This is a genomic window from Streptomyces sp. NPDC002130 (assembly GCF_040296465.1).
GTDB lineage: Bacteria > Actinomycetota > Actinomycetes > Streptomycetales > Streptomycetaceae > Streptomyces.
This window is the reverse complement of sequence record NZ_JBEOXI010000008.1, coordinates 1-57671: the sequence shown is the minus strand read 5'-3', so window position 1 is coordinate 57671 and position 57671 is coordinate 1. Positions and strand designations below refer to the sequence as shown.

General features: G+C 72.0%; 41 protein-coding genes and 1 rRNA gene (1 of these 42 running past the window's edge). 24 read left to right on the top strand and 18 right to left on the bottom strand.

What is annotated here, in order from left to right; all coding sequences use genetic code 11:
* From ABT116_RS02875 to ABT116_RS02835, 9 genes are all read left to right on the top strand, one after another.
* A protein-coding gene (locus tag ABT116_RS02875) for an FtsK/SpoIIIE domain-containing protein (protein WP_351626873.1) crosses the window boundary here: on the top strand, positions 1–286 show its final stretch. The gene continues 4175 nt to the left of window position 1, outside the view; only the last 286 of its 4461 coding nucleotides appear in the window; the start codon falls outside the window, past its left edge; the stop codon is at positions 284–286.
* Between the two features lie 177 nt (positions 287–463).
* The gene (locus ABT116_RS02870; protein ID WP_351626860.1) at positions 464–1876 is read left to right on the top strand and encodes an ABC transporter substrate-binding protein; all 1413 of its coding nucleotides are present in this window, start codon (positions 464–466) and stop codon (positions 1874–1876) included.
* 4 nt (positions 1877–1880) lie between these two features.
* Positions 1881–3227 carry a carbohydrate ABC transporter permease gene (locus tag ABT116_RS02865; RefSeq protein ID WP_351626857.1) on the top strand — a complete coding sequence of 449 codons (1347 nt, stop codon included), beginning with the start codon at positions 1881–1883 and terminating at the stop codon, positions 3225–3227.
* A complete protein-coding gene (locus ABT116_RS02860) occupies positions 3224–4084 on the top strand; it encodes a carbohydrate ABC transporter permease (protein WP_351626854.1) in 861 nt (286 codons plus the stop codon). The genes ABT116_RS02865 and ABT116_RS02860 overlap by 4 nt, the downstream gene beginning before the upstream one ends.
* A gap of 140 nt (positions 4085–4224) precedes the next feature.
* Positions 4225–6486 carry a bifunctional glycosyltransferase/CDP-glycerol:glycerophosphate glycerophosphotransferase gene (locus tag ABT116_RS02855; RefSeq protein WP_351626851.1) on the top strand — a complete coding sequence of 754 codons (2262 nt, stop codon included), beginning with the start codon at positions 4225–4227 and terminating at the stop codon, positions 6484–6486.
* A gap of 158 nt (positions 6487–6644) precedes the next feature.
* Positions 6645–8843, top strand: a complete 2199-nt coding sequence (locus tag ABT116_RS02850; protein ID WP_351626849.1) for a bifunctional glycosyltransferase/CDP-glycerol:glycerophosphate glycerophosphotransferase — start codon at positions 6645–6647, stop codon at positions 8841–8843.
* Between the two features lie 8 nt (positions 8844–8851).
* Positions 8852–11092, top strand: coding sequence for a bifunctional glycosyltransferase/CDP-glycerol:glycerophosphate glycerophosphotransferase (locus tag ABT116_RS02845; protein ID WP_351626847.1), 2241 nt, complete (start codon positions 8852–8854; stop codon positions 11090–11092).
* A complete protein-coding gene (locus ABT116_RS02840; protein ID WP_351626844.1) occupies positions 11089–12894 on the top strand; it encodes an arabinofuranosyltransferase AftB family protein in 1806 nt (601 codons plus the stop codon). Before ABT116_RS02845 ends, ABT116_RS02840 begins: the two co-directional genes overlap by 4 nt.
* Before the next feature lie 106 nt (positions 12895–13000).
* Complete coding sequence (locus tag ABT116_RS02835) at positions 13001–14560, top strand: hypothetical protein (protein WP_351626841.1); 1560 nt, start codon at positions 13001–13003, stop codon at positions 14558–14560.
* Between the two features lie 19 nt (positions 14561–14579).
* On the opposite strand, the gene ABT116_RS02830 is transcribed toward ABT116_RS02835, so the two are convergent.
* Entirely contained in the window at positions 14580–14993 is a 414-nt protein-coding gene (locus ABT116_RS02830) for an organic hydroperoxide resistance protein (protein ID WP_161368937.1), read from the bottom strand.
* 122 nt (positions 14994–15115) lie between these two features.
* On the opposite strand from ABT116_RS02830, the gene ABT116_RS02825 reads away from it, so the two are divergent.
* Positions 15116–15607, top strand: a complete 492-nt coding sequence (locus ABT116_RS02825; RefSeq protein ID WP_351626838.1) for a MarR family winged helix-turn-helix transcriptional regulator — start codon at positions 15116–15118, stop codon at positions 15605–15607.
* Here ABT116_RS02825 and ABT116_RS02820 read toward each other — a convergent pair.
* Complete coding sequence (locus ABT116_RS02820; protein WP_351626871.1) at positions 15534–17327, bottom strand: glycosyltransferase family 39 protein; 1794 nt, start codon at positions 17325–17327, stop codon at positions 15534–15536. The two genes, ABT116_RS02825 and ABT116_RS02820, sit on opposite strands and share 74 nt — an antisense overlap.
* A 157-nt stretch (positions 17328–17484) precedes the next feature.
* Between ABT116_RS02820 and ABT116_RS02815 the strand changes: the two genes are divergently transcribed.
* Both ABT116_RS02815 and galE read left to right on the top strand, forming a co-directional pair.
* Positions 17485–19164: a glycosyltransferase family 2 protein gene (locus ABT116_RS02815; protein WP_351626837.1), complete on the top strand. Its 1680-nt coding sequence runs from the start codon at positions 17485–17487 to the stop codon at positions 19162–19164.
* 81 nt (positions 19165–19245) lie between these two features.
* Positions 19246–20226: a UDP-glucose 4-epimerase GalE gene (gene galE / locus ABT116_RS02810; RefSeq protein WP_351626835.1), complete on the top strand. Its 981-nt coding sequence runs from the start codon at positions 19246–19248 to the stop codon at positions 20224–20226.
* 72 nt (positions 20227–20298) lie between these two features.
* Here galE and ABT116_RS02805 read toward each other — a convergent pair whose 3' ends face one another.
* A complete protein-coding gene (locus tag ABT116_RS02805) occupies positions 20299–20925 on the bottom strand; it encodes a TetR/AcrR family transcriptional regulator (RefSeq protein ID WP_351626832.1) in 627 nt (208 codons plus the stop codon).
* A gap of 184 nt (positions 20926–21109) precedes the next feature.
* On the opposite strand from ABT116_RS02805, the gene ABT116_RS02800 reads away from it, so the two are divergent.
* The 4 genes from ABT116_RS02800 to ABT116_RS02785 all read left to right on the top strand — a co-directional run bounded on the left by ABT116_RS02800 (position 21110) and on the right by ABT116_RS02785 (position 26758).
* Positions 21110–22024, top strand: a complete 915-nt coding sequence (locus ABT116_RS02800; protein ID WP_351626830.1) for an ABC transporter permease — start codon at positions 21110–21112, stop codon at positions 22022–22024.
* On the top strand, positions 22017–22841 hold the full coding sequence (locus ABT116_RS02795; RefSeq protein ID WP_351626828.1) for an ABC transporter ATP-binding protein: 825 nt from the start codon (positions 22017–22019) through the stop codon (positions 22839–22841). The genes ABT116_RS02800 and ABT116_RS02795 overlap by 8 nt, the downstream gene beginning before the upstream one ends.
* A gap of 78 nt (positions 22842–22919) precedes the next feature.
* Positions 22920–25115 carry a CDP-glycerol glycerophosphotransferase family protein gene (locus tag ABT116_RS02790; RefSeq protein WP_351626826.1) on the top strand — a complete coding sequence of 732 codons (2196 nt, stop codon included), beginning with the start codon at positions 22920–22922 and terminating at the stop codon, positions 25113–25115.
* Entirely contained in the window at positions 25112–26758 is a 1647-nt protein-coding gene (locus ABT116_RS02785) for a glycosyltransferase family 2 protein (protein ID WP_351626824.1), read from the top strand. Before ABT116_RS02790 ends, ABT116_RS02785 begins: the two co-directional genes overlap by 4 nt.
* Before the next feature lie 58 nt (positions 26759–26816).
* Here the strand turns inward: ABT116_RS02785 and ABT116_RS02780 are convergent, their stop codons facing one another.
* The 6 genes from ABT116_RS02780 to ABT116_RS02755 all read right to left on the bottom strand — a co-directional run bounded on the left by ABT116_RS02780 (position 26817) and on the right by ABT116_RS02755 (position 36123).
* Positions 26817–27386, bottom strand: coding sequence for a hypothetical protein (locus ABT116_RS02780; RefSeq protein ID WP_351626821.1), 570 nt, complete (start codon positions 27384–27386; stop codon positions 26817–26819).
* A gap of 41 nt (positions 27387–27427) precedes the next feature.
* Positions 27428–28921 carry a putative glycosyltransferase family protein gene (locus ABT116_RS02775; RefSeq protein WP_351626818.1) on the bottom strand — a complete coding sequence of 498 codons (1494 nt, stop codon included), beginning with the start codon at positions 28919–28921 and terminating at the stop codon, positions 27428–27430.
* The gene (locus tag ABT116_RS02770; protein WP_351626815.1) at positions 28905–29363 is read right to left on the bottom strand and encodes a GtrA family protein; all 459 of its coding nucleotides are present in this window, start codon (positions 29361–29363) and stop codon (positions 28905–28907) included. Before ABT116_RS02770 ends, ABT116_RS02775 begins: the two co-directional genes overlap by 17 nt.
* A 113-nt stretch (positions 29364–29476) precedes the next feature.
* On the bottom strand, positions 29477–34429 hold the full coding sequence (locus tag ABT116_RS02765; protein WP_351626814.1) for an NAD-glutamate dehydrogenase: 4953 nt from the start codon (positions 34427–34429) through the stop codon (positions 29477–29479).
* A gap of 458 nt (positions 34430–34887) precedes the next feature.
* Complete coding sequence (locus tag ABT116_RS02760; protein WP_351626811.1) at positions 34888–35553, bottom strand: HAD family hydrolase; 666 nt, start codon at positions 35551–35553, stop codon at positions 34888–34890.
* Between the two features lie 69 nt (positions 35554–35622).
* Positions 35623–36123 (bottom strand): DUF6912 family protein, encoded by a 501-nt coding sequence (locus ABT116_RS02755; RefSeq protein WP_351626809.1) that lies wholly within the window; start codon positions 36121–36123, stop codon positions 35623–35625.
* A 541-nt stretch (positions 36124–36664) separates the two neighbouring features.
* Here ABT116_RS02755 and ABT116_RS02750 point away from each other — a divergent pair.
* The gene (locus ABT116_RS02750) at positions 36665–37417 is read left to right on the top strand and encodes an Rv3235 family protein (RefSeq protein WP_351626805.1); all 753 of its coding nucleotides are present in this window, start codon (positions 36665–36667) and stop codon (positions 37415–37417) included.
* Between the two features lie 122 nt (positions 37418–37539).
* On the opposite strand, the gene secA is transcribed toward ABT116_RS02750, so the two are convergent.
* The gene (secA, locus tag ABT116_RS02745) at positions 37540–40386 is read right to left on the bottom strand and encodes a preprotein translocase subunit SecA (RefSeq protein ID WP_351626802.1); all 2847 of its coding nucleotides are present in this window, start codon (positions 40384–40386) and stop codon (positions 37540–37542) included.
* A 280-nt stretch (positions 40387–40666) separates the two neighbouring features.
* On the opposite strand from secA, the gene ABT116_RS02740 reads away from it, so the two are divergent.
* Both ABT116_RS02740 and ABT116_RS02735 read left to right on the top strand, forming a co-directional pair.
* On the top strand, positions 40667–41233 hold the full coding sequence (locus ABT116_RS02740) for a GNAT family N-acetyltransferase (protein ID WP_351626799.1): 567 nt from the start codon (positions 40667–40669) through the stop codon (positions 41231–41233).
* A gap of 71 nt (positions 41234–41304) precedes the next feature.
* Positions 41305–42477, top strand: a complete 1173-nt coding sequence (locus tag ABT116_RS02735; RefSeq protein WP_351626796.1) for a winged helix-turn-helix domain-containing protein — start codon at positions 41305–41307, stop codon at positions 42475–42477.
* A 9-nt stretch (positions 42478–42486) separates the two neighbouring features.
* On the opposite strand, the gene ABT116_RS02730 is transcribed toward ABT116_RS02735, so the two are convergent.
* The 7 genes from ABT116_RS02730 to mtnA all read right to left on the bottom strand — a co-directional run bounded on the left by ABT116_RS02730 (position 42487) and on the right by mtnA (position 51724).
* Positions 42487–43233 carry a response regulator gene (locus tag ABT116_RS02730; RefSeq protein ID WP_351626793.1) on the bottom strand — a complete coding sequence of 249 codons (747 nt, stop codon included), beginning with the start codon at positions 43231–43233 and terminating at the stop codon, positions 42487–42489.
* 206 nt (positions 43234–43439) lie between these two features.
* A complete protein-coding gene (hpf, locus tag ABT116_RS02725) occupies positions 43440–44135 on the bottom strand; it encodes a ribosome hibernation-promoting factor, HPF/YfiA family (RefSeq protein WP_351626792.1) in 696 nt (231 codons plus the stop codon).
* 311 nt (positions 44136–44446) lie between these two features.
* Entirely contained in the window at positions 44447–45370 is a 924-nt protein-coding gene (locus tag ABT116_RS02720; RefSeq protein ID WP_351626789.1) for a ComF family protein, read from the bottom strand.
* A 293-nt stretch (positions 45371–45663) separates the two neighbouring features.
* A complete protein-coding gene (locus ABT116_RS02715) occupies positions 45664–47493 on the bottom strand; it encodes an LpqB family beta-propeller domain-containing protein (protein WP_351626787.1) in 1830 nt (609 codons plus the stop codon).
* Complete coding sequence (mtrB, locus tag ABT116_RS02710) at positions 47483–49672, bottom strand: MtrAB system histidine kinase MtrB (protein ID WP_351626784.1); 2190 nt, start codon at positions 49670–49672, stop codon at positions 47483–47485. The genes ABT116_RS02715 and mtrB overlap by 11 nt, the downstream gene beginning before the upstream one ends.
* Position 49673: 1 nt before the next feature.
* Entirely contained in the window at positions 49674–50363 is a 690-nt protein-coding gene (mtrA, locus tag ABT116_RS02705; RefSeq protein ID WP_193478414.1) for a two-component system response regulator MtrA, read from the bottom strand.
* A gap of 212 nt (positions 50364–50575) precedes the next feature.
* Positions 50576–51724, bottom strand: a complete 1149-nt coding sequence (gene mtnA / locus ABT116_RS02700; RefSeq protein WP_351626777.1) for an S-methyl-5-thioribose-1-phosphate isomerase — start codon at positions 51722–51724, stop codon at positions 50576–50578.
* A gap of 140 nt (positions 51725–51864) precedes the next feature.
* Here mtnA and ABT116_RS02695 point away from each other — a divergent pair, with 140 nt between their 5' ends.
* Genes ABT116_RS02695 through ABT116_RS02675 form a run of 5 tightly spaced genes read left to right on the top strand, consistent with a single transcriptional unit; the run spans position 51865 to position 57496 of the window.
* A complete protein-coding gene (locus ABT116_RS02695) occupies positions 51865–53232 on the top strand; it encodes a DUF7847 domain-containing protein (protein ID WP_351626775.1) in 1368 nt (455 codons plus the stop codon).
* Between the two features lie 4 nt (positions 53233–53236).
* Positions 53237–54004: a DUF4129 domain-containing protein gene (locus tag ABT116_RS02690; RefSeq protein ID WP_351626772.1), complete on the top strand. Its 768-nt coding sequence runs from the start codon at positions 53237–53239 to the stop codon at positions 54002–54004.
* On the top strand, positions 54001–55197 hold the full coding sequence (locus ABT116_RS02685; protein ID WP_351626770.1) for a DUF4350 domain-containing protein: 1197 nt from the start codon (positions 54001–54003) through the stop codon (positions 55195–55197). Before ABT116_RS02690 ends, ABT116_RS02685 begins: the two co-directional genes overlap by 4 nt.
* Positions 55197–56186, top strand: a complete 990-nt coding sequence (locus ABT116_RS02680) for an AAA family ATPase (protein WP_351626868.1) — start codon at positions 55197–55199, stop codon at positions 56184–56186. Before ABT116_RS02685 ends, ABT116_RS02680 begins: the two co-directional genes overlap by 1 nt.
* Positions 56186–57496, top strand: a complete 1311-nt coding sequence (locus tag ABT116_RS02675) for a DUF58 domain-containing protein (protein WP_351626767.1) — start codon at positions 56186–56188, stop codon at positions 57494–57496. The genes ABT116_RS02680 and ABT116_RS02675 overlap by 1 nt, the downstream gene beginning before the upstream one ends.
* An 80-nt stretch (positions 57497–57576) precedes the next feature.
* Here the strand turns inward: ABT116_RS02675 and rrf are convergent.
* A 5S ribosomal RNA gene (rrf, locus tag ABT116_RS02670) occupies positions 57577–57671 on the bottom strand; the annotation flags it as partial.

The window sequence follows — 57671 nt, the reverse complement described above, 5'->3', positions numbered from 1 at the left end:
CCCTGCCCCTGGTCCGGAGGAGCCCGCGCCCGGCCGGGGCAGGCTGACCGGTGCGGACGGGCGGGTCACCCCGTTCCAGGGCGGCCGGGTCACCGGCCGGATCCCGCGGACGGCGACGCTGCGCCCCACGGTCGTACCCCTGGAATGGCACCGCATGGGTGACCCTCCGGCCCGGCGTCCGGTGCGGGAACTCGGAAACGGCCCGACCGACCTGGCACTGTTGGCCAGCGCGCTGGAAAGGGCGGCACGGGAGGTCGCGGCTGCGAAGGTGCCGTCGCTCCTGTGACCGAGGACGGCCGTCGGCCCCACCTGGCGTCATGGGGCCGCGTCCCTGGTCACGAGGGAGTCACGATCCCCCGCTTGACAGCCGACGCCATCTTGCCGCCCCCGCACACCCGGGCGTAGACCAGATCGCACGGGAGCGCGCTCGACGTTCGACGAGGAACGAAGAAGCGGGGCAGTCATGCGCATGACGAGCAGCACCATCCGGACACGCTGGTCGCCCGAGCGGGACACGGCGACCCCCCAGAGCCGCAGAGCCGTCAAGGCAGCGGCCGCCGTCGCTGCGGGAGCCCTCGCGCTCTCGCTGTCCGCCTGCGGAAGCAGCGACACCGACAGCGGTGGAGGCACGGGCGACACCGACGAAATCACCAACAACGCCACCCTTCCGAAGCTGGAGGGGACGAGCCTGGAGGTCGCCGCCGTGTGGAGCGGCACGGAACAGGCCAACTTCAAGAAGGTCTTGCAGGAGTTCGAGAAGCGCACGGGCGCAAAGGTCACGTTCGTGCCCGCTCAGGACCCCATCATCAACTTCATCGGTTCGAAGGTGGCCGGCGGGCAGCCGCCGGACATCGCGATGCTGCCGCAGCCCGGCGCCATCAAGCAGGCCGTGGACAAGGGCTGGGCCAAACCGCTGGGATCCGACGCCCTCAAGGAGCTCGGCGAGAACTACTCGCAGGGCTGGCAGGACATCGGCGAGGTGAACGGCAAGCCGTACGGCGTCTACTACAAGGCCGCCAACAAGTCCCTGATCTGGTACAACAACCAGGTCTTCGAGAACGCCGGGGCCAGTGAGCCCGAGACCTGGCCGGACCTGCTCAACACCGCCCAGACGGTCTTCGACTCCGGCGTCACCCCGTTCTCCGTCGGCGGCGCCGAGGGCTGGACGCTGACCGACTGGTTCGAGAACGTCTACCTCTCCCAGGCCGGGCCGGAGAAGTACGACCAGCTGGCCAAGCACGAGATCAAGTGGACGGACCCGTCCGTGAAGGACGCGCTGACCACCCTCGCGCAGGTCTGGGGCAAGACCGACTGGATCGCGGGCGGGCCGAACGGGGCGTTGCAGACCGACTTCCCGGCCTCCGTCACGCAGGTCTTCACCGGCGGGGACCAGCCCAAGGCGGCCATGGTCGCGGCGGGTGACTTCGCGCAGGTCAACATCCCCTCCAGCATGAAGATCGGCACGGATGCGAAGGTGTTCCCGTTCCCGGCGGTCGGTGACAACGGACCAGTGGTCTCGGGCGGCGACGCGGCCGTGATCCTGGAGGACTCGAAGGGGTCCCAGGCCCTGGCCACCTGGCTCGCCTCCCCGGACGCGGCGTCGATCCAGGCCAAGCTGGGCGGCTACCTCTCGCCGAACAAGAATGTGCCGAACTCCGACTATCCGAACGCGGTGCAGCAGAAGATCGCCAAGGCGCTCATCGACGCCGGTGACGACTTCCGCTTCGACATGTCCGACCAGGCCCCGCAGGCCTTCGGCGGTACGCCCGGCAAGGGCGAGTGGAAGATCCTCCAGGACTTCCTGAAGAACCCGAAGGACATCGCGGGGACGCAGGCGAAGCTGGAGGCCGAAGCAGCCGCGGCGTACGGGAACTGACGTCATGACGTCGGTTTCGGCGGCAGGGGGCACCAAGCCCCCTGCCGCTCCCAAGTCGCGCAAGAGTGTGACCGGTACCCGCAGGACCGTCGCGGTGCTGTTCCTGCTGCCCGCGCTCGTCCTGCTCGGCGCGCTCGTGGTGTACCCGATCGGGTACTCGGTCGTGCGCAGTTTCTACGACCAGTCCGGTGACGGCTTCGCCGGAATAGACAACTACAAGGCCCTCTTCACCGACGAGGGCATCCGCACCGCGCTGAAGAACAACATCATCTGGGTGGTGTTCGCGCCGACGGTCGCGACGGCGCTCGGCCTGATCTTCGCGGTGCTGACCGAACGGGTGCGCTGGGGTACGGCGTTCAAGCTGGTCGTCTTCATGCCGATGGCGATCTCGATGCTGGCGGCGGGCATCATCTTCCGCCTGGTGTACGACCAGGACCCGGACAAGGGCGTCGCGAACGCGGTGTGGGTGGGCGTGCACGACACGTTCGCCCAGGCCTCGGCGTTCCCGAAGGCCCACCCGGGACGGGAATCGCCGCTGAAGCCGGCCGGCGGCGGCGCGTTCATCACCACGTCGCCCGTCCGCACGGGCGAGGCGGTCTCGCTGCCCCTGGTGGGTGTGGCGCCCGATCTGATGCCCGACGGCGCGAAGGCCGCGGTGGCGCCGAAGCCCGAACCGGACAAGGTCACGGGCACGACCTGGCAGGACTTCACACGCGGCAAGGGCGTCGGCACACTCAACCGTGTCGACCCGTCCGAACTGGGCTATGCCGGCATGAAGGTCGAGGCCGTCAAGGACGGCAGGGTCGTGGCGTCGGCAACGGCCGCCGGGGACGGCACCTTCACGCTGCCCGCCTCGGCCGACGGGGCCCAACTCCGGCTCCCGGCGAGCAACTTCAAGGAACCGTACAACGGCCTGGACTGGCTCGGGCCGTCCCTGGTCACCCCGGCCATCATCGGCTCGTACATCTGGATGTGGGCGGGCTTCGCGATGGTGCTGATCGCGGCCGGGCTCGCGAGTGTGCCCCGTGAGCTGCTGGAGGCGGCCCGGGTCGACGGCGCGAGCGAGTGGCAGGTGTTCAGACGCGTCACGGTGCCGCTGCTGGCGCCGGTCCTCGCCGTCGTCGCCGTCACCCTGATGATCAACGTGCTGAAGATCTTCGACCTGGTCTTCATCATCGCTCCGGGCTCCTCCCAGGACGACGCGAACGTTCTCGCCCTGGAGCTGTACCGCAAGGGCTTCTCCGAGGACCAGCCGGGCATCGCCAGCGCCATCTCGGTGTTCCTGCTGCTGCTCGTGATCCCGGTGATGTGGTTCAACGTACGCAGGCTGCGGCGGGAGGTGCGGCGATGAAGGCCAAGCAGTCGCTGGGTTCGCGGCTCGCCGAGGCGGTCAGCGGCGGGGTGCTGCGGGTGTTCCTCATCGTCGTCGGGCTGTTCTGGCTGGTGCCCACGATCGGGCTGCTGCTGTCCAGTCTCCGTGCGCCGGAGGAGATCGCGGCGAGCGGCTGGTGGAAGGTGTTCACCGAGCCCTCGCAGATCACCTTCGACAGCTACGCGAAGCTGCTGGAGAACGAGGACATCACCAGTTCCCTGCTGAACACGGTGTGGATCACCGTGCCGGCGACCCTGCTGGTGGTGATCATCGGCTCGCTGGCCGGCTACGCCTTCGCCTGGATGGAGTTCCCTGGCCGGGACTGGTGGTTCCTGGGCGTGGTCGGCCTGTTGGTCGTCCCCGTACAGGTGGCGCTGATCCCGATCGCCGAACTCTTCGGCAACATCGGCATCTTCGGCTCGGTGCTGGGCGTGGTGCTCTTCCACGTGGGTTTCGGACTGCCGTTCGCGGTGTTCCTGCTGCGGAACTTCTTCGCGGAGATCCCGCGCGAGCTGCTGGAGGCGGCTCGCCTGGACGGGGCGGGTGAACTGCGCCTGTTCTTCCGTGTCGTGATGCCGCTCGGCGCCCCGGCGATCGCCGCGCTCGGCATCTTCCAGTTCCTGTGGGTGTGGAACGACCTGCTGGTCGCGCTGATCTTCTCGGACTCCGGGAGCCAGCCCATCACGGTCGCACTGCAGACACAGGTACGGCAGTTCGGCAACAACATCGACGTGCTGGCACCCGGCGCGTTCATCTCGATGGTGGTCCCGCTGGCCGTCTTCTTCGCTTTCCAGCGGCAGTTCGTGTCCGGCGTGATGGCCGGCGCGGTCAAATAGCGCTTCGGGCAGAGTAGTTGAGGGGTGGGCCGGGGCGGCCCGCCCCTTCCGCGTTCCCCCGGATGCCGTAGCCACCGTAACCAAGTCGGCCCATCGGCCGTTCCCGGGCCGAACGCCCGCGCCGACCGATGGATGGCCTCTTGCCCAGGTTCAGTGTCATTGTCCCCGCGTACCAGGTTCAGGCGTACCTGCACGAGTGCCTCGAATCAGTGCTCTCCCAGTCCTGTCCCGATCTGGAACTGATCGTCGTCGACGACTGCTCGCCGGACGCGTGTGGCGCGATCATCGACGAGTTCGCCGCCCGCGACACGCGCGTACGCCCCGTCCACCTGCCTCAGAACGTGGGCCTGGGCCGCGCGAGAAACGCCGGCGTGGCGCACGCGAGCGGCGACTACCTGCTGTTCCTCGACAGCGACGACACCCTCACGCCCGACGCGCTGCGTTCGATCGCCGACCGGCTGAAGGAGACGGGCGAGCCGGACGTGCTGGTCTTCGACTACGCGCGCACCTACTGGACGGGGGAGGCGATCCGCAACCAGGCGGCCCTGCAGCTCACCGAGCAGGGCCCGGCGCCGTTCCGCCTGGAGGACCGGCCGGGGCTGCTGCGGCTGCTGATGGTCGCCTGGAACAAGGCCTACCGGCGGGAGTTCGTCGAGGAGGGGGGCTTCGTCTTCCCGCCCGGCGTCTACGAGGACACGCCGTGGACGTACCCGGTGCTGATGACCGCGGAGTCGATCGCGACCCTCGACCGGGTCTGTGTGCACTACCGGCAGCGGCGGCAGGGCAGCATCCTGCGCACCACCAGCGAGCGGCACTTCGACGTCTTCGAGCAGTACGACCGGGTCTTCGCGTATCTCGACGAGCGTCCCGAACTGGCCCGATGGCGGCCGGTGTTGTTCCGCCGCATGGTGCACCACCTGGTGATCGTGTACTCCCGGCGGGACCGGCTGCCCCGGGGCTCGCGCGCCGACTTCCTGCGCCGGGCCCGCGCCCACTACCGCCGCTACCGCACACCCGGCGCCCCCGTCCCCCTGCGCTGCCGGATCCACCACGTCCTGATCCGCTTCGGCCTGCACCGCACCTACCGCACCCTCCAGCTGGCGTCGGCCCTGCACCGCGCCGCCGCCCGGACCACCGGGAAGCTGCTGCGGGGCCTGCGATCGGCCGCCCTCCGGACCCACTACCGCGCGCAGCGCTGCCTGCCGTTGCGCGCCGACCGCGCCGTCTTCGCCGCCTACGACGGCCGCGGCCACGGCTGCAACCCCGGCGCGCTGGAGGCCGCGTTCCGCGACCTCGCGCCGCACATCCGCACGGCGTGGATCGCCCGCCGCGAGCACCACCACACGATCCCGCCCGGCCCGCGCCGCCTCGTCCCCGGGACGACCGCCTACTGGACGGCGCTCGCCCGCTCCCGCTACCTGGTCAGCAACACCGGCTTCGACGACCGGCTGGCCAAGCGCCGGGGCCAGGTGCTGATCCAGACCGGGCACGGCACCCCGCTCGGCCACATCGGCCTCGACCTCCAGGAGCGCCCCGCGGCGGCCCGCGGCCGTGACTTCGCGCGGCTGCTGAAGGACGTCGACCGGTGGGACTACGTGCTGTCCGCCAACCGCCACACCACACTGACGAACGAGCGCGTCCACCCCGGCCGCTACACCACGCTGGAGTACGGCTACCCCCGCAACGACGTGTTCCGGACGGCCACCCCGGCGGACGTGGCCCGGCTGCGCGCCTCGCTGGGCATCCCGCGCGGCTCGGTGGCGATCCTGTACGCGCCGACCCACCGCGACTACCGCCGCTCCCAGCGCCACACCCTCGACCTCCAGCGGATCGTGCGCCGCCTCGGCCCGCGCTTCGTCGTCCTGGCCCGCGCCCACCACGCCTACGACGCCCCGCTGACCAGCACCTGCGGCCGGGTCGTCGACGTCTCCGGCCACCCGAGCGTGGAGTCGCTCTGCCTGGCGTCGGACGCCCTGGTCACGGACTACTCGTCGCTGATGTTCGACTACGCCAACCTGGACCGGCCGATCGTGGTGCACGCCGACGACTGGGAGGCGTACGACGCGGCCCGCGGCACCTATTTCGACCTGCGCGACGTCCCGCCGGGCGCGATCGCCCGCGGCGAGGACGAGCTGATCGACATCTTCGCCACCGGCCACTGGCGCGGCTCCCGCTCGACCCAGCTGAGGGCGGCGTTCCGCGAGCGGTTCTGCACCTATGACGACGGGCGGGCCGCCGAGCGGGTGGTGCGCCGGGTCGTCCTCGGAGAGTCGGAGCTGCCGCCGGTCGTGCCGCTCGGCGAGCGTCGCCCGGTGCCCTCGGCGGCGGCCTCGCTGACGCGTGAGCCGCTCACCACGGTGCCGCTGCCGGCCGGTCCCCAGGCCGTCACCGACAGCCTCTGACCACGGTTCGCACGCCGGGGAGTCCGCATGCCCTCCAGCCCGTCGCGGCCGACGCCCTCCCGGCCGCCCTCCTGGCGGCCGTCGGGGCGTCCGGGACGCCCGCGACCCGTGTGACCCGGCCCGCCCCGACAGAACCGCCTCCTGACAGAAAGAACCACATGCCCCGCTTCAGCATCGTCGTCCCGTCCCATGGGGTCGCGGGCCGGCTGTCCCTGGCGCTGGACTCCGTCCTCGCCCAGTCGTTCGGCGACTTCGAGCTGATCCCGGTGTGCGACGCGCCCGACGCGCCGGCGGCGGACGTCGTCGCCGGGTACGCCGAGCGGGACTCCCGGGTGACGCCGGTGCACTCGCCGCCGTCGGACGGACTGGCCGGGGCACGCAACACCGGGCTGAAGGCGGCGGTCGGCGGCCATGTGCTGTTCCTCGACGGTGACGACGTCCTGGTCCCGGGCGCGCTGGCGGCGCTGGACGCCCGGCTGGGCGAGGCCGGCGACGTGGACGTCCTGTACTTCGAGCACGAGCGCACCCCCTGGTGGGAGGGCGAGCCGACGAACCCGGCCGCGCCCCTGCTGGCCAGGACGCCGGACGGGGCCTTCTCCCCCGGCCGGGCCCCGCGGCTGACGGGCGTGGCGCTCCCGGCGTGGAGCGCGCTGTACCGCCGGGCCTTCCTCACCGAACAGGGCCTCGCCTTCCCCGGGGACCACTACACCGACGTCGGTTTCGGCGGGCTGGTCACCCTGGGTGCGGAGCGGGTGGCGGTGCTGCGCGCGGTCGTCGTCCGGCATCTGCTGCGCCGGCAGGGCAACCGGCTCGGCCTGCCCGGCGATCACCACGCCGAGCTGCTCGACCAGTGCGAGCTGGTGCTGGCGCGGGCCGTGGAGCAGGGGCTTTCGGCGGACCGTCTGTCGCCGCTGTTCGAGCAGCTCTTCGCCGCCGTACTGAAGACGGCCGCCCATCCACGGCGGCTGACGGCCGGGCGGCGGGCCTTCTTCCGGCGGGCGAGCGCGCTCTACCGGCGGCACCGCCCCGCCGGTCACCGGACGCCCGGCGGCAGCCTCGGCGTCCAGCACCGGCTGCTCGCCTCCGGGTCGTACCCCGCGTTCCGCGCCCTGCGCGCCGCCAACCGGACGGCGCTGCGGGCCGCCGCGCTGCTCCCCCGCCCACGGGGGCTGCGCACCCGGCTGCGCTACGCGCTGGGCCTGCGTCTCCCGCTCGACCGGAACCTCGTCGTGTACTGCGCGTACTGGGGCCGCGGCTACGTCTGCAACCCGGCCGCGATCCACGCCAAGGCCCGCGCACTCGCGCCGCACCTGCGCGCGGTGTTCCTGGTCGAGCCGGACGCGGTGGGCAGCGTGCCGCCGGACGTGGAGTACGCGGTGATCGGCAGCCGGAAGTACTGGGAGGTGCTGGCCCGAGCCACGTACCTGGTCAACAACGCCAACTTCGCGGACGCCGTGGTCAAGCGCCCCGGCAGCGTGCACCTGCAGACCCAGCACGGCACCCCGCTGAAGACGATGGGCGCCGACCAGGCGACGTACCCCGTGGTGGCCGCGGCGACCGGCAGCATCGCCAGGCTGCTGGCCCGGGTGGACCGCTGGGACTACAACCTGACCTCCAACCGGCACTCCACGCAGATGTGGGAGCGGGCGTTCCCGAGCGCGCACGAGACGCTCGAGTACGGCTATCCGCGCAACGACGTCTACTGCACGGCGTCTGCCGAGGACGTGGCCCGCGTCCGCAAGGAACTGGGCGTCCCCGACGGCAAGAAGGCCCTGCTGTACGCGCCCACGCACCGCGACTACGCCACCGGTTTCGAGACGGGCCTGGACCTCGCGGAGTTCTGCGAGGCGATCGGCGAGGAGTACGTGGTGCTGCTGCGCGCCCACTACTTCTACGACCAGGGGGCGAGCAGGGGCGGCGGGCGGATCATCGACGTCACCGGGCACCGCTCGTCGGAGGACGTGTGCCTGGCCGCGGACGGGCTGATCACGGACTACTCGTCGATCATGTTCGACTACGCCAACCTGGACCGGCCGATCGTCGTGTACGCCGACGACTGGGACGTCTACCGGGAGACGCGGGGCGTCTACTTCGACCTGATGGAGCTCCCGCCCGGCCGGGTCGCGCACACGCCCGAGGAGCTGGCGGCCGTCTTCCGCGACGGCTCCTGGGCGGACGAGTCCGCAGCGTCCCTGCGGGCCGCGTTCCGGGAGCGCTTCTGCCAGTTCGACGACGGGCGTGCCGCCGAGCGCGTGGTGCGCCGGGTGCTGCTGGGGGAGCCGCCCGAGTCGATCCCGCCCGTGGTCCCGCTCGCGGAGCGCGTCCCGGCCCCCGCCGCCACCCTCGTGAGGAGCTGACCGAAGAAGTGCCCCGCTTCAGCATCATCGTCCCCGTCTACAAGGTGCAGGGCTTCCTGCGCGAGTGTCTCGACTCGGTGCTCGGCCAGTCGTACGCGGACTTCGAGGTGATCGCCGTGGACGACCGCTCGCCCGACGGCAGCGGCGCGATCCTCGACGAGTACGCCGCCCGCGACGACCGGGTACGGGTGCTGCACCTGCCCGAGAACGTGGGCCTCGGCCGGGCCCGCAACGCCGGCCTCGCGCAGGCGGCGGGTGACTACGTGCTGTTCCTGGACAGCGACGACCACTACACGCCGGGCCTGCTGGCCGCCGTCGCCGCCCGGCTGGCGGTGACCGACGACCCGGACATCCTGGTCTTCGACCATGTGCGCACCCACTGGTGGGGCCGGGGCGGGCGCAGCGAGGCGGCGGACCTGCTGGCCGCGGCGGGGCTGGAGACGTTCGGCATCCGGGAGAGCCCGCAGTATCTGAACCTGTTCCTGGTCGCGTGGAACAAGGCCTACCGGCGCTCCTTCTTCCAGGAGCACGCACTGGAGTACGAGCCCGGGTTGTACGAGGACGCGCCGGTCACCTACCGGTCCATGGTGCTGGCCGAGCGCATCGCCTGCCTGGACCGGATCGGCGTGGAGTACCGCCAGCGCCGGCAGGGCGCGATCACCAGGACGCCCGGGCGCCGGCATTTCGAGATCTTCCCGCAGTACGAGGGCCTGTTCGCGTTCCTGGAGCAGCGCCCCGACCTGGACTGGGCGCGGCCGCTGCTGCTGGAACGGGCCCTGGACCACATGCTGTTCGTGCTGGCCCGCGAGGACCGGGTGCGGCCCGCCGACCGGGGCGACTTCTACCGCGAGATCCGCTCCTTCCACCGCCGCCACCTCCCCGAGGGCGGCTTCCCGCGACCGGACGGCTGGCGCGGGGTGGAGATGCGGCTGCTGGCCTCGGCGCCCTACGCGTCGTACGCGACGGCACGCGGACTGCGGGACCTGCGCGCGGCCGCCCTGGCCGGGCAGCGGCTGGTGGCGAGGAAGGCGTCGGAGAGCGCCCTGCGCGGCTGGTACACGGCCCAGTCGCAGCGGCCCCTCGATCCCCACCTCGCCGTCTACTCGGCGACCCACCACCGGGGCGTGACCGGCGATCCGGCCGCGATCTACGAGAAGGCACGCGAGATCGCCCCGCACATCCGGGGCGTGTGGGTGGTCCGGGAGGACGCGGTGGACGCGCTGCCGCCCGGCATCGACCATGTGACGCCGGGCTCGCGGCGCTACCACGAGGTCATGGCGCGGGCCACGTACTGGGTGAACAACGTCAACTGGCCCGGCACCCTGGCCAAGCGGCCCGGCAGCGTGCACATCCACACCCACCAGGGCACCCCGCTCAAGTACATGGGCGCCGACCTGCTGACCAAGCCGGGCGCCCGGCACGGCTTCGACGTGCCGCAGATGCTGCGCCGGGCGGACCGCTGGGACTACAGCCTGGTCGCGGGGCGGCATGCGGAGCGGGCGTGGGAGCGGGCGTACCCGTGCCACTTCACCTCGCTGCGGACCGGCAGCCCGCGCAACGACGTGCTGGTCGGCGCCGGCCCCGAGCGGGGCCGGGAGGTGCGCGAGCGGCTCGGCATCCCCGCCGGCCACACGGTCGTGCTGTACGCGCCGACCCGCCGCGACTACCGGCGGGGCGGCCATGTCGACCGGTTCGACCTCGCCCGGTTCGCCGCGGACCTGGGCCCCGGGCACACGCTGGTGGTGCGGTTGCACCCGTCGCTCGCGGTGGGCGTCGCGCGGGGCTTCGGCCTGGCGGACCTGCACCGGCGGGGGGTGCTGGTGGACGCGACCGACGAGCCGCACCTCGAGGACGTGCTGCTCGCCTCCGACGTGCTGGTCACCGACTACTCGGCCCTGATGTTCGACTACGCCCTGCTGGACCGGCCGATCGTCGTCCACGCCGACGACTGGGGCGCGTTCGCGGCGAGCCGGGGCGCCTACTTCGACATCACGGCCGACGCGCCGGGCCATGTGTCGCGCTCGTACCGCGAGCTGGCCTGGCTGTTCGCGTCCGGCACCTGGCAGGACGAGGAGGCGGCGCGGCTGCGCTCCGGCTTCCGGGAGCGGTACTGCGAGTTCGAGGACGGGCTGGCCGCCGAGCGGGTCGTCCGGCTGCTCATGCTCGGCGAGCGGGGCGGGGCGCTGCTGCCCGCGGCCCGCCGGACCGAGGGTGTCCGCACCCGACCCGAGGCGCTGATCGAGAGATGAGAACCCCCGCGACCCCCGAGGCCGTCCCCTCCCTGCCCGGCCGGCGGGCCTCCTCGGCCCGGCCGACCGCGGTCGCCGAGCGGCTGCGGCCGGTGCACCGGTGGCACGCCGCCCTGGTCGCCGTGCCCACCGCGGCCCTGTTCGTGCTGGGCTACCGGCGCCGCTGGATCTGCGACGACGGGCTCATCTACCTGCGCCCGGTCCGGCAGATCCTGGCGGGCAACGGGCCGGTGTTCAACGTCGGGGAGCGGGCCGAGAGTTCGACCGGCACCCTCTGGCAGTGGCTGCTCGCGCTCGCCACCTGGGTCACCGGCGAGGACCCGGCGTTCCTCGCGGTCGGACTGGGGCTGCTGCTGAGCACCGCCGGGTTCGCGCTCGCCCTGCTCGCCACGTGCCGACTGCACCGGGGCGGCGGGCTGCTGCTGCCGGCCGGGGTGTTCGTGCTGCTGGCCGTGCCGCCGTTCTGGTCGTACATGACGTCGGGTCTGGAGAGCGGCCTCGGCGCCTTCTGGACCGGCCTGTCGTGGTGGCTGCTCACGCGGACCCGGCGTGGCCGGAAAGTCCGTGAGATGTGCACGGCCGCCTTCGTGTTCGGGCTGGGCCCGCTGGTCCGGCCCGATCTCGCGGTGGTCACGGCGTGCTTCCTGGCCGCCCAGTGGTGGGTGCTGCGCCCCTCCCGGCGGGGCACGGCGGCGATGCTGGCGTCGGCGGGGGCGGTGCCGCTGGCGTACGAGGTCTTCCGGGCGGGGTACTACGGGATCCTGGTGCCGCTGCCCGCCATCGCCAAGGAGGCGAGTGCCAGCGACTGGAGCCGGGGCGCCGGGTACGTGCAGGAGACGCTCGGGCCGTACTGGCTGTGGCCCGTCGTCCCGGTGCTCGGGGCGCTGGCCGTGCTGCTGGTGCGGCGCACCCGCCAGGAGCGGCGGGGCCGCGTCCCGGGGCGGGCCTCGCTCGCGGTGCTGCTGGCGCCGCTCGCCGCGGGCCTGCTGCTGGCCGGGTACGTCGTGCGCGTCGGCGGCGACTACATGCACGCCCGCATGATCCTGCCCGCGCTTCTGCTGCTGCTCCTGCCGGTGCTGGTCGTGCCCGCGACCAGGGTCACCGGTGCCGCGAGCGTGCTGCTGGCGGTGTGGCTGTGCGCGGCGGTCAGTCCGCTGCGGGCACCCTTCGACGTGCGCAGCACGCCCGGGTCGTTCAACGTGCGCAGTTCCGACGTGGAGGGCCTCGGCGACCACAACCCGGTGCGCACCGCCACCTGGGTGGCCAACTGGCCCGCCCTGCCCGAGGGGCGCGCCATGCTGGCCCGGGCGGAGCGTGCGCCCGGGCCGACGCTGCTCTACTTCGACGCCGGGCGACGGCTGCACGCGACGCCGATGCGCGAGGACGCCCCGTACCGGGTGGTGATCGTGGGCCGTCACCTCGGAGTGACGGGAGCGGCGGCGCCGCTGGACGCCTACGTCAACGACGCCTGGGGGCTGGCCAGTCCGATCGGCGCGCATCTGGCGCTGGAGCGGTGGAGCTGGCCGGGGCACGAGAAGTTCCTGCGCAACCACTGGATCTTCGCCGAGTGGGCGGCCGAGCACCCGCCGCAGCGCGACCTGCAGCGGGCCGGGGCCTCGCTGGAGGCCGTCCTGGCGGCCCGGGCCGCGCTGGGCTGCGGCGAACTCGCCGAGCTGCGTGAGTCGGTGCGCGCACCGCTCACCGCCGAACGGTTCTGGCGCAACCTCACCGGGGCGGCCGAGCGGACGCGGTTCCGCTTCGCGCGCTGGCCGGCGGCGGCACAGCAGGCGCTGTGCGACTGACCGTCGGCAGGTGGGGGTAGCGCCTCACCCGATGAAGTGATCCGGGGTCAGGGCATGCGTAGGGCGGGAACATTCGGCGCATGCCCCAGACTCCCTCCGCCCTCCTGTGAGCGCCCCGGTCCTGGTCCGGCGGGCCGTGCGCGGCGCGACCGCACTGCGCGGCGGCCGCGCCGGACGGCTCACCCCGTACCAGTTCTACGGCGCCCTGTTCTGGCTGGTGATGACGCTGGCGTACTGGCGGATCCCGCTGTGCTGCGACGCCGGGCAGCACGCGGCGGTCGTCGAACGCCTCAGGGCCGACCTGCTCCACCCGGCCCACAGCATGGCCGACCTGCCGGGGGCGGGCAGCCCGTACTACGGCCCGTACGCCGTCGCCCAGGGTGTGCTGGCGCGGCTGACGGGGCTGTCCGGCTGGGAGGTCGTGAAACTGGCCGGGCCGGTGCACCTGCTGGTGCTGCTGACGGGGATCGGCCGCTTCGTCAGGACCCTCACCCCGCGCCCCTGGGCGCCGGTGTGGGCCCTGCTGTTCATGACGCTGCTGTGGGGCAGCACGCGGATCCTGTGGAGCGGCTACCTCGGGCTGATGTCGATGACGACGAACCTGGGCTACCCGTCCGCGCTCGCCATCGGGCTGACGTTCTGGGCGTGGGCCTGGACGGGCACGCGCGCACGGGACGACGCCCCCGCCGTGCGGTTCGTCGGCCCGAGCGGGCTCGGCGGCTGGTGGGGGTACGCCGGGATCGGCGCCCTGTACGGGCTGATCCTGCTCACCCACCCCGTCACGGCGGCCTCGGCGCTCACCGGGGCGGCGGCGATCGTGGCGGCCCGGCAGCGCGGCTGGCGCCGCCCGGTCGTGGCCCGCTGGACCCTCACCGGGGCGGCCTGCGCGGCGGTCGCGGTGGCGTGGCCCTACTACGACGTGCTGACGCTGATCAGCGACACCGGCATGGACGCGATGCACCGGCAGCTGTACGAGAGGATGCTCGCCAATTCCTGGCTCGCACTGCTCGGCCTGCCCGCGCTGTGGGCCCGGGCCCGCAGGCCGGCGCGTGATCCGCTGGTGTGGATGTTCCTGCTGGAGTGCCTGCTGGTGGCGTACGGCTGGGCGAGCGGGCACTACACGTACGCCCGGGCCCTGTGGGCCGTGCTGGTGCCGCTGCAGTTCGCCCTGGCGGTGGAGCTGGCGGCGCCCCGGCCCTGGCGGCGGGCCAGGCGGGTGCTGGGCGGGGTGGCGGCGGCCGGGGTGTGCGTCGGGTTCGTCACCGTGCACGCCGGGGCGGTGGTGCCGCGTTCGGTGGATCCGGTGGGGTTCGCACAGCCGACGCGCTGGCCGTCGTACGACTGGGCGGCCCGGCACATCGGGCCCGGCGAGGTGGTGATCACCGACGGGTACTTCGCCAGTCACGCCATCGCCGGGTACGGGCCGAACCTCGCCGCGCCCATCTGGCCCGACCCCGCCCTGGACGAGCGGGAGCGGAAGCGCCGGGCGGCCGACGTGCGCGCTTATCTGGCCCCCGGTTCGACCCGCGCCGAGCGGTCCGCCGTGGTCCGCCGCTACCACGTGCGCTGGCTGTTGCTGACGCGCTGGCACCCGGTGCCCGAGGAGGCCGTGGTGGTGGCGTGGAGCAGCCGGACGGGGGAGGTGCTGGCGCGGGTCGGGGGGTGAGGTCCGGTGTTCTCGAGACCTACTCGATGACGAGGTCGACCTCGATGTTGCCGCGGGTGGCGTTGGAGTAGGGGCAGACCTGGTGGGCCTGCTCGACCAGCTTGCGGCCGGTCGCCTCGTCCACGCTGTCGGGCAGCTCCACGCGGAGGGTGACGGCGAGGCCGAAGCCCTCGCCCTGCTTGCCTATGGAGACCTCGGCGGTCACGGCGGCGTCGCTGACGTCGACCTTGGCCGCGCGGCCGACGAGGCCGAGGGCGCTGCCGAAGCACGCGGCGTAACCGGCGGCGAAGAGCTGCTCGGGGTTGGTGCCCTGGCCGTTGCCGCCCAGCGCCTGGGGCATGCCCAGCGCGAGGTCCAGCACGCCGTCGGAACTGACGGCCCGGCCCTCACGGCCGTGGGTGGCGGTGGCGACAGCGGTGTAGAGCGCGTCCATGGAAAACCTTCCCTCTCATGTCAACGTTCGGCGGCCCGCTTCCGGACCGCCCGACACCCAGAATTAGAGCACACAATTGAGTTGTGTGCAATTGAATGGCGGGCACGAGCTATCCTGGACGCATGAACACGCCGGACGACGACTGGCTCCGCCTGGACCAGCAGATCTGTTTCTCCCTGCACGCGGCCTCCCGCGCCTTCAACGGCGTCTACCGCGGGATCCTCAAGGACCTCGGCCTCACCTACCCGCAGTACCTGGTGATGCTGGTGCTGTGGGAGCACGACGAGCTGCCCGTGAAGAAGCTCGGCGAGCACCTGCGTCTCGACTCCGGCACGCTGTCGCCGCTGCTCAAGCGGCTGGAGGCGGCCGGTCTGGTGCGCCGGGAGCGCAGCGCCCGCGACGAGCGGTCGGTGGAGGTGCGGCTGACCGAGGAGGGCGTCGCGCTGCGCGGGCGGGCGCTTCAGGTGCCGCGCCGGATCGCGTCCTCGACCGGCTTCGGCCCCGAGGAGATCCGCGCTCTGCGCGCCCGCCTCGACGAGCTCACCACCGCACTCGACGCGGCCGCGGTGCTCGCCGAGTCGCAGGGCGGCTCGCCGGCAACCGGGCCGTCGTAGCCGCACCGGGCGGGATGCCGGCCGGCTGCCGCCGGACGTGGAGGCGGAGGACCACTCCGTCCTGGGTGTGTTCCTCCCGGACGGTGAACTCCTCCCTCAGGACGGCGAGCTTGGTCCGCTCGACCGGATCGGCCGGGGGCCGGCGCGGGCTCAGCACATGCGCCTCGGCGACGACCCAGACGCGGTCCACCGAGGCGAGCCGCCGGCGCAGTTCGCCGGGGGTCGCCTCCCGGCCCCACAGCGTCCCGGAGCGCGGCGCTGACTCCCGCAGCGCGATGTCCCGCGCCCGCCGGAACCCCTTCGGGTAGGCCAGCGCGGCGAGCCTGCCGACCGACGGCACGAACAGCACCGGGTCACCGGGGCGCACCTGGCGGACGGCGAGCGCGGAGACCACGGCGAGGTTGTCCGGGCGGTGGGCGGCGGAACGGTCCTGGCGGTGCACGGGGAGCTGGGTGAGGAAGGTGCCGGTGAGGGCGAGGACACCGGTGACACCCACGAGGCCCCGCGCCCGCCAGCCGCCCCGCACCGGCCGCCCGCCGACCCGCACCCGGCGCCCGCCGAACGGCACCCGCCCGACGACCCGCATCCGCCGCCCGTCGACCCGCATCCGGCGCCCGGCGACCCCCACCCGCCGTCCACCGACCCGCACCCGCCGCCCGTCGAACCACACCCGCCGTCCACCGGCCCGCACCCGCCGCCCGCCGAACGGCACCCGCCCGACGACCCGCGTCCGCCGCCCGTCGAACCACACCCGCCGTCCACCGGACCGCACCCGCCGCCCGTCGAACCACACCCGCCCCAGCGCCCGGCCCACTCGCCCGGCCCCGGCCGCGACCAGCAGGGACGCGGCCGCCAGCGAGTAGAGCACGTACCGGTCGTGGTAGAGCGGCCGGACCTGCGACACGGTCATCAGGATCCCCGGCGGCACGAGGAGCAGCGGCACCGCGACCGCGGCCGTGCGCCGCTCCCGGAGTCCCACGGCCATCAGCAGCAGCGCGCCCCAGAACACCGGCCCCGCCGGACCGGGGGTGAAGTTGCGGGCGAGCCTCTCGACCCGGTCCCACCCGGGCGGCACCAGCCACGCCACCTGCCCGGCCTGCCCCTGCGAGACCCACACCAGCGGCAGCAGAAGCAGTGTCACCGCTCCCGCCGCGCGCCCCCACCCGGACCACACCCTCCTCGGCACCCGCAGCAGCGCCAGCGTCAGCGCGTGCGCGCCCAGCACCGGCACCGCCAGCTCGTGCAGCGCACAGGTCAGGGCGACGACCGTCCCGTACCCCCACCAGGCCCGGGCCCCGGCTCCCTCCACGGCCCTCAGGAGCAGCAGCGTCGCCGCTGCCACGCCCCCGGCCACCAACGCGTACGACCGTCCCTCCTGGGCGTAGTGGCCGGTCATCGGGGTGATCGCGTAGAGGACACCGGCCCACAGGCCGACCCGGGGCCCGGCCAGCCGGACACCCAGGGCCGCGACCAGGCCGGCGCTCGCCGTCGCCGCGCACACCGACGGCAGGCGCAGCACCACCTCGTCCGGGTGGACGGTGAGGACGGTGAGGACGGCGTGCATGAACAGGTAGTACAGGCCGTGCACCGCGTCCACGTCGTGCAGCAGCCGCCAGATCTGCGGGACCGTGCGCTGCGCGACCTGGAAGGTGACGCTCTCGTCTCCCCACATGCCGCCGCGCTCCAGCCCCCACAGCCCGATCGCGAGCATCACCGCCATGGGCACCGCCACGGGCAGCGCCCCCGTGGCGCGCCTGCCGCTCCCCCTCGACCGTCCGCTCTTCACGGCCCGATTCTGTGCTGAATGAGATGCTCCGCGGAGGTTTGGTGGTGTGTTACCACTTTCATGTCATTCGCCCGGCTTACGATCCACCTTGATGAATGCCGAGAGCGAGACCGAGAGGGACACCCGGACGCCGCGTGCCCAGGTGGCCGTCGTGGTGATCGGTCATGACGACGCCGCCCATGTGACGGACGCCGTGCGCTCGGCGCTCGCCCAGGGGCCGGCCGTGCGCGAGGTGGTGGCCGTCGACGACTGTTCCAAGGACGGCAGCGCCGGCCTGCTGGAACGGCTCGCCGCCTCGGAGCCCCGCCTGAAGGTGATCCGCCGCCGGGTCAACAGCGGCGGCTGCGGCACCCCGCGCAACACCGGGCTCGGCGCGGTGACCTCGCCGTACGTGATGTTCCTGGACAGCGACGACATCCTGCCGCCCGGCGCGGCCGGGGCGCTGCTCCGAGCGGCCGAGGGCGCGCACGCGGAGGTCGCGGGCGGCCTGTGCGTACGGCGGGAGCTGCCCTCGGGGCGCGAAGCCCCCTGGCAGGAGCGCCTCTACGCGCTGCACGCCGTGGTGCCGCACCCCGCGCAGCGACCGCGCCTGGTCCACGACACGCTCTGCGTCAACAAGCTCTACCGCACCGACTTCCTGCGCGCGCACGGCATCCGCTTCCCCGAGGGCCGCTTCCCGTACGAGGACGTCGTCTTCACCGCGCGCGTCCTGGCCGCGGCTCCGCGCATCGTCCTGGTCCCGGACCGGGTGTATGTCTGGCACGTGCGCCGGTCGGCGGGGCGGCTGTCGATCTCCCTGGACCGGGCCGGCGTAGAGAACTGGCGGGCCCGTACCGAGGCGTGCCGGCAGGCGTACGAGGTGCTGCTGGGCGCCGGGCAGAAGGAACTCGCGCGGGCCGCGCGCGCCAAGTTCCTCGACCACGACCTGCGGATGTACGTGCGGGAACTGGGGTTGCGCGACGCCGCGTACCGGCGTGCGTGGTGGGAGCTCACGCGGGCGCACCTCGCGGAGTACGACGCCGACGACTGGGCCCGCAACCCGGCCGCTCCCGGCCGGCTGGTCGGGCGTGTCGTCCTGGCCTCCCCGGAGCCGTGCGACCTGCCCCGGCTGCGCGAGCTCGCGGCCCGCCCGGCCCGCCTGTGCCCGCCGTACGCCCGCGCCGCGGACGGCACGCCCGTCTGGTCGCACGGGCTCCCGCAGGTCTCCCTGGAGCCCCTGCGGGCCCGGCCGGTGCGGGCGCTGCCCCTCGCCGTCGACGGGGAGCTGCGGCCGGGCGCGCGGGGCACCCGGCTGCGGCTGCGCCTGCACGAGCTGTACGGGCGGGTGGCGCAGGCGGGTCCGGAGGCGGTGGAAGTGGAGTGGCGGCACCGGGACGACGGCGACGTGGTGGTCCGGGGAGGGAGCGTGGCACTCGTGCCGTGCGCGGGGGCCCACCCCGAGGCTCCGGGGACCGCCGGCCCCGACGGTCGCGAGGCCACCTGGTCGGGGGAGACGGCCGTCGACCTCGCCGCACTGGCCGCGCTCGGCGCGGGCACCTGGGACCTGCGCCTTCGCGTCCGCTTCCGCGACGGCGCGAGCCGCGACGTCACGGCGCACGCCCTCAGGGGCGCCGGTCTGCTGCGCCGCAGCGCCGTCCCGAGCGCCCGGCAGGGCGTGGTACTCGTACAGCCGTACTCCACGCACTCCGGCTCGCTGGCGTTGCGGGTGGCTCCCGGCGTACGCGGTGTGCTGTCGGTCGTACGCGCACGACTGCGCCGCCTGCTTCACTGAAGGCACGACGACAGCGACGACCGCGACGGATCAGCGCGCAGCAGCACCACCACGGGCCAACTGACGAGGGGACGGCCGCACATGACCTGGTTGATCACCGGCGGCGCCGGCTACATCGGCGCGCACGTCGTACGGGCGATGACCGCGGCGGGCGAACGGGCCGTGGTGTACGACGACCTGTCCACCGGCATCGCCGAGCGGGTGCCCGACGGGGTGCCGCTGGTGGTGGGCTCGACCCTGGACGCCGAGCGGCTCGCCCGCACCGTCACGGACCACTCGGTCACCGGCGTCGTCCACCTCGCGGCGAAGAAGCAGGTGGGCGAGTCCGTCGAACGGCCGCTGCACTACTACCGGGAGAACGTCGAGGGCCTGCGGGTGCTGCTCGACGCCGTGACGGCGGCGAAGGTGCCGTCCTTCGTCTTCTCCTCCTCGGCGGCGGTGTACGGCATGCCGGACGTGGACCTGGTCACGGAGGAGACGCCGTGCGAGCCCATGTCGCCGTACGGCGAGACCAAGCTGGCCGGTGAGTGGCTGGTCCGTGCGACGGGCCGGGCGACCGGGATGTCGACGGCGTCCCTGCGCTACTTCAACGTGGCGGGCGCGGCAGGCCCGGAACTCGCGGACACCGGCGTCTACAACCTCGTGCCGATGGTCTTCGAGAAGCTCACGGACGACGCGCCGCCGCGTGTCTTCGGCGACGACTACCCGACCCCGGACGGCACCTGCGTACGCGACTACATCCACGTCGTCGACCTGGCCGAGGCCCATGTCGCGGCGGCCCGGGTGCTGCGCTCCTCCCCCGGCCGCGACCTCACGCTGAACATCGGCCGGGGCGAGGGCGTCTCCGTCCGCGAGATGATCGACCGCATCAACACGGTCACCGGCCACGACCGGCCGCCGGCGGTCGTCCCCCGCCGCCCGGGCGACCCGGCCCGCGTGGTCGCCTCCGCCGACCGCGCGGCCGCGGAACTGGGCTGGAAGGCCCGGCTGGACGTGCAGGACATGATCACGTCGGCGTGGGAGGGGTGGGTACGGCATCACCCGGAGGCGCGGCGGGGCTGATCCGCCCGAACCGCGAGTGAACCCTGGGGCACCCGCCGGGGTTCACTCGAAAGGGGCCCTCACGGGCCCGCCCTACAGCGCCTTCAGCCCCTCCGACGTGGCCCGGGCCAGTGCGCCCAGGTACCCCTTCGGGAGCTTCGGGCTGCGGATCACCACCGAGCGCCAGTAGAGGGGGCCGGAGATCAGGTCGAGGGCGAGGTCGTGGTCGATGCCCTCGCGCAGCTCGCCACGGCGTTCCGCCGCCGTCACGATGCCGGTGGCGACGCCGTCCTGGCCCTCCCGCAGGGCCTTCCGCATGGCCTCGGCGATGTCCGGGTTGCGGGCCGCCTCCGCCTGGAGGTCGGGGATGACCTGCGAGGCGACGGGGTGGCGCAGCGCGCGGGACGTCACCTCGTAGAGAAGTCGCAGGTCGCCCTCCAGGGAGCCGGTGTCCGGCGCGGGCAGGCCCTGCACGGCGAGTGCCGAGACGATGTCGAGGACCAGGTGCAGCTTGGAGCGCCAGCGGCGGTACACCGCCGTCTTCCCGACCCCCGCCCGGCGCGCGATCCCCTCGATGGACATCCGCGCGTAGCCGACGGCCGCGAGCTCCTCGAAGACGGCCGCCCGGATCGCTTCCGTCACGTCCTCCCGCAGTACGGCCGCCCCCGCGGGGGCCCGGCGACGCGGGGGCTGCTGGGGCTCGTCGGGGTTCGTCGTCATGCCGACAGCATAGGGCGTCACGACGAAACGGTTGCGTTCCGACGCTCGCCCGACGTACGCTCCCGTTACGACGATACGGTCCCGTCCCGACGTAAGAGTTCGTGAAGAGTCCGGTAAAGGCCACCCCCACCCCTTGCTCTTCGCGGCCCCCTGGTCCCACAGCCCCCGAGCGAAAGCAGCGGATGTGAGTACGGTCCTCCACACACCGCCCCAGCCCCCGGCTCCGGCCGACCACGACCTCTCGGCCCTCGCCGCCCGCCACGGCCTCACGGTGAGCGGCGCGCGGCCTTCGCTGCCCGAGTACGTCCGACAGCTGTGGGCCCGCCGCCACTTCATCACCGCGTTCGCCACCGCCAAGCTCACCGCCCAGTACAGCCAGGCGAAGCTCGGCCAGGTCTGGCAGGTGATGACCCCGTTGCTGAACGCGGCGGTCTACTACTTCATCTTCGGCGTGCTGCTCGGCACCAAGCACGGCGTGCCGGACTACATCCCGTTCCTGGTCACGGGCGTGTTCATCTGGACGTTCACGCAGAGCTCGATCATGGCGGGCACCCGCGCGATCTCCGGCAACCTCGGCCTGGTGCGGGCCCTGCACTTCCCGCGCGCCGCGCTGCCGATCTCCTTCTGCCTCCAGCAGCTCCAGCAGCTGCTGTTCTCGATGGGCGCGCTGGTCGTCATCCTGCTCTGCTTCGGCGTGCCGGTGTCCGCCTCCTGGCTGCTGGCGGTCCCGGCCCTCACGCTGCAGTTCACCTTCAACGCCGGCGTTTCGATGATCATGGCGAGGTGGGGTGCCAAGACACCGGACATCGCACAGCTGATGCCGTTCGTCCTGCGCACCTGGATGTACGTCTCGGGCGTCATGTGGAGCCTCGACAAGCTGGCGAAGAACGACCACCTGCCGCACGTGGTGAAGGTGGCGCTGGAGGCCAACCCCGCCGCGGTCTACATCGACCTGATGCGCTTCGCCCTGATCGACAGCTTCCACGCCAACCAGCTGCCGCACCACGTGTGGCCGCTCGCCGTGGGCTGGGCGCTGGTCGCCGGAGTCGGCGGTTTCATCTACTTCTGGAAGGCCGAGGAGACGTACGGACGTGGCTGAGCACCCGAACGAGAAGATCCCCACCGTCGTCGCCGACGGCGTCGACATCGTCTACCGCGTCAACGGCACCGGCGCCGGACGCGGCTCCGCGACCGCCGCCCTCAACCGCATCGTGCGCCGCAGGCAGACCGAGAAGGCCTCGGGCGTGCGCCGGGTGCACGCCGTGAAGAACGTGTCCTTCGTCGCCTACCGGGGCGAGGCGATCGGCCTGATCGGCACCAACGGCTCCGGCAAGTCGACCCTGCTGAAGGCCGTCGCCGGGCTCCTGCCCGTGGAGAACGGCCACATCTACACCGACGGCCAGCCCTCCCTCCTCGGCGTCAACGCGGCCCTGATGAACGACCTCACCGGCGAGCGCAACGTGCACCTCGGCGGCCTGGCCATGGGCATGTCCCGCGAGCAGGTCCGGGACCGCTACCAGGAGATCGTCGACTTCTCGGGCATCAACGAGAAGGGCGACTTCATCACGCTGCCGATGCGGACGTACTCCTCCGGCATGGCAGCCCGGCTGCGGTTCTCCATCGCCGCCGCCAAGGACCACGACGTCCTGCTGATCGACGAGGCGCTGGCCACCGGCGACCGCTCCTTCCAGAAGCGCTCGGAGGAACGCATCCGCGAGCTGCGCAAGCACGCGGGCACGGTGTTCCTGGTCAGCCACAACAACAAGTCGATCCGCGACACCTGCGACCGGGTGCTGTGGCTGGAGCGCGGTGAGCTGCGCATGGACGGGCCGACGGAGGACGTCCTCAAGGAGTACGAGGCGTTCACCGGGGACAAGACGCCGAAGCCCAAGCCGAAGGCCGCCGTTCCCTCGTGAGGCCCACCCGGTCGGCCCTTTTGTCTCATTGATGGCAGCATGACCGCATACGGTGCAGCTGTGAGAGGGGGCCCCGGGATGGCCGAGCTCAGCGTGATCCTCCACGGGCCGAACGTCCAGGACCATCTGACGGAACTCCTCGACTCCCTCGCCGCCCACCCCCTGCCGGACGCCGAGGTGATCGTGGCGGCGGTCGGCGACTGGGCCCGGGAGACGGCCGAGCGGCACACCCCGGACGTCCAGGTCGTGCCGCTGCCCGACGGCACCGGTGACGCGGCGGCCCGGGCGGCGGGCGCGTCCCGGGCCTGTGGCCGCTGGCTGCACTTCGTCCACGCCAAGGACGGCCTGCCCGCCGGCACCCCCCGCACGGTCGCGGAGCGGGTGGCCGAGCTCCCCGGCGAGGTCGACGTCCTCCTGCTCGACCACGTCCGCAGCACCTGGCACACCTCCGGCATGCCCTCCCCCGACGGCCCGCTGCTCGCCCGGGCGGGCCGCGCCGAGGTCGCCCTCGACGACTGCGCGCCCCTGCTGCGGCTCACCCCCCTGCTCGGCACCCGCGTGCTGCGCGCGGAGTTCTGGCGGGCGCACGAGTCGCGGCTCAGTACCGAGGACGAGCCGTACGCCGCCCTGGCCGCCCTGCTGCTCGCCGACCGCGTCGCCTGCCTGCCGCACGTCGCCTACGAGGACCGCAGGCTGCGGCCCGCGAGCCTGCCCCCGGTCGCGCCGGAGCAGCGCTACGCCCTCGTCGAGCGCTACGAGTCCCTCCTCGACCTCACCCGCGACCGGCGCGCCGCGCACACCGTGCTCTACGACCTCATGGTCCGCGACTGCCTGCGCACCTTCGCGCGCGGCGGCATGCCGGAGCAGGTCGCGCGTGAGTTCTTCCGCAGGGCGTCCCTGGCCGCCCTGCGCCGCCGCCCCGAGGGCCACCGCCGCCCGGCCGGGCTCGAAGGCGTCCGCCGCTCCCTGCTGGAGGAGGACGCCTACGCGAAGTACCGGGCCTTCCAGGCCGTCAACCGCGCCCGCCGCGACGCCAGGTCGGTCCTACGGACCCGTAGGCGCCAGGCCGTTGCCAAGCTCCGCGACCACCAGTACCGCAGGGCGCTCGGCCGTCCCGTCAACCCGCATCTCGCGGTGTTCGCGGCGTACTGGAACCGCGGCGTCGCCTGCAACCCCGCCGCGATCGCCGCCAAGCTCGCCGAACTCGCCCCGCAGATCCACGCGGTGTGGGTGGTCACCGAGGAGAACGCGGCCCTCCTGCCGCCCGGCACCGACCACGTGGTGCCCGGCAGCCGCCGCTACTGGGAGGTGCTGGCGACCGCCAAGTACCTCGTCAACAACGTCAACTTCCCCAACGCGGTGGTCAAACGCCCCGACGCGATTCACGTCCAGACCCACCACGGCACGCCCCTGAAGCGCATGGGCATCGACCAGATGGCGTTCCCGGCCGCCGCGCAGGGCCTGGACTTCCCGGCGCTGCTGGAACGCATCGACAAGTGGGACTTCAGCGTCTCGGCCAACAGTCACACCACCCGCATGTGGGAGCGCGCGTACCCGTCGCGCTACGTCTCGCTGGACCACGGATATCCGCGCAACGACGTCTACTACACGGCCGGCGCCGACGACATCCGCGCGGTCCGCGACCGCCTCGGCATCGCCCCGGGCCGCCGTGCCGTCCTCTACGCGCCCACCCACCGCGACTACGAGGCCGGCTGGACCCCGCGCCTGGACCTCGCCGCCCTCGCCGACCGCCTGGGCGGGGACACGGTCCTGCTCGTGCGCGGCCACTACTTCTACGGCGGCGCCGCCTCCCCGCTCACCAACCTGCGCCGCACGGGCCGGATCATCGACGTCTCCTCCTACGACCCGGTCGAGGAACTGTGCCTGGCGGCGGACGCCCTGATCACGGACTACTCCTCGATCATGTTCGACTACGCCAACCTCGACCGGCCGATCGTCATCCACGCCGACGACTGGGAGACGTACCGCACGACCCGCGGTGTCTACTTCGACCTGATGGACCAGGCCCCTGGCCCCGTCGCCCGCACCCAGCAGGAGCTGACGGAGATCCTCACCACCGAGGCCTGGCGCGACGAGAGCGCGGCGAAGAACCGGGCCGTGTTCCGGCGCCGGTTCTGCGAGTACGACGACGGACGCGCCGCCGAACGCGTCGTCCGCCGGGTCTTCCTCGGCCAGGACGAACGGGACCTGCCGCCCGTGCTGCCGATCGAGGAACGCACCCCGGCTCCGACCCCGCAGGAGGCGACCGCATGAGCACCCCCGACGTCACCGTGACGGTCATCGTCTACAACGACGCCGAACGGCTCACCCGCGCGGTCGAATCGGTGCGCCGCCAGACCCACGCGAACCTCGAGATCATCATCAGCGACGACCACTCCACGGACGCGACCCCGGCGGTGGCGCAGCGGCTGGCGGCCCAGGACCCCCGGGTCCGGTACCTCCGCCTGGAGCGGAACAGCGGCGGCTGCAGCGCCCCGCGCAACCGCGCCCTGCAGATCGCACGGGCGCCGTTCCTGATGTTCCTCGACAGCGACGACGAACTCCCCGGCGACGCGGTCGAACTGCTGCTCGCCGCGCACCGCGAACGCGAGATCGACTTCGCGATGGGGGCGGTGCAGCGGGTCCGGGTGGACAACGGCCGCTGCTCGACGTGGATGCCGCACCTGGTCGCCGAGCGCCGCACGCTCGACGGCATCGAGGCCGACCCGCGCCTGTTCTTCGAGCACCTGTCCACCAGCAAGATGTACGCCCGCGCCTTCCTCGACCGGCACGACCTGCGCTTCGCCGAGGGCATCCACTACGAGGACCAGCTGTTCTCGGCGCAGGCGTACTGCCTGGCCGAGAGCTTCACGATCATCCCGGAACCGGTCTACCGCTGGTACGTGGCGCCCTTCGCGGCCTCGGAGACGGCCTCGATATCGAACCAGCGGCACAAGCTCGCCAACGTCCGGGACCGGATCCACGTCCAGCACCTCATCGACGCGTTCCTGGCCGAGAGCGGGCACGAGTCGCTGCGCGAGGACAAGGACCACAAGTTCCTCAAGCACGACCTCCGGATGTACGCCGGTGATCTGCCCTACCGGGACGACGCCTGGCTGACGTCCTTCGCGGACATCGTCACGCCCTACCTGGACACGCTCTCGCCGGGCGCCTTCGCACGCCTCCCGCGCGCCGAACGCGTCGTCATCCAGCTGGTCCGCGACCGCCGTCTGCCCGAGGCCCGCCTGGCCGCCCGGGGCCTGGGCCACGCAGTGGGCCCGAGGAGTGTGACCGCCGACGCGGCAGGCCGCACCTACTGGGGCGATCGGGTCCCCGAGTCGGAGTGGTCACGCCGGGAACTGAGCGTCGCCGACCTGGAGCTGGAGACGCGCCCGTTCCCGAGCGCCCAGTTCCGCCACGAGATCAAGGAGATCACCCGGGGCCCGGGCGCTTCGATCGACCTCACGATCCGTACCTACGACCCGGCGCTGCGCCTCCCCGTCGGCCCTCAGCGCGCGACCCTCCTCATCGCCCCGGGCGGCCGGCGCCTCCACGTCCACTTCCGTCTCTCTCCCGTCCGCCCCGGCCTCTTCGAGGGCCACGCCCACCTGGACCTCGCAGCGGCCCCGCTCCCCCTCCAGGGCTTCGCGGGAATCCGCCACCCGCTGCTCCGCCTCCAGCACCAGGGCCTGTCCCACACGGGCCTGCTGCTGGCCCCGCTGACCTTCCCGGCCCTGACGACCCGCGTCCCCTCCCACCACCTGACGGTGGAACCGGAGGGCCACAACCCGGGCCGCCTCCAGGTCCGCTGGGAGCCGGTGGGCGTAACGGCGGCCCTGATCCGCCCCACGGTACGTCGGCTGGCCCGCCCGAGGGTGAAACGGGCGGTGCGGCTGGTGGCGAGCGCATTGAGGTAACGCCCCTCGATCGCGGCCATGCTCACCGCTGAGCGCTGCCGCTTGCCGGGGCCCGGCATCACGAGAGTGAGGCGAGGAGCCCGGTCCCTTCCGCCAGCACTCCGGGCTGCCCGAGGGCGCGGAAGTCGGTCTCGACCGCTGCCAGGTCGAGGGCACCGGCGCGTACGGCGTGGTATCGGATGACCGACCACAGGAAGACGTCGAGGCTGTCGAACTGCGTCTGGGCCTCGATGACCTCCTCCTCGTGGAACCACACCGCGACCCGGCCGTCGGCCAGCACTACGTAGTAGTTGCCTCCTCCATCGGCGCCGAGGGACCACACATCGTCGTCGGAAAGCTCCGTCTCATAGTCGGAGTCGAGGATCCTGCAGTCGTTGGCCGCGAAGTCGAAGCCGTACGACCAGTCATATATGTCGAGAAACCCTGCCGGCATGGTTCCCGACCGGACCCTGCGGTCGAAGCCGGCCAACGCGGTTGCGGCGTCGCGAGGGAGCCTGGCGAGGAACGGTTCGACCGGGCGTGTCGACGCCGGGATGTCGGCCCTCGGCCCGTCGGGGAACCAGCGCGCCAGGTCGGCGTCCAGATCCCGGTCCACGTACCCGGCCAACTGATCAACGGTGAGAGGCATGCGGTGAGGCTAGCCGAGGCACCTGTGCACGGACGCCCAGCTCACCGGTCAGGTGTGCGATCGCGTACCCGCCAGGGCACCACCGCGTACAACACCTGTCCCTCCGGCCCCCGGGCCACCTCCCGCAACCCGGCGCCCCGAGCCTGAGTGTCCATCACCCACCGCACCCCGTACTCCCGCAGAATCGCCGCCCGCTCCTCCTCCGGCGTCCCCTCCGCGAAGTACCTCCGCACAGCCCCCGCCCGACGCCCCTCATCCGTCAGGAAGAAGTCGGGATACCCGGGCGCCACCGTGTACGCCCCGTACGCCGGGATCTGGCGCGCCGGACGCCCCTCCCGCGCCATCACCACATCCCCGTACTTCACCCAGGGCGTCATCCACTGGTACCCCGTCCAGGGCCGCCGGTACTTCTCCGCGACGGCCTCCGGAAGATCCCCCCGCTCCACCACGTACCCGACCGTCGCCACCTGCGTCCACGCCCCCAGAGCCAGCGCAGCGCCCAGTACGCACGCCCACCCCGCCCGCACCCCGCGCCGCCCCGCCTCGCACACCTCCACGGCGACCGCGACCTGCGCCGGGATCAGCGCCGCCGGCAGGGCCCGCCCCCACGACCAGTGCCCGCTCACCCCACCGGCCGTCACCAGCACGGCCCCCAGGACGAAGAACAGCACCAGCGGATCCCACCGGTCCCGCCACCACCGCACCCCGAGGGCCACCACTCCGAGCAGCACCAGCCAGTACCGCCCGAGCAGGTCGTCGTACAGCGGCCGGTGCACCCCCTCGAGGTCGCCGCCCTCCCCGAACAGCGCGAAGAAGTCGTAGTAAGGCCACAGCCCCAGCACCCCGAATCCCACCGCCAGCCCGCCCCCGAGCCGAAGCCACGCCGCGCGGTCCGGCCGGGCGGCGACCACCGTCGCGGCCGCCCCCAGCGAAGCCACCACTCCCGAGAACTGGTGGCACAGCAGAATCACCGCCCACAGCACCCCGAGCCCGAGCCACATCCCCCACCCGGCACCCGTGCGCGCCACCCGCCCCAGCCAAGCCCAGAGGTGAAACGCCAGCCCGAGCGCGAACAGGCTCGGGTACGGCACCGTCAGCGCCAGCGAGTCGAGCCCGTAGAAGCCGCTCCACTTGAACACGGCCGTCCCCCACAGGAACAGCAGGCTCAGCAGGGCCAGCGCGGGCGCGGCACGATGCCCGGTCAGGGTCCGCACATAGCGCCACACCCCGGTCACCAGCAGCGCGAGCCCGGTCAGGGCCCCGAGTCGCAGCACCACGAAGACGGACAGGCCGGTCACCCGCGCCACGCACCCGAGGACCAGCGTCCAGGGCGAGTAGTACGGGCTCGGCGTGTCCGCGTCCACCAGCGGGTTACCCGGGTCGACGAGGTCGTGCCGCAGGCGCTGGACGGTCGCGGCGTGCATCCCGAGGTCCCCGGCCCAGGGCAGCCGGACGATGACCAGGAGCAGCAGCAGGACGACCACCGAGGCGGCGGCCCACGCGGTGAGGACAGCCGGTCTAGGCGGGGCGCGCATCGTGCGGGAACACCCAGGTCCGGTAGACGAGGAAACGGAAGGCGGAGGCCAGCACGATGGACAGCGCCTTGACCGCGTTGGACTCCAGCGGCCCGACCAGGCCGAGGCCGTGGTAGCCGACGTAGAACAGCCCGCTCTCCATGGCTACGCCGATCGTGCTGAGGACGAAGAACAGCGCGATCTGACGCCGGGTCCGGGACGCCCGGTCGCGGTAGGTGACGTACCGGAAACCGAGGTAGTTGCCGCCCATGGCGATCAGGCTCGCCGGCACGGTCGCCACCATGGCGGCCAGGTGCAGCCCGTGCAGGAGCACGTTGAACACCAGGAAGTTCACCGCGACGCCGCTGCCGCCGACCAGCGCGAAGCGCACCACTTCGAGGACGACGCGCCTGGCCGGGCGGGCGGGGGCGGCCACGCGCTCCTCGGAGACATGGAGAGTCACGTCCCAAGCCTTAGCCGGATCGGGTAAGTCCTCCAGTCGAATCGCCCTAAGGCACGCCAAGAAGAGGCGCCCCGGGCCGGAACCGGCCCGGGGCGCCCGTCACGCCGTACGCCCTACGAGTGCGTCCGCAGCAGCGTCCTCATCGTGCGCATCGCCACCGACAGGTTGGCGAGGTCGAACGCGTCGGAGCTCTGGATCTCCTCCAGCGTGCTGCGGGCCCGGCCGAGGATCGCCGCGTTCTTCTGCTCCCAGGCCGCGTAGCGCTGCTCGGGCGTCGAGGTGCCGTTGCCCACCGCCAGGACGTCGGCGGTCAGCGCCGCGTGCGCCGCGAACAGGTCCTCGCGGATCGCCGCGCGGGCCATGGACTGCCAGCGGTCGGCGCGGGGCAGCTCGATGATGCGGTCCATGAGCTGGGTGATGCGCAGCCGGTCGGCGAGGTCGTAGTAGACCTCGGCGACGTCCATCGGCTCCCGGCCCATGCGGTCGGCGATCGAGACGATGTCGAGCGTCGGGAAGGCCGAGGAGAAGCCCGCCACCCGGGTGGCGAGTTCGTCCGGGACACCGGCGCCCGTCAGCTCGTCGTGGATCTTCTGGTACCACTCCAGGTCGGCACCGCGCAGCAGCTTCGGCAGCTGTCCCCAGACCTGTTCGACCCGGTCGGCGAAGAAGTCGACCGTCCCGGCGAGCTCGAGCGGCTGCGGCCGGTTGTTGAGCAGCCAGCGCGTGCCGCGCTCCACCAGGCGGCGCGCGTGCAGCCGGATGCGGGTCTGTACCTCGGCCTCGACCTTGTTGTCGAGCGCCTCGACCCCGTCCCACACCGGGGACTGGCGGAAGATCGCCCGGGCCGCGGTCTGCGCCCGCACGATCTCCTCCAGCGACGCGCCGGTCTCCTCGCGCAGCCGGTGCAGATACGTCGTGCCGCCCGTGTTCACCGTGTCGTTGACCAGCACCGTCGTGGTGATCTCGCGGCGCAGCGGGTGACTGACGAGGTGCTCGGGGTACTGCTCGCGCAGCTCCTTCGGGAAGTACGCGTGCAGCAGAGTGCTCAGGTACGGATCGTCCGGCAGCGAGGTGTGCAGCAGCTCCTCGGCGACCGTGATCTTCGTGTACGCCAGCAGTACGGCCGTCTCCGGGCCGGTCAGGCCCTGCCCCTGGGCGAGCCGCTCGCGGATCTGCCGGTCGGTGGGCAGGAACTCCAGCGCCCGGTCGAGGTGTCCCTCCCTGACCAGGTGCTTCATGAAGCGCTGCTGGGCGTGGAGCATGGCGCTGGACTGGGCGAGGGCGTTGGCGATCGCCGTGTTCTGCGCGTAGTTGTTGCGCAGCACCAGGCGGCCGACCTCGTCGGTCATCTCGGCGAGCAGCTTGTTGCGCTGCTTGACGGTCATGTCGCCGTCCCGGACCAGGCCGTTGAGCAGGATCTTGATGTTCACCTCGTGGTCGGAGGTGTCCACGCCCGCGCTGTTGTCGATGGCGTCGGTGTTGATCCGGCCGCCCTGCAGCGCGAACTCGATCCGGCCGAGCTGGGTCAGGCCGAGGTTGCCGCCTTCGCCGACGACCTTGACGCGCAGGTCCTTGCCGTCGACGCGGATGGCGTCGTTGGCCTTGTCACCGACGTCCGCGTTGGACTCGGCGGAGGACTTGACGTACGTGCCGATGCCGCCGTTCCACAGCAGGTCCACCGGCGCGTGCAGGATCGCCTTCATCAGGTCGGCCGGGGTCAGCTTGGTGACCTTGGCCTCGATGCCGAGAGCCTCGCGGATGTGGGCGTTGACCGGGATCGCCTTGGCCGTGCGCGGGAAGATGCCGCCGCCGGCCGACAGCAGCTCGGTGTTGTAGTCCTCCCAGCTGGAGCGGGGCAGCTCGAACAGGCGGCGGCGCTCGGCGTAGGAGGTGGCGGCGTCCGGGTTCGGGTCGATGAAGATGTGCCGGTGGTCGAAGGCCGCGACCAGGCGGATGTGCTCGGAGAGCAGCATGCCGTTGCCGAACACGTCACCGGACATGTCGCCGATGCCGACGACCGTGAAGTCCTCGGTCTGGGTGTCCACACCCATGTCGCGGAAGTGCCGCTTGACGGACTCCCAGGCGCCGCGGGCGGTGATGCCCATGCCCTTGTGGTCGTAGCCGGCGGAGCCGCCGGAGGCGAAGGCGTCACCGAGCCAGAAGTTGTAGTTCTCGGCGACCCCGTTGGCGATGTCGGAGAAGGTCGCGGTGCCCTTGTCGGCGGCGACGACGAGGTAGGTGTCGTCCTCGTCGTGCCGGACGACGTCGGCCGGGGGCACGACCTCGCCCGCGACCATGTTGTCGGTGATGTCGAGCAGCGCCGAGATGAACGTCCTGTAGCTGGCGATGCCCTCGGCCATCCACGCGTCCCGGTCCACGGACGGGTCGGGCAGCTGCTTGGCGACGAAGCCGCCCTTGGCGCCGACGGGCACGATGACGGTGTTCTTCACCATCTGCGCCTTGACCAGGCCGAGGATCTCGGTCCGGAAGTCCTCACGCCGGTCGGACCAGCGCAGACCACCGCGCGCGACCTTGCCGAAGCGCAGGTGCACGCCCTCCACGCGCGGCGAGTACACCCAGATCTCGAACGCCGGGCGCGGCGCCGGCAGGTCGGGGATGGCCTGCGGGTCGAACTTCATGGAGACGTAGTCGTGCGGCTTGCCGCCCCCGGCCTCCTGGAAGAAGTTCGTCCGCAGCGTCGCCTTGATGACGGTGAGGAAGGACCGCAGGATCCGGTCCTCGTCGAGCGAGGCCACCTGGTCGAGGGCGGCGTCGACCTCCTCCAGCAGCGCGTCCACGATCTCGTGGCCCGCGCGCTGCCGGTCCGGCGACATCCGCGCCTCGAACAGGGAGACGAGCAGACGGGTGGTGTGGACGTTGTTGCGGAGGGTGTCCTCCATGTAGTCCTGGCTGAACGTCGACGCCGCCTGGCGCAGGTACTTGGCGTACGCCCGCAGCACCACCGCCTGGCGCCAGGTCAGCCCGGCGCTCAGCACGAGGGCGTTGAAGCCGTCGTTCTCCGCCTTGCCGGTCCAGGTGGCGGCGAAGGCGTCCTGGAAGCGCTCGCGGGCGTCGTCACCGAAGTAGTCCCCGCCGCCGTTCGCGCGGGGCATGCGCAGACCGAAGTCGTAGATCCAGGCCACGCTGCGGTCCGAGCAGCGCAGCTCGTAGGGCCGCTCGTCGACGACCTCGACCCCGAGCCGGTTGAGGACCGGCAGGACGGCCGAGAGGGAGATCGCGTCGCCCGTGCGGTAGATCTTGAAGCGGCGCTCCTCGGGGGCGGCGCCCACCGGCTCGTACAGGCTGAGCGCGAAGTCCTTGTCCGCCTCGGCGTTCAGCTGCTCCAGGTGGACGAGGTCGGCGACCGCGGCGCGCGGGTTGTGGTCGGCCTTGTAGCCCTCGGGGAAGGCGTGCGCGTAGCGGCGCAGCGCTTCCGCCGCGTGCTCCTCGCCGAGCTCGGCGTTGAGCGCCTCGGAGAAGGCGTCCTCCCAGGAGCGGGCGGCCTCCACCAGCCGGGCCTCGATGCGCTCCTTGTCGGAGTCGGACAGCTCCGGCAGCTCGGTGCCCTGCGGGACCCGCACCACGAAGTGCAGCCGGGACAGGATCGACTCGGTGTTCCAGGCCGTGAAGTCGACGCTGATGCCGCCCAGCTCCTCCTTCAGGATCTCGATGATCCTCAGACGGACGCCCGTCGTGTAGCGGTCGCGCGGGAGGTAGACGAGGGCGGAGTAGTAGCGCCCGTACTCGTCCTGGCGCAGGTAGAGCCTGAGGCGCCTGCGCTCCTGGAGGTAGAGCACGGAGGTCACGATCGACCGCAGCTCGTCGACCGGGGTCTGGAACAGCTCGTCGCGCGGGTACGTCTCCAGGATCTGCGTCAGGTCGCGGCCGTCGTGGCTGTTGGGTGAGAACCCGGCACGCTCCAGGACCTCCTCGACCTTGCGCCGGATGACCGGGACCCGGCGCACGGACTCGGTGTAGGCGGCGGAGGAGAACAGCCCGAGGAAGCGGCGCTCACCGATGACGTTGCCGTCGGCGTCGAACTTCTTGACGCCGATGTAGTCCAGGTACGACGGCCGGTGCACGGTCGCCCGGCTGTTCGCCTTGGTCAGCACGAGCAGCTTGTGCTCGCGCGCCTTGGCCCGGGCGTCGGCGGGCAGCCGCTCGAACGAGGGGCTGACCGGGTGGCTCTCCTCTGCCGCGTGGTGCGGGTCCGCGCGCAGTATGCCGAGCCCGGTGCCGGGCACGGCGGCCAGCGAGTCGTCGTCGCGCAGCTGGTACTCGCGGTAGCCGAGGAAGGTGAAGTGGTCGTCGGCCAGCCAGCGCAGCAGCTCGCGGGCCTCTTCGACCTGGGGTCCGGGCAGGTCGCCGGGGATGGGCTCGTCCGGCAGCCCCTCCGCCAGCCGGATCGCCGCTTCCCGCATCTTGCCCCAGTCCTCGACGGCCTCACGGGCGTCGGACAGCACGCGCAGCAGGTCGGCGGTGATCTGCTTCAGATCGGCCCGGTCGGTCTCTCGGTCGATCTCTACGTGGATCCAGGACTCGACGTGCGCGTCGTGCGGAAGGTCTCCGGTCGCCGGGGTCGACAGGACCTCGATGAGCTTGCCGGTGACGTCGCGGCGCACGACGAACTGGGGGTGGATGACGACGTGGATGCCACGCCCCTGACGCGTCAGCTCATTGGTGACGGAGTCGACGAGGAAGGGCATGTCGTCGGTGACGACCTCGACCACGGAGTGGCTGCAGGTCCACCCGTTCTCTTCCACCGTGGGGGTGTGCACCCGCACGTTCGCCGTGCCCTGGGGGCGGTTCTCGGCCAGCCGGTAGTGCGATACGGCAGCTCCGAAGACGTCGACCGGGTCGCGGTCGGTGAGGTCCTCAGGGGCCGTGTGCAGGTAGTAACGCTGGAGGAACGTGTGGAGGGTCTCGCGGTCCGGGGCCTTGTGGGCGTCTGGGGTCTCCTCGCCCGTCGACCCGGTCGGTAGGTGCCCCCCGACCGGGCTGTTCTCAGCTACCCGGGCGGCCCTCTCGAGCAACTCGGCCTTGGCTTCGTCCAGCTTGGTCTGCATTGTCCTCTGGCTCCTGTCGCGCGCCGTTGCGTGACGTAGAAGGAAGTACGGTCTCTGCGCTGACGACCTCACGTCGTGACACGGGGTATCCGGTCTGTTCCGACGCTATGCCGCGAGGCGAGATGAGCGGGGGTGTCTGAGCCATTTTTGAGCTGCGCCACCGGTGTGACGCTGCTCTCTGCGACGCTCGGAGACGGGTGATGCTCGGCGTCCCGGGAGCCCTCGATGACACGTCCCGCCCGCGAAGACCAGCGACTGCCGCCCGGTCACGGATGTCGTCCGTGCTCTCCGGGCGCAGGGCAGGGACGACGACGTCCCCGCGAACTATCGCGCTGATCACGCCACCAAGGCTATCGCTCCTTACAGGGGCTCCGTCATGAGCCGTATGTGTACAAAACCAGCCGTGGAAGTTTGACGTTCTGCACAGTGCCGCTACGGGTTCCGGTCTGCGGGACCGGTCAGGCCGCGAGCCGCTCGGCCTCTTCGACCGCTTCCTCCAGCGTGTCCACGACAGGAACACCGACGGCTTCCAGGCTCACTCTGCTGTGCGACCCGCCGGTGTACAGCACGGCCCGGGCCCCCACGTGCAGCGCGGCCACGGCGTCGTCCGCCGCGTCCCCGATCACCACGGTGCGCTCCGGAGCCACCCCGCTCAGCGACGACAGGTGCCGCACCATGTGCTCGGCCTTGCTGCCCCCCGACGGCCCGGTCCGCCCGTCCACCCGTATGAAGTGCGGCTCGATGCCGAACCCGCGCACCAGCGGGACGAGCTCCTCGTGCACGTACATGCTGAGGATCGACTGGCTGCGCCCCGACGACCGCCATCCGGCCAGCAGCTCCACGGCCCCCACCGTCAGCTCGCACGTCGTCCGGTGCTCGGCGTAGTACCGGTGGAAGACATCGTCCATGGCCTCCCACTCGGCCTCGGTCGGCAGCCGCCCCATCAGCCGCTCGTAGAACTTCGGCACCGGCACGCAGTACAGCTCCCGGTACTTCTCCAGCGTCAGCGGCTCGAGGCCCAGCTCGGCGAAGGCCGCGTTCGTCGCTCCGATGATCGCGTCGTTGTCGTGGAACAGCGTTCCGTTCCAGTCCCAGACGATGTGCGCGCCCGTCTTCATCCCCATGCCTGAAAACGTACCCGCCCCCACTGACAATCAAGAGAGCGGCGCCTCAACGCGCCCCCGGCGACGGGTTCAGTCCCCGTGTCCCACCAGGCTGGCGATCTCCTGGGTGGCGAACCACAGCAGCTCGTGGTCCTCCGCCCCGTCCACGACGGACTGTGCGTCGTCGTCCCCGCCGTCCGCCGCCGGCAGCGCCTCGGCGGCCGCCGTCACATCGGCCTGGGCGTCCGTCGCGTCGACGTGCACCGACGCCGCCTTGCCGAGCGGCACCGGGCCCGCGACCCGCACCTCCGCCGGTGCCTCCCGGCCGTCCGCGCTCACGGCCCGGTCGGCGACGTCGACGGCGATCACGACCCGTCGCCGCGGCGCCCCGGGCTCGGCCGCCAGCAGGCGCAGCGAGGCCAGCGCGGCCCGGCCGAGCGCCGCGTACTCCAGTTCCTCGATGTCGTCGGAGACGTACCACTCGCGCAACCCCGGCGTCACGGCGTAGGCGACGAACGGCCCGCTTCCCAGCTCACCCGTCTTGTACGCCTCGGCGAGGCCGGGGAGGGTCAGGGGCACGTAGACACGCATGCTGGCCGCTTTCGTGGTCGTGGGGGTCGCGGTCGGAGCTCTCGGCACGGCTCCGGAAGGCCTTCAGGATACGTGCGGGGCGTCCCCTTTCGAGCCCCGCCCCGTGACGCCGGACGCGTCCACCCGCGGCCCGGGATTCACCCGGCACGCCCCCGGTATCCAAGGGCTCCCCACCCCGATATCACCCGGATAGGTGAACCTTCCGGCGCTCGCGACCCGTACCGCGCTTCCTTGCCGCGGCCCCGGTCCGCCCCGTACAAGATCACCAACCCGAAGTTACTCCCCGGTATCCACCGGGCCCACGAAACGGGGACCCCCCATGCACAAGGTCATGACCAGGACCCACCACCGCCCGGCCACCCACCCCCCGACCCACCGCGACCCACGCGGCGCGGCCACGACCACGGCACCCCACCCGCCGGTGACCACCACACCTCGCACCCCGGCCGGTACTTCACCTCGCACCGCCGGGAACGCCACACCTCGCACCCCCGGGAACGCCGCTCCCCGCACCCCCGGCAGCCCAGCGAGCCGCCCTCCCATGAGCACCGCGACCAGTGCTCCCAGCAGCCGCAGGCCCGGCCCTCCCGGCAGCTCCACGCGTGCTACCGGCACCTCACCCGTCGCCCCCGGGTACACCGCACCCCGCACCCCCGTCGCCGCCGCCTCCGCACCGCCCCTTCCCGGCGGCTCCGCGCCCCCGCGCTCTCCCGGCAGCGGCCGGGCCCGGCCTCCGGCTGCGGGCGGTCGTCCGCCGGCCTCCGCCCGCGCCAGGGCTTCCCGCACCCGCCCGGCGGACACGCGCCCACCGTCCCTCTCAGCAACCCGCACAGCCCCGCGTAGGTCCCCGGAAGCAACCGGCTCCCCGGCCCGCCCGAACGCCACCGCCCCCGCCTCCACCGAAATCGCCCCGCGCGTCCCGGCCGAGGGCTCACGCCACGCGGCGGTCCCCCAGCTCCTGCCCACCGACGTCTTCGCCGACCTCCTCGTCGCCGTCCTGAGCGGCCACCGCCCCGTCCACTCGATGCTCCGCCACACCCGCGGCCGCGCCTACGACGAGCTGGCCTGGCTGGCCGAACGCGGCCCCCTGCGCACCCGCGGCGCCCGTCCCGTCGTCCGCGACATCGGCTGGTTCGAACCCCGGCCGGGCGCCATCGAGGCCTTCGCCCGCATCGGCGCCGGCGACCGGCTGCGCGCCATGGCCTTCCGCCTGGAACTCGGTCAGGACCTCCGCTGGCGCTGCACGGCGGTGGAACTCGGCGGCCCCCGCCCACCCCGTCCGGAGTGCGACTGAGGCCTGCCGAGGCCCCCGGAAGCACGTGCCCGTGCGTCGGGCACGCCGCGCAGCCGCCCGCCCATGACGAAGGGCCGGACACCCTCAGGTGTCCGGCCCTTCAAGCCGCTACGCGGCAACGGTCACTTCTTGCGACGCCCCCGGCTCCGCGCCTGCTTGCGCCGCTCCGCACGCGTCAGGCCGTCGGCCTCGGAACGCACCGGCTCGCCGTCCTCGGTGAAGTCGCCCTCGATGGTGCCGCCCTCGCCGTCGACCGTCGGCGCGGAGAAGTGGAGGTTGCGCCGCTGCGGGACGTCGAGCCCCTTGGCACGGATCTCCGGACGGGAACCCGCCTGCGCCGGCACCGCGTCGTGCTTCTCCAGGTCGGCCACCGGCTTGGTGTCCTCGACCGGGACCTCCTCGACCTGCTGCTCGACCTGGACCTCCAGGTTGAACAGGTAGCCGACGGACTCCTCCTTGATGCCCTCCATCATGGCGGTGAACATGTCGAAGCCCTCGCGCTGGTACTCGACCAGGGGGTCCTTCTGCGCCATGGCGCGCAGGCCGATGCCCTCCTGGAGGTAGTCCATCTCGTAGAGGTGCTCGCGCCACTTGCGGTCCAGGACCGACAGCACGACCCGGCGCTCCAGCTCACGCATGATCTCGGAGCCCAGCTGACTCTCACGCGCCTGGTACTGGTCGTGGATGTCGTCCTTGATGGAGTCGCCGATGAACTCGGCGGTCAGGCCCGCCCGGTCGCCGGCCGCCTCCTCCAGCTCCTCGATCGAGACGTTGCACGGGTAGAGCTGCTTGAATGCGCCCCACAGCCGGTCGAGGTCCCAGTCCTCGGGGAAGCCCTCGGCGGTCTCGGCCTGGACGTACGCGTCGATGGTGTCGTCCATGAAGTGCTGCACCTGCTCGTGCAGGTCCTCGCCCTCCAGGACGCGGCGGCGCTCGCCGTAGATGACCTCACGCTGGCGGTTGAGGACCTCGTCGTACTTGAGGACGTTCTTCCGCGTCTCGAAGTTCTGCTGCTCGACCTGCGACTGGGCGGAGGCGATCGCGCGGGTGACCATCTTGTTCTCGATCGGCACGTCGTCCGGGACGTTCGCCATCGACATGACGCGCTCGACCATCTGGGCCTTGAACAGCCGCATCAGGTCGTCGCCGAGGGAGAGGTAGAAGCGGGACTCGCCCGGGTCGCCCTGACGGCCGGAACGACCGCGCAGCTGGTTGTCGATGCGCCGCGACTCGTGCCGCTCGGTGCCCAGCACGTAGAGCCCGCCGAGCTTCTCGACCTCGTCCTTCTCGTTCTGGACGGCCTTCTCGGCCCGCTTGAGCGCCTCGGGCAGGGCGTGCGCCCACTCCTCGATGTGCTCCTCGGGGTCGAGACCGCGCTGGCGCAGCTCCGCCTCGGCGAGGTCCTCGGGGTTGCCGCCGAGCTTGATGTCCGTACCACGGCCGGCCATGTTGGTGGCCACCGTGACGGCGCCCTTGCGGCCGGCCTGGGCGACGATCGTCGCCTCCCGGTCGTGCTGCTTGGCGTTCAGCACCTCGTGCTGGATGCCGCGCTTGCTGAGCTGCTGCGAGAGGTACTCGGACTTCTCGACGGAGGTGGTGCCGACGAGGATCGGCTGCCCCTTGCGGTGCTTCTCCTCGATGTCGTCGACGACCGCCTCGAACTTGGCGACCTCGGTCCGGTAGATCAGGTCCGACTGGTCCTTGCGGACCATCGGCCGGTTGGTCGGGATCGGCACCACGCCGAGCTTGTAGATCTGGTGGAACTCGGCCGCCTCGGTCATGGCCGTACCGGTCATGCCGCACAGGCCCGGCTGTTCCTTGCCGTTGTGGTCGTGGCGCTTGTAGAGGCGGAAGAAGTTCTGGAGGGTGATCGTGGCGAGCGTCTGGTTCTCGTCCTTGATCGGGACCGCTTCCTTGGCCTCGATCGCCTGGTGCATGCCCTCGTTGTAGCGGCGGCCCGCGAGGATACGTCCGGTGTGCTCGTCGACGATCATGACCTCGTCGTCGATGATGACGTAGTCCTTGTCCTTCTTGAAGAGCTCCTTGGCCTTGATGGCGTTGTTCAGGTAGCCCACCAGCGGGGTGTTCACCGACTCGTAGAGGTTGTCGATGCCCAGCCAGTCCTCGACCTTGGCGACACCGGACTCGTGGATGGCGACCGTGCGCTTCTTCTCGTCGACGTCGTAGTCGCCGGTCTCCTCGATGCCCTTGAGCGGCTGGCCGGCCTCACCGCGCTTGAGGCGCTTCACCAGCTTGGCGAAGTCCCCGTACCACTTGGTGGCCTGGTCGGCCGGGCCGGAGATGATCAGCGGCGTACGGGCCTCGTCGATGAGGATGGAGTCGACCTCGTCGACGATGGCGAAGTTGTGGCCGCGCTGGACGAGCTCGTCCTGGGACCACGCCATGTTGTCGCGCAGGTAGTCGAAGCCGAACTCGTTGTTCGTGCCGTACGTGATGTCGCAGGCGTACTGCTCGCGGCGCTGAGCCGGCGTCATGTTGGCGAGGATGCAACCGACCTCGAGGCCCAGGAACCGGTGGACGCGGCCCATCATCTCGGAGTCACGCTCGGCCAGGTAGTCGTTGACCGTGATGATGTGGACGCCCTTGCCGGACAGCGCGTTCAGGTACGCCGGCAGCGTGCCGACGAGGGTCTTGCCCTCACCGGTCTTCATCTCGGCCACGTAGCCCATGTGCAGGGCCGCGCCGCCCATCATCTGCACGTCGTAGTGACGCTGGCCGAGGACGCGCTTGGCGGCCTCGCGGACGGTGGCGAACGCCTCGGGCAGCAGGTCGTCCAGGGTCTCGCCGTCGGCGTAGCGCTGCTTGTACTCATCGGTGAGAGCGCGCAGCTCGGCGTCGGAGAGGTCGACGAAGTCCTCTTCGATGGAGTTGACCTGGTCCGCGATGCGGTGCAGCTTGCGCAGGATCTTGCCTTCGCCTGCACGCATGAGCTTCGAGAGGACGGACACGGGGGTTGGTCTCCTTGCCGGTCGGGCCTGGGACGGTCGGTTACCACTTGACTTACTGAGCAACGGCCATCGTATGCGAGGACCCCACCGCGCCGGGAGGGCCTGCCGTGACGGCGACCGTCCGCTGCTTCATTCTGATTCACGTCTGCTTCAAAGGGGACAACGTGCGGCACCCCCGGATAGTGCCGCACCTCCCCACCGAATTGCACAAAGCGTGACCACTCCCTCACCGAGGGCAAAACAGATGGCCCTGTGGTCCGCCGCCGAGCAGAATCGGCCGATGGACCCCGTCACCCTCACCACTGACCGCCTCCTGCTGCGCACGGTGGGCCCGCAGGACACCGACGCGGTGTACGACGCCTGCCAGGACCCCGACATCCAGCGCTGGACCACGATCCCCTCGCCCTACCTGCGCGAGCACGCCCGCAGCTTCACGGAACAACTCGTCCCGGACGGCTGGGCTGACGGCTCCATGTTCACCTTCGGCGTCTTCCTGCACTCCGGTGAACTGGCGGGCATGCTCGGCATCACCATGCGTTCCCTGGGCATGGGCGAGATCGGCTTCTGGGCCGCGAAGCGGCACCGCGCCAACGGCTACGTCACCGAGGCCGCCCTCACCGCCTGCCGCTGGTCCTTCACCCACGCCGCGCTGGACCGCGTCGAATGGCGGGCGGCCGTGGGCAACCGGGCTTCCCGCGCGGTGGCGGAACGAGCGGGCTTCACGATCGAGGGCACGCTGCGCTCCGCCACGAACAACAAGGGTGTACGCCACGACACCTGGGTGGGTTCCCTGCTCCCCTCGGACATGGGACTGCCGTCGACGGCCCCGTACCTGCCGGCGCCCTGACCGTCTCGGTCGCCCCGGTGAAAACCCGCAGGTCACAGCGCATTGTCAGTCCCACCCCCTACTCTGCGACCATGACCACCCCGCCCCCCGCCGCAGAGCTCTCCGCCGACGAGGCCCGCAGAATCGCGCTCCGCGCCCAGGGCTTCCTCGGTGCGCCCGACCGCCGCTCCGGCGTCCGCGGCATCCTCCGCCACCTGGGCGCGATACAGCTCGACACCATCTCGGTCCTGGCCCGCTCCCATGAACTCGTCCCGTACGCCCGCCTGGGCGCGGTGGGCCGGAAGACGGTGGAGGACGCCTACTGGCAGGACACGCACTCCTTCGAGTACTGGTCGCACGCCGCGTGCATCCTGCCCATCGAGGAGTGGCCCCACTTCGCCTTCCGCCGCCGCGCCTACCGCAACCGCCCGCACTGGAACCACGACCTGCCCGACGGCACCTACGACCAGGTCATCAAGCAGCTCCGCTCCGAAGGCCCCCTCACGGCGACGGAGCTGGGCGGCGCGAAGAAGACGAACGACTGGTGGGACTGGTCCGGCTCCAAGGTCGCCGTCGAACGCGCCCTGATGTACGGCGAGGTGGTCTGCGTGGAGCGCCGCGGCTGGAAGCGCCTCTACGACCTCGCCGAGCGCGCCGTTCCACAGGAGCTGCTGCACGACGAGCTGGACGACACCGAGTGCCTGCGCCGCCTGGTCCGCCTGGCCGGCCGCTCCCTGGGGGTCGGTACGCGCGCGGACATCGCCGACTACCACCGCCTCAAGGGCGAGCAGGTCGACGCGGTGATCGCCGATTCGGGCCTGGTCCCGGTCGTGGTCGAGGGCTGGGGCAAGCCCGCCTGGGCCGATCCCGCGGCCCTGGACACGCCCCCGCGCGGCCGCCACCGCACCACGCTCCTGTCGCCCTTCGACTCCCTGATCTGGGAGCGGGCACGCACGGAGCGGATCTTCGGCTTCACACACCGCCTGGAGGCCTACGTCCCCAAACAGAAGCGGGTGTACGGCTACTTCGCGATGCCGGTGCTGGCCGGCGGGCGTCTCGTCGGCCGCGTGGACCCGGCCCGCGAGGGCCGCACACTGGTGGCCAAGCAGGTCACGCTCGACGGCCCCAAGGCGATCCCGGCCGTCGCCCAGGCCCTGGCGGAGGCGGCGACCTGGGTGGACTGCACGGACGTCCGCGTGGAACGGGTCGACACGCCGGACCTGCGCGAGCCCCTGGCGAAGGAACTCGCCCGTGCTCTCGGCTGAGACCGGGCCCTAGCGGATCTCGAGGATCTTCTCCCGCATCGCGTACACCACCGCTTCCATCCTGGAGTGCAGTTGCAGCTTCTCCAGGATGTTGCGGACGTGGTTCTTCACGGTGTTCTCGGAGATGAACAACTCCTTGGCGATGTCCCGGTTGTTCATCCCCGTGGCGACGAGCTTCAGGACTTCGAGTTCACGGTCGGTCAGACGCGGTGCGGGCACCAGCCGCCGTTCGTCCGTGCGCTGGATCATCGACTTGAACTCGGTGAGGAGTTTCGATGCCATGGACGGGCTGATCTGCGACTGCCCGTCGGCCACCGCGCGAATGGCGGTGGCCACCTCGTCCGTGGAGATCTCCTTGAGGAGATAGCCGGTCGCGCCCGCCTTGATGGCGTCGTAGAGATCGGCTTCCTCGTCGCTGATCGTCAGCATGATGATCTTCGCGCTGGGTGCCACCTCCTTGATGGAGGTGCACGCCTCGATCCCGCCCCGCTTGGGCATCCGCACGTCCATCAGGATGATGTCGGGCAGCAGGTCGGCGGCCTTCTCCACGGCCTCGGCGCCGTCGCCCGCCTCCCCGACGACCTGGATGTCCTCCTCGGCGGCGAGCACGATCTCAAGGCCACGACGGAACAAGGCGTGGTCGTCCACCACGAGGACTCTGATCGGTTCCTTGCGTGGAGTCCCCGAGTCCGGGCCCATGCCGACGACGCCGCCGTCGGCATCCTCGTCACGCATCGGTCCGAAGCTGTCCGCCATCGTTCCTCCCCCTGAAGGCTGTGGCCTTGAGGTCCTGAGCCATCGCCAACCCAGAGCAGCGACCCACCGGTTGGGCCGTGGGCACCATGATTTCATGCCTGGACGGCACCGGGGTGCCGGAGCGGGGCGCGAAGTGGTCGCACGGAGGTGCCCCTGGGGGCGCACACGCGCTCCAGGGGCACCTGTTCCGCTGTCACCCGGCATGGTCAGCCGCCGAGCGCACCGCCCGCGTCGGGAGAGTGCGCCTGTGTGACCATCGTGTCCGTGCTGAGGTGGATCACGCCGTAGTCGTAGGCGTGCCGTCGGTAGACGACACTCGGTTCCTTGGTCTCGGAGTCGACGAACAGATAGAAGTCGTGCCCGACCAGCTCCATCTCGTAGAGAGCCTGGTCGAGGGTCATGGGCGCTGCGACGTGCGTCTTCTCACGGACGACGATGGGACCGTCACCCTGCACTTCCAGCGAGCCGATCTTCTTCGTGGGTACGGCCTCGGGCTCCTCCTCGGAGGACGACACCAGGCCGTTTCCGTTGAGCGTCGCCACGCCCGGGACGTGGTCGGCGACCTCGGCGGCCGGGATCCGGCGCGCACCACGGCGCGAGTACCGCTTGTCGTGCTGCCTGCGCAGCCGGGCTTCCAGCTTTTCCGCCGCCAGGTCGAGCGCCGCGTACGGATCGCTCGCCGCTGCCTCCGCCCGGATCACCGGGCCGCGGGAGCGGAGCGTGATCTCCACTCGGTCACAGCGGTCGGCCTGCCGGGGGTTGGGCTCCTTAGACACCTCGACGTCGAGGCTGATCACCTTGCCATCGAGCTTCTGGATCTTCTCCAGCTTCAGCTTCTCGGCCACGTGCTTCCGGAACCGCTCGGGCACCTCGGTCTTGCGGCCCTTGACGACGATGTCCACGCAGAACTCCGTTCCCGGATCGCTCCGCTTCGCTGCGGAGCGTCTCCCTTTTGCACCAGGCTCCGGTGAGTCCCGGAACCTCGGACTCGCGGTGACTTCCACCTCCTCCCCCGAGAGCGAGATCTCCACTCCACCGCCACGAGTGATGAAAAAACCCGCAGTACGGCATTCGGATTGAAGAGGTGTGGCCTGCGGCTTTCCCTCTCAACCGAACATATCTCGCCCGGCCGGATGTCGTCACCCTCTACTGCGGCGTACCTCCGTTCAGGTGAAAAGGCCCTCTCGTTACCTGCAACGACACAAGATCTCAATCAGTTCCGGTTTATTTCGAAAGAGTCCGGTGAGGCCGCGACCACCGCCGCGCACGCCACATCGACGACTCCTTCTGCGTCGACCACGCCCGCATTCACCTGCCGGGCAGGCCGTCGGCCCGTCCTCTCTTGCCTTGATCCGACGTTCTGTTCCTCTCTGCTTTCCCACGTCTCTCCCCCGTACACGGCCGAAGTTCCTGCATCGCTCCAAATCGGCCCCGTCACCCCGGCCGGCGTATCCGGCCCCTGCGAGGCCGCCCGCACGGCGCGCGCGGCCTCCGCCAGGGACGCCCCCGTGGTCATCACGTCGTCGACGAGGACGACCGGCCCCCCGCGGAGCAGCCGGGCACCTCCCGGCGCCACCGCCAGCGCGCCCGCGAGATTGGCCAGTCGCTGCCGGGAGTTGAGCCCCGACTGGTCGGCCACGGCCCGTCGCTGCCGCAGCACACCGACCACCCGGGCCGGAAGCCCCCTCCGCCGCAACGCACCCGCCGCCGCGAGCGCGATCCGCCGCGCCGGATCATGCCCCCGGGCCCGCACGGCCCGCCGCCCGGACGGCACCGGCACGAGCAGCACGGGAACCCTGCCGCCCCGGGGCCACACCACCCCGGCCCCCGCCGAAACCGGGACGCCCCGGAGCCCCGCGTACACGGCTCCCGCCAGCGCCGCCCCGAGCGGCCCGGCGAGCGCCAGGGCACCACGCTCCTTGTGGGCCAGCAGCGTCGCCCGGACCTCGTCCGCGTACCGCGCGGCCGCGTACACCCCCGGCAGCCCGGGCGGCTCCGGCACCGGCCGCACCCGATGCACCGCTCCTGCGCTCAGCACCGCACGGCACCGCGCGCACAGCACCGTACGAGGCACCCCACAGCCCCCGCACTCGCCCGGCAGCACCAGGTCGGTGAGGTCCTGCCACCACCCCCGCATGGCCACCACTGTGCCGACATCGGGCCCGACCCCGCCACCCCTGTGGACAACTGCCTGTGGACAACCAAGCGCCCCGCCACCTGCGCGTCCCCCACACGAGCGACACGCTCAGGCATCACAAGCGGACCCCCGGCCCGAGCGCCATCAGGAGCCACCCACAGACCGGGGACGAGCGGCGCCCGCAGGAGTCACAAGCAGCCCCGGACACGCCGACGGCCGCCCCCGACGAGACCCACCCCGTCAGGAGCGGCCGCCCACATCCCGGTCACACCTGTCACCGGAGCGACCACGCCTCACCCCGGATAGACCGGCGCCGTCCCCTCCGTCACCTTCTGCCACTGCTCGCCCGAGGGCAGGCGGACGATGCCGTCCACCGAGTACGCCACCAGCGGCAGCTGGTCGTCCTCGGCGGCGGTGACCTCCTTGACCCCGGTCAGGGCCGCGGGTGCCGGCACGTCCGGCGTGGAGCCGTCGACCTGGACGTATCGCATCTGTTCCACCCCGCCGTGCTCGCGCCCGACCACGACGAGCCGGCTGTCCCCGGCCCACGACATGGTGGTGACCTCCTCCAGCTCCGGCGTCGCGGAGCGCAGTTCGACCACGCTGACGGCCGGCTTCGCACCCGGCCTCTCGTCCCGCTCGATCAGCCCCACGAGCAGGGTCTTCTTGCCGCCCTTCTCCACGACCAGCGCGATCCGCACCCCGTCGGCGGCCACCCGCACGGACTGGATCCGTCCGCCCAGGTGCGGCATGCGCACCTCCACCGGGTCGCCCTTGCCCTCCTGGAAGAGGACCAGCCGGGGATGGTCGGGGTCGCGGTCGGCCACCCACAAGCCGTCGTCCGCGTCCCAGCTGGGTGTCGTCAGCCGGTCCTTCTCGGCACGGCCCTGGCTGCGCAGCACCGGATCGCCCAGTGAACCGCCCGAGACCAGCGATCCCACGTACAGCGACTTGCCGTCGAGGCTGACCCCGGCCGCGGTGTGTTCGTCGCGCGAGACCGCCGCCGACCGCAGCGCAGTCTCGCCCTCGCCGAGCGCTCCGGGCGCCGGGTCCGGCTTGGTGCCGCTGTTGCCCGCGGGAATCCGTACGAGCCGGTGCTCGCCGTCCACGAAGTACAGGTAGTCGGGGTGCCGCGCCGAACTCCTGGTCGCAGCCGTGTCGGCCCCGCCCTGCGTGAGCGAGCACAGCTCCGACCCGCCGGCCCGCAGCCCCACCTCGTCCACGGCCGGGCTGAGATTGCGCAACGTGAACAGGATCTGGGCGGCCATCTCCCTGCAGCGGTTCGCTCCGATGCCCGCGGCCTTGTCGTTGAGCGGGACCGTCAGCCTGTTCCGGTCGTCCGGCGTCAGCGCCCCGGCGTCCTTCGCCAGCGCCGTACCGGTCGGGAAGCTCGACCTGACCACCGGCCCGAGCCACCGCGTGGGCCCCTTGAGCAGGGAGCTCACCATCTGCGTCATGGGCTCCACGCGCCGGCGCACGTAGACGGGGTCGGCGACCGCCGTGGGCTGTGCGTTCGACCCGGTCGCGGTGGTGTTCGAAGCGAAGTAGTACTTGCTGACGGACATGTAGTTGCGCTGGAAGTCCGACTCCCCCATGACGACGCCCTGCGGCAACGCGTCGATCCGCCACTGCCGCTTGGCGTCCTGCGTCAGGTGCACGCTCCTGCCGTACGCCCCGGTGGCCGGCGCGTACGCCTGCTGCGCGTCGACGGTGGCGACCTTGGTGCCGGTCAGCATGTACGAGATCTCGCCGGTGGCCTCCCCGCCGCCCCCCGCCTCGGGCTTGGCACCCGGCCCGTCGGTCAGCACCGTGGCGGACACCTCGGGCCGCCATGTCTTCGCCGCCTGGCCGGTCAGGTACTGACGTGCGGTCTTGTACTGCGGATCGTCGCTGGTGAGCGCCTCCAGGAAGCCCTGCACGATCTCCGAGGGCGGCGCGTCCTCCCCCGGCGGCACGGCGAACACCCGCACCTGCGTCTCCTGGCGCGGGGTGGACTCCACGCCCCGCAGATCCCCGCTGTCCGGCATCGAGGCACACCCCGCCAGCACCAGGACGCCACCGGCGGCGTACGCCATCACGCGCGCGGGCCTGTGCCGGCCGCGCCCCTCGCGGTCAGCGCCCACGAGATGCCTCCCCTTGCCTGTCCACGTCCCCCGGCTCGGCCTCCCGGCCACCAGGGCCCGCGGAGCCGTTGTCCTCGTCCCGCGGCCCGTTCGGCGCCGGGCCCGGTCCGGTCCGGCCGCGGGCACCCTCGTCGCGCCCGGTCCCCTCCCGGCCGCTCGGGCTCTCTCCGGGGCCCGACGGCTCCGCCTCCGCGGCTTCGTCCTGCGGTCGCGTGCCCGAGGCGGGCCTGGGCACCACGCGCGAACCATTGCCGGGCAGCGCCGTCGGGTCCGCCGTCGGGGCGACACGCGGGGGTATCGGGTCCCGCTTCGCCCCCTGCGGCACCGGTCCGCTCACCGGCTGCGCCGGTACGGTCGCCCGCTTCTCGCCGTCCCCGCCGCGCGGCAGTCCGGCGTCGTCGAGACCCCGGTTCCGCCGGGAGTCCTTGGGCTCCAGCGGTATCGGGGAGCCCCGCAGCGGCTCGTCGGCCGTCCTCGGCAGCGTCAGCCGGAACTGCGAGCCGCCGCCCGGCTCGCCCCACGCCTGCAGCCAGCCGCCGTGCAGCCGCGCGTCCTCCAGGGCGATGGACAGCCCCAGACCCGTACCACCCGTGGTGCGTGCGCGTGCCGGGTCGGCCCGCCAGAAGCGACTGAACACCCGGGTCGCCTCACCGGGCTTGAGCCCGACCCCGTAGTCCCGCACCGCGACGGCGACCGCACCGCCCGCCGCGGCGAGCTTGACGACGACGTCCTTGCCCTCGCCGTGCTCGACGGCGTTGACGACGAGGTTGCGCAGCACCCGCTCCACGCGCCGGGCATCGGCCTCGGCGACGACGGGCTGCTGGTCACCGCGGACGCGGATCCTGGTGCCCTTGCGCTCCGCGAGCGGCTCGGCCCCGCTGACCACCCGCCGGACGACGTCCCTGAGGTCTATCGGCTCCGCCTCCAGCGCCGCGGCGCCCGCGTCGAACCGGCTGATCTCCAGCAAGTCCGCGAGCAGCGACTCGAACCGGTCCAACTGGTCGGCGAGCAGCTCCGCCGACCGCGCGGTGATCGGGTCGAAGTCCTCCCGCGCCTCGTGGATGACGTCCGCGGCCATCCGTACGGTCGTCAGCGGCGTACGCAGCTCGTGCGACACGTCCGACACGAACCGGCGCTGCATCCGCGACAGGTCCTCCATCTGGCTGATCTTCAACTGGAGGTTCTGCGCCATCTTGTTGAAGGCCTCACCGAGCCTTGCGATGTCGTCCTCGCCGGTGACCTTCATACGTTCCTGGAGCCGCCCGGCCGACAGCCGCTCGGCGATGCCGGCCGCCATCCGCACCGGCGTGACGACCTGCCGCACGACGAGCCACGCGATGGCCCCGAGCAGGACGACGACGAACAGCCCGGCCGTCGCCAGCGTGCCCTTGACCAGGCTCAGTGACTTCTCCTCCTGGGTCAGCGGGAAGAGGTAGTACAGCTGGTAAGGATCGCCGTTGGGGTCGTTGACCTGCTTGCCGATGACCAGGCCCGGCTGGGAGTCCTGGGTCTCGTTGTTGTAGATGATGCGCGTGTAGCTCTGCGCGGCCGTCGTACTGCTGCCGATCCGCTCCCGCAGGTCGGCGGGCACGCTCTTGCTCCAGTTCACCTCGCCCGAGGCACGCGGTCCGCGCCCGCCGGTGCCGTCCGCGTCGGAGGCAGGGAGCGTCACCACGTCGAAGGCACCCTGGCCGCCGCTGGACAGGGACGAGACGAGGTCGCTCATCCACTGGATGACGTTCTGCGCGGGCCGGCCGTCCGCCGTGGCGACATCGTCGCCCGTGCCGCTCGCCGCCTCGTCGGCCCGCTGCTTGGCCACCGCGAACCCGCCCGTGGCCTGGCTCTGGGACGCCTTCACCTTGGCGTCCAGCAGGCCGTTGCGCACCTGCCCGATCACGACGAAGCCCAGCAGCAGCACCACGCCCAGCGACATCAGCAGGGTCGTGACGACGACCTTGAGCTGGATGTTGCGCCGCCACAACCGCATGACGGGCAGCAGCGGCCGGCGCACCCACCGCATGAACAGGCGGATGACCGGGCTGCCCTGCATTCCGCCCTGGAGCAGCAGCCCGCTCTCCAGGAACCGCCCCCAGCGGGAGCCGGACCTCTTCCGCCCGACAGGCCGCTCCGGGCGGGCCCCGGACCGGCCGGGCGCCGAAGCGGCACTGTCGCCGGACATGTCAGCTCGGCCCTGCCTTGTACCCGACGCCACGGACGGTCACCACGATCTCCGGCTTCTCCGGGTCCTTCTCGACCTTGGAGCGCAGCCGCTGCACATGGACGTTGACCAGCCGCGTGTCCGCCGCGTGCCGGTAGCCCCAGACCTGCTCGAGCAGCACCTCGCGCGTGAACACCTGCCACGGCTTGCGCGCGAGCGCGACCAGCAGGTCGAACTCCAGCGGCGTCAGCGCGATCGACTGCCCCTCCCGCTTCACGGAGTGCCCCGCCACGTCGATGACCAGGTCACCGATGGCGAGCTGCTCCGGAGCGGGCTCCTCCGACCTCCTGAGCCGCGCCCGGATCCGGGCCACCAGCTCCTTCGGCTTGAACGGCTTCACGATGTAGTCGTCGGCGCCCGATTCCAGGCCCACGACCACGTCGACGGTGTCGCTCTTCGCCGTCAGCATCACGATCGGCACACCCGACTCCGCCCGGATCAGACGGCACACCTCAATGCCGTCCCGGCCGGGCAGCATCAGATCGAGCAGCACCAGATCGGGCTTGGCCTCACGGAACGCGGCCAGCGCCTTGTCACCGTCGGCCACGAACGACGGCTCGAAACCCTCACCACGCAGCACAATGCCGAGCATCTCGGCCAGTGCGGTGTCGTCGTCGACGACAAGGACTCGTCCCTTCATAAACGACATCATCCCATTCTCATAACAGTGGCGAAGGCAGTGGTGAGGTAGGTCACCGGCCAGTGACCATAGTCGCAGCAAGCGCTACTGTCTGCCCTCGCCCGCCCGCCGATGATCCAGACCCAGGCGCCGCCCGCCCGGTTCCCATGGGCCCGGACGCGGGGGAGAAGGGTGCCGGAGCCCTTTCCGCCCCGCGCACCCTCCGTGACCCCTCATCGCTCGATTCAGCCCGCCGTCACCCCGCGGGAGCGCGCACACACCTCCGCGAGTGCCTCAGCCGTCACAGGCGAAACGGCACCCTCCTCCGTGACGATCGCCGTCACCAGCTCCGCCGGGGTCACGTCGAACGCCGGGTTGTACGCCTGCGTCCCCAGCGGCGCCACCGGAATCCCCCCGCCCGCCTCCGCACCCACCACCGGCACCTGCGGCGCCGTCACCTCGGTCACCTCATGCCCGGGACGCTGCTCCACCTCGACGGACGCCCCGTCCGCCGTGTCCAGATCAACCGTCGTCACCGGCGCCACCACGATGAACGGCACATGGTGGTACCGCGCCAGCACCGCCAGCGGATAACTCCCGACCTTGTTCGCCACCGAACCGTCCGCCGTGATGCGGTCCGCCCCGATCAGCACCGCGTCCACCTCCCCGGCCGCGAACAGCGACCCCGCCGCGTTGTCGGTGAGCAGCGTGTACGCCATCCCGCTGCGAGCCGCCTCGTACGCCGTGAGGCGAGCGCCCTGCAGCAGCGGCCGCGTCTCGTCCACCCACAGCCGCCGCAGCCGCCCCGTCCGGTGCGCCGCGAGCGCCACCGCGAACGCCGTCCCCTCCCCGCCCGACACCAGCGAACCGGTGTTGCAGTGGGTGAGGATCCGGTGCCCGCCACCGGGCAGCAGCTCGTCCAGCAGCGCCAGCCCGTGCTCGGCCATCCGGCCACTGGCCTCGGCGTCCTCCCGGTGCAGCTGCCGCGCCGCGGCCAGCGCCGCCGCGGCCGCCTGCCGGACGTCACCGCCCTTGGCGAGCGCCGCCTCGTGCGCCGACTGCGCCCGGCGCACCCCCACGGCCAGGTTCACCGCGGTCGGCCGGGCACCCGCCAGCGCGGCCGCCGCCTCGTCCACGTCGAAGCCCCGTACGGCGGCGAGCGCGACACCGTACGCCCCCGCGATACCGAGCAGCGGCGCCCCGCGCACCGCCAGCGAGCGGATCGCCTCCACGAGCGCGGACGCATCCGTACAGACCAGTTCGACCTCCTCGGCCGGCAGCCTCGTCTGGTCCAGCAGGACCAGAACAGGGCCTTCCGGTGGCTCTTCCCAGCGGATCGCCGGGATCTCGGTCGGCCGCTTGTCATCGCCGCTGTGCGCGTACTGATCAGCCATGCCGTCAGTCTGCCCCCTATCGAGCGGACAATTGAAGGTACGCAGCCCATACCGCGGCCGGTCACTCCAAGACCACCCCATGGCACGATGGCTGCCAAGCTGCCACCGCGACCGCGGACGGGCACCGTGAAGGAGCGACGATGAACGACACTCCGGGCTGGGCCTCGCCCGGATCCGCCCCGTCCGACGGCCAGAAGCCGGACCAGTCCGGCCCCGCCGAGCCCACCGACCGCCCCGGCCCCGCACAGCCCGCGGACCAGCCGGCCCAGGCCCCGCAAAGCCCAGACCCGCAGTGGTCCAAGGAACAACCCCCTCCGGCCCAGTGGTCCGCCCCCAGCGGTTCGACCGCCCCCGGCCAGGCTCCCCCGCCCCCGCCGCCCGGCCCGGGCTGGGGCAACCAGCCCCCCGGCGGCCACGGACCCGGCGGCCCCGGCGGATACGGACCCGGAGGCCGACCCGGATACGGCGCCCCCGGAGGCCACGGCGGCTGGGGAAGCGGCTGGGGCGGCCCCCCGCCCGCAGCCAAGCCCGGCGTCATCCCGCTCCGCCCGCTCGGAGTCGGCGAGATCCTCGACGGCGCCGTCTCCACCATGCGCACCTACTGGCGCACGGTCCTGGGCATCTCGCTCACCGTCGCCGTCCTCACCGAGGTCATCGTCGTCCTGTTCCAGGGCCTGGTCCTGGACGACACCAGCACCGACGCCCTCAACGACCCCAGCGCCAGCCTCAGCGAGCTGAGCCGCGCCATGGGCGACGCCCTGCTCAACTCCACCGTCGTCTTCGTGATCTCCCTGGTCGGCACCGTCATCGCGACCGCCCTGCTCACCACCGTCACCAGCCGCGCCGTACTCGGCAAGTCGGTGACCATCGGCGAGGCCTGGCGGGACGCCCGCCCTCAGGTCCTCAAACTGTTCGGTCTGATCTGCCTGTTGCTCCTCATCACCGCCGGCATCGTCACCGTGGGCACCCTGCCCGGCATCCTCGTCGGCGTCGCCGTGAACGGCGGAGCAGGCGTCGGCCTCACCGTCCTGGGCGTCATCGGCGCCGGCATCGTCGCCCTCTGGCTGATGATCCGCTTCTCCCTCGCCTCTCCCGCCCTCATGCTGGAGAAGCAGGGCATCAAGAAGGCCCTGAGCCGCTCCGCGAAGCTCGTCCAGGGCACCTGGTGGCGGATCTTCGGCATCCAGTTGCTCGCCACGCTCATCGCGAACGTCGTCGCGTCGATCATCGTCATCCCCTTCACCCTCCTCGCCGCGGCCCTCAGCGGCGACGGCCTCACCGGCTGGCTCAACACCGGTGTCGGCAGCCTGGGCTGGACGTTCCTCATCGTCAGCGGCATCGGCTCGGTGATCGGCTCCATGATCACGTTCCCGATCACAGCGGGCGTCACCGTGCTCCTCTACATCGACCAGCGCATCCGCCGCGAGGCCCTCGACCTCGAACTGGCCCGTGCCGCCGGTGTCCAGGGCTACGGCTCCACCGCCCCCGGCGCCACCCCGGGGAGCTGATGCGGTGAGCCGGGCGGGGGAACTTCTCACCACGGCGCTGCCACGCGCCGGCATACGGACACTGCTGAGCGCCGGCGACACCTCGCTGCTGTCACCGGCCCGCTCCGCGGACGAGCCGCCCCTCACCATTCCGCGCGACCCCGCGCGCGAGGCGGCCCGGCGCGAGCTGTCCAAGCGGATGTACCACGAGAACGACCCCAGCCTCTTCCAGCGCGCCCTCGACGCCTTCTGGGAGTGGCTCGGCAAACTTCTCAACGCCGCCTCGGACGCCACCCCCGGCGGCACACTCGGCCTGCTCGTCATCGTCCTGGCCGTCGTCGCGGTCCTGGCCGCCCTGTGGTGGCGCCTGGGCACCCCGCGCCGCCGGCCCACCTCGTCCGCAGCCCTGTTCGACGACCGCCCCCGCAGCGCCGCCGACCACCGCGCCGCCGCCGAGGCACACGCCGCCCAGGGCCACTGGAGCCAGGCCGTCCAGGAACGCATGCGAGCCCTCGTCCGCGCCCTCGAGGAACGCGCCCTCCTCGACGTCCGCCCCGGCCGCACCGCCGACGAGGCCGCAGCCGAAGCCGGCCGGGCCCTGCCCGCCCACACCGACCGACTGCGCACCGCCGCCCGCGACTTCGACGACGTCACATACGGCGGCCGCTCGGCGACCGAGCAGTCGTACCAGCGCATCGCCGAACTCGACCGCGACCTGGAACGCACCAAGCCCCAGCTCACGACGAGCAGCGCCACCACGGCCCCCCACACCCGCCAGGGAGCCGCCGAATGACCACCGAGGCCACCCTCACATCCACCTCGGCCTCGCCCACCGCCCGCCAGGTGTGGACCCGCGCGCGCGGCATCGCCCTCGCCCTCGTGGTGCTCCTCGCGGGAGCGATCGCCATCGCCGTCATCCGCTCCGACGCCCGCCACGGCGAACTCGACCCGCGCTCCGCCGATCCCTACGGCAGCCGCGCCGTCGCCGAACTCCTCGCCGACCGGGGCGTGGACACCCGCGTGGTCACCACCCTCGACGAAGCAGCCGCCGCGGCCGGCCCGGACACCACCCTTCTGGTCGCCGTCCCCGACCTGCTGACCCCCAGTCAACAGACCCGGCTGCACAACGCGTTCGCCGAATCGCACGGCCGCACGGTCCTGGTCGCCTCCGGCAGCGCCTCCATCGAACGGCTCGCCCCCGGTGTCACCGCCGACCCCGCCACCAGCCTCGACTCGACGCTCGCCCCCGACTGCGCCCTGCCCGCCGCCCGGCGCGCCGGCACCGCCGACACGGGCGGCGTCCGCTACTCCACCACCCACCTCGGCGCCGACGCGTGCTACCCCAGCGAACGCCTGGCCACCCTGCTCCGCCTCCCGGACAAGCGCGGGGACGGCGACACCATCGCCCTCGGCGCGCCCGACATCCTCCTCAACGACCACCTCGACGAGCACGGCAACGCCTCGCTCGCCCTCCAACTCCTCGGCTCCCGCCCCCATCTGGTCTGGTACCTCCCCTCGCTCTCCGACACGTCGGCCACCGGCCCCGACGACGAACGCAGCTTCTTCGACCTGCTCCCCCCGGGCTGGCTCTGGGGCACCCTGCAGCTCTTCATCGCCGCAGCCCTCGCCGCCCTCTGGCGGGCACGCCGACTCGGCCCCCTCGTGCCCGAAAGACTCCCCGTCGCGATCCGCGCCTCCGAAACCGCCGAAGGCCGCGCCCGCCTTTACCGCAAGACCGACGCCCGCGACCGCGCGGCCGACGCTCTTCGCTCCACCACCCGCACCCGCCTCGCCCCCCTCACCGGCGTCCCCGTCACCCAGGCGCACACGCCCGAGGCCCTGCTCCCCGCCCTGTCCGCCCACCTCCACGGCAACGGCCAGGACCTGCACGCCCTCCTCTTCGGACCACCGCCCAGCGACGACGCAGCACTCATCGCACTCGCCGACCGACTCGACGCCCTCGAAAGAGAGGTACGCCGTCCATGATGGACCCGACCACTGACAACGCCGGGAACACCGGGGACCCGGGCACCGCCCGAGACGCCCTGGAGGCCCTGCGCGCCGAGATCGCCAAGGCCGTGGTCGGCCAGGACCCCGCCGTCACCGGCCTCGTCGTCGCCCTGCTCTGCCGCGGCCACGTCCTCCTCGAAGGCGTCCCCGGCGTCGCCAAGACCCTCCTGGTCCGCGCCCTCGCCTCCGCCCTCGAACTCGACACCAAGCGCGTCCAGTTCACCCCCGACCTGATGCCCAGCGACGTCACCGGATCCCTGGTCTACGACACCCGCAGCGCCGAGTTCTCCTTCCAGCCCGGCCCGGTCTTCACCAACCTCCTCCTCGCCGACGAGATCAACCGCACGCCCCCCAAGACCCAGTCGTCCCTCCTGGAAGCCATGGAGGAGCGCCAGGTCACCGTCGACGGCACCCCCCGCCCCCTCCCCGACCCGTTCCTGGTCGCCGCGACCCAGAACCCGGTCGAGTACGAGGGCACCTACCCCCTCCCGGAAGCCCAGCTGGACCGCTTCCTCCTCAAACTGACCATCCCCCTCCCCTCCCGCCAGGACGAGATCGACGTCCTCACCCGCCACGCCGAGGGCTTCAACCCACGCGACCTCCACGCCGCCGGCGTACGCCCCGTAGCGGGCCCCGCCGACCTGGAAGCGGCCCGGGCCGCGGTCGCCAAGACGACCATCTCCCCCGAGATCACCGCCTACGTCGTCGACATCTGCCGCGCCACCCGCGAGTCGCCGTCCCTCACCCTCGGCGTCTCCCCGCGGGGTGCCACGGCCCTCCTGGCCACCGCCCGCGCCTGGGCCTGGCTGACCGGCCGCGACTACGTCATCCCCGACGACGTGAAGGCACTCGCCCTCCCCACCCTCCGGCACCGCGTACAACTGCGGCCGGAGGCCGAGATGGAGGGCGTGACGGCCGACTCCGTCATCAACGCGATCCTCGCCCACGTCCCCGTCCCCCGCTGATGGCACTCACCGGACGCGCCGCCCTCCTCGCGGCCCTGGGCTCCCTCCCCGTCGGCATCTGGGAGCCCGGCTGGACGGGCATCCTGGCGGTCAACGCTCCCCTGGCCGTGGCCTGTGCCTGCGACTTCGCGCTCGCCGCCCCGGTACGTCAACTGGGCCTGACCCGCTCCGGCGACACCTCCGTACGCCTCGGCGACACGGCGGACGTGACCCTCACCGTCACCAACCCGTCCCGCCGCCCTCTTCGCGCCCGGCTCCGCGACGCCTGGCCCCCCAGCAGCTGGCAGCCGGGCACGGAGACAACGGCCTCCCGCCACCGCCTCACGGTCCCGCCAGGCGAACGCCGCCGCGTGACCACCCGCCTCAGCCCCACCCGCCGAGGCGACCGCCAGGCCGACCGCGTCACCATCCGCTCCTACGGCCCTCTCGGCCTCTTCGCCCGCCAGGGCACCCACAAGGCCCCCTGGACGGTGCGCGTCCTGCCCCCGTTCACCAGCCGCAAGCACCTGCCCTCGAAGCTGGCCCGCCTGCGCGAACTGGACGGCCGCACCAGCGTCCTCACCCGCGGCGAGGGCACGGAGTTCGACAGCTTGCGCGAGTACGTCCCGGGCGACGACACCCGTTCCATCGACTGGCGCGCCACAGCCCGCCAGACCACGGTCGCCGTACGTACCTGGCGCCCCGAGCGCGACCGCCACATCCTGCTGGTCCTGGACACCGGCCGCACCTCGGCCGGGCGCGTGGGCGACGCACCCCGCCTCGACGCCTCCATGGACGCGGCCCTTCTCCTCGCAGCCCTCGCCTCCCGCGCCGGCGACCGCGTGGATCTCCTCGCCTACGACCGGAGAGTCCGCGCCCTCGTCCAGGGCCGCGCCGCGGGCGATGTCCTTCCCGCTCTGGTCAACGCGATGGCCACACTCGAGCCGGAGCTCGTCGAAACGAACGCCCGGGGTCTGACGGCAACCGCCCTGCGCACGTCCGCTCGTCGCTCCCTGATCGTCCTGCTCACGACCTTGGACGCGGCCTCCATCGAAGAGGGCCTGCTTCCGGTCCTCTCTCAGCTCACCCAGCGTCATACGGTCCTGCTGGCCTCGGTAGCGGACCCACACATCAGTGAGATGGCCATGGCCCGCGGAAATGTGGACGCCGTCTACGAGGCAGCCGCAGCCGCCCAGGCCCAGTCGGAACGCCACCGCACCGCAGAGCAACTCCGCCGCCACGGCGTCACGGTTGTCGACGCCACACCGGACGACCTGGCGCCGGCCTTGGCGGACGCGTACTTGGCCTTGAAGGCAGCCGGACGCCTGTAACAAGCAACGGGCCCCCGAAAGGGGGCCCGTAAATGCAGAAAACCCCCGTATCCGAAGATACGGGGGTTTTCCCAAGGATTGTTCGGCGGCGTCCTACTCTCCCACAGGGTCCCCCCTGCAGTACCATCGGCGCTGTAAGGCTTAGCTTCCGGGTTCGGAATGTAACCGGGCGTTT

Bases quoted from the DNA above. Each gene is read 5' to 3' on its own strand.
- ABT116_RS02870 (WP_351626860.1), top strand. From the start codon at position 464: ATGCGCATGACGAGCAGCACCATCCGGACACGCTGGTCGCCCGAGCGG.
- ABT116_RS02865 (WP_351626857.1), top strand. From the start codon at position 1,881: ATGACGTCGGTTTCGGCGGCAGGGGGCACCAAGCCCCCTGCCGCTCCC.
- ABT116_RS02860 (WP_351626854.1), top strand. From the start codon at position 3,224: ATGAAGGCCAAGCAGTCGCTGGGTTCGCGGCTCGCCGAGGCGGTCAGC.
- ABT116_RS02850 (WP_351626849.1), top strand. From the start codon at position 6,645: ATGCCCCGCTTCAGCATCGTCGTCCCGTCCCATGGGGTCGCGGGCCGG.
- ABT116_RS02840 (WP_351626844.1), top strand. From the start codon at position 11,089: ATGAGAACCCCCGCGACCCCCGAGGCCGTCCCCTCCCTGCCCGGCCGG.
- ABT116_RS02830 (WP_161368937.1), bottom strand. From the start codon at position 14,993: ATGGACGCGCTCTACACCGCTGTCGCCACCGCCACCCACGGCCGTGAG.
- ABT116_RS02825 (WP_351626838.1), top strand. From the start codon at position 15,116: ATGAACACGCCGGACGACGACTGGCTCCGCCTGGACCAGCAGATCTGT.
- ABT116_RS02820 (WP_351626871.1), bottom strand. From the start codon at position 17,327: ATGGCGGTGATGCTCGCGATCGGGCTGTGGGGGCTGGAGCGCGGCGGC.
- ABT116_RS02815 (WP_351626837.1), top strand. From the start codon at position 17,485: ATGAATGCCGAGAGCGAGACCGAGAGGGACACCCGGACGCCGCGTGCC.
- galE (WP_351626835.1), top strand. From the start codon at position 19,246: ATGACCTGGTTGATCACCGGCGGCGCCGGCTACATCGGCGCGCACGTC.
- ABT116_RS02805 (WP_351626832.1), bottom strand. From the start codon at position 20,925: ATGACGACGAACCCCGACGAGCCCCAGCAGCCCCCGCGTCGCCGGGCC.
- ABT116_RS02790 (WP_351626826.1), top strand. From the start codon at position 22,920: ATGGCCGAGCTCAGCGTGATCCTCCACGGGCCGAACGTCCAGGACCAT.
- ABT116_RS02785 (WP_351626824.1), top strand. From the start codon at position 25,112: ATGAGCACCCCCGACGTCACCGTGACGGTCATCGTCTACAACGACGCC.
- ABT116_RS02780 (WP_351626821.1), bottom strand. From the start codon at position 27,386: ATGCCTCTCACCGTTGATCAGTTGGCCGGGTACGTGGACCGGGATCTG.
- ABT116_RS02775 (WP_351626818.1), bottom strand. From the start codon at position 28,921: ATGCGCGCCCCGCCTAGACCGGCTGTCCTCACCGCGTGGGCCGCCGCC.
- ABT116_RS02765 (WP_351626814.1), bottom strand. From the start codon at position 34,429: ATGCAGACCAAGCTGGACGAAGCCAAGGCCGAGTTGCTCGAGAGGGCC.
- ABT116_RS02760 (WP_351626811.1), bottom strand. From the start codon at position 35,553: ATGGGGATGAAGACGGGCGCGCACATCGTCTGGGACTGGAACGGAACG.
- ABT116_RS02755 (WP_351626809.1), bottom strand. From the start codon at position 36,123: ATGCGTGTCTACGTGCCCCTGACCCTCCCCGGCCTCGCCGAGGCGTAC.
- ABT116_RS02750 (WP_351626805.1), top strand. From the start codon at position 36,665: ATGAGCACCGCGACCAGTGCTCCCAGCAGCCGCAGGCCCGGCCCTCCC.
- ABT116_RS02740 (WP_351626799.1), top strand. From the start codon at position 40,667: ATGGACCCCGTCACCCTCACCACTGACCGCCTCCTGCTGCGCACGGTG.
- ABT116_RS02735 (WP_351626796.1), top strand. From the start codon at position 41,305: ATGACCACCCCGCCCCCCGCCGCAGAGCTCTCCGCCGACGAGGCCCGC.
- ABT116_RS02730 (WP_351626793.1), bottom strand. From the start codon at position 43,233: ATGGCGGACAGCTTCGGACCGATGCGTGACGAGGATGCCGACGGCGGC.
- ABT116_RS02720 (WP_351626789.1), bottom strand. From the start codon at position 45,370: ATGCGGGGGTGGTGGCAGGACCTCACCGACCTGGTGCTGCCGGGCGAG.
- mtrB (WP_351626784.1), bottom strand. From the start codon at position 49,672: ATGTCCGGCGACAGTGCCGCTTCGGCGCCCGGCCGGTCCGGGGCCCGC.
- mtrA (WP_193478414.1), bottom strand. From the start codon at position 50,363: ATGATGTCGTTTATGAAGGGACGAGTCCTTGTCGTCGACGACGACACC.
- mtnA (WP_351626777.1), bottom strand. From the start codon at position 51,724: ATGGCTGATCAGTACGCGCACAGCGGCGATGACAAGCGGCCGACCGAG.
- ABT116_RS02695 (WP_351626775.1), top strand. From the start codon at position 51,865: ATGAACGACACTCCGGGCTGGGCCTCGCCCGGATCCGCCCCGTCCGAC.
- ABT116_RS02685 (WP_351626770.1), top strand. From the start codon at position 54,001: ATGACCACCGAGGCCACCCTCACATCCACCTCGGCCTCGCCCACCGCC.
- ABT116_RS02680 (WP_351626868.1), top strand. From the start codon at position 55,197: ATGGACCCGACCACTGACAACGCCGGGAACACCGGGGACCCGGGCACC.
- ABT116_RS02675 (WP_351626767.1), top strand. From the start codon at position 56,186: ATGGCACTCACCGGACGCGCCGCCCTCCTCGCGGCCCTGGGCTCCCTC.